The sequence below is a fragment of the Cedecea sp. genome (assembly GCF_036500665.1).
Lineage (GTDB): Bacteria > Pseudomonadota > Gammaproteobacteria > Enterobacterales > Enterobacteriaceae > Cedecea.
On the sequence record NZ_DASYBS010000063.1, the window covers coordinates 1 to 44,817 of the forward strand.

Consider the following 44,817-nt stretch of genomic DNA (forward strand, 5'->3'; position numbering starts at 1 on the left):
CTCCGTTTTATCTCCCAGTCCTGGGTCGGCTGAGATGCGTTCCCGACGCTCTCAGCCTCCGGCCGTTCCCGACGTCCGGACCCTGGCCAGTCGGAGAGAAAACGGAGGCGATTTAAGCCGGAACCGAGCCTCGCTTCAAACTTATAGCCACGCTGAACATAAAAATTGCTGTAAGTCCCAAAGCCACGCCCTTGTTCCCGGCTCTCATCGCCCCCGGTTATGACCCAACTCAGGCGGGGTTGAGCTGCTGGGAGCAGCGAAAGAGAGCGATCGTCGGGAACGAATCGCGAACGACCCCGAATGTTTGGGTGATAGCCGGTGGGTTTACCGCTTCAGCGGCGATGAGCTCGCCGGGCGCCGGGGTTGTCAGGGAGATGGCGTTATCCCCCGGACACGTTCACTGTGTTCTGAACGTGCAGGGAAAATAGATCTATAGGTGAACGGAACATCTATGGGCTGGAATATTTCCTAAGAACAGACTTTAAGAATATTTCTTGGGAGACAGCCAGCCGAAAAGGGCAAACTAAACCACTGAACCCCACAGATCGTACTCATCCGCGTTCTCAACCTTCACGCGGACAACGTCGCCAGGCTTCAGCTTCGTTTCGCCGTTCAGGTAAACCGCGCCGTCGATTTCCGGTGCGTCCGCCATGCTGCGGCCAATAGCCCCTTCTTCGTCCACTTCATCAACCATCACCAGAATCTCGCGGCCCACTTTTTCCTGCAGGCGCTCGGCGGAGATTTTCTGCTGCAGCTGCATAAAGCGGTTCCAGCGCTCTTCTTTCACTTCTTCCGGCACCTGGTCCGGCAGCTCGTTGGCGGTTGCGCCGTCAACCGGGCTGTACTTGAAGCAGCCTACACGATCCAGACGTGCTTCTTTCAGGAAGTCGAGCAGCATCTCGAAGTCTTCTTCGGTTTCACCCGGGAAGCCAACGATAAAGGTCGAACGCAGGGTTAAGTCCGGGCAGATTTCACGCCACTGCTTGATGCGCTGCAGCTGACGGTCCGCAGAGCCAGGGCGCTTCATCAGCCTCAGAATGCGCGGGCTGGCGTGCTGCAGCGGGATGTCGAGGTACGGCAGGATTTTGCCTTCCGCCATCAGCGGGATCACATCGTCAACGTGCGGATACGGGTAAACGTAGTGCAGACGAGTCCAGACGCCAAGCTTAGCCAATTGCTCGCACAGGCTAACCATGCTGGTTTTTACCGGCGCACCGTTCCAGAAGCCGGTGCGGTGCTTAACGTCCACGCCGTAGGCTGAGGTATCCTGGGAGATAACCAGCAGCTCTTTCACGCCGGCTTCTACCAGACGTTTCGCCTCCGCCAGCACGTCACCGATTGGACGGCTGTCCAGATCGCCACGCATGGACGGGATAATGCAGAAGGTGCAGCGATGGTTGCAGCCTTCGGAAATTTTCAGATACGCGTAGTGGCGCGGCGTCAGCTTCACGCCCTGTTCCGGCACCAGGCTCAGGAACGGGTTGTGCTGAGGTTTTGGCACGTAGTGGTGAACATGCTCCAGAACCTGCTCGTAGCTGTGCGGGCCGGTAATTTCCAGCACTTTCGGATGCACTTCACGGATCTGATCCACTTTGGCACCCAGGCAGCCGGTGACAATCACCTTACCGTTTTCGTTCAGCGCTTCGCCGATGGCTTCCAGAGATTCCTGCACGGCGCTGTCGATAAAGCCGCAGGTGTTGACGATAACCATGTCGGCGTCGTCGTAGCTTGGCACCACGTCATAACCTTCGGTGCGCAGTTCAGTCAGGATGCGTTCGGAGTCCACGAGATTTTTCGGGCAGCCGAGGGAGACAAACCCGATACGGGGCTGTTGGGTTACATTGCTCATAGCTTAAAAAGTGTTCAATTATTAGAAAGATTAGGGCAGCGATTCTACAGAGGTTAGTCGGGAATTTGTACTGGAGAATTGCAGCTCGCATTTTGTGCTTTTTTAGCGTCGTCGGCGGACATCCCTTTAACCATCGGCTTTGTGTGAAAGTTATCCAGCCATAAACCCCGTTTTATCACTCCGATTAATCCCATTGCAGATTTTAATTTCTCCTTAAATCAACTACCTGAGTATACCACTAAAATTGGTAGGTTTTGTGATAACGATCGTTTTTATTTGATTGATTGATAAAAACGATCAATTATCAGTAAGTTACAAAAATAAGGGAATATAAATGAACATGCAGCATTGGGCGCTGCCGATCTCCACTCTGGATGGGCAACTTTTAGGCGTTGAGCTCGAAACCCGCGTTGACGTTAACGGCTGTCGGATGTTAATCGCTCACGGAATGAAAGAAACGATTTTCCACCACTCTCTGCGTGAGGCGCAAAGCGACTGGCTCGAGAAAAAAGCCGGCTGGTTTACCGATAACAATCTTTTTTGCGTGGTGAAGGGAGAGCCCGGCTGTCTCGAACACGCGTTGCCGTTTATGAAATTTTTTAGCAACTCTCGTGCAGAGCACCTGTCATCGGGATTTTGGGTTGATGATATGGGCGGCAGAAACAGCAGCGCGCTGCCTCTGTTTACCGAGGGCTGCGAATGCGTTCGCTTCAACAAATCTTTTACCGAGCTGAATATTAGCCGGGCTATTTTCCCCGTGCTGCTCGCCAATCTCCGGCGTCATTGCGATAAGATTATCATACCGGTTTATTCCCGCCGGTATCACGACATGCTTAGCAAAGCTGGCGTCTGGGCGGTGCAGGGCCAGCAACGATCGGTTCACTTCAGCCACTGCGAGCTTTTACTTTCCCGGTTCTGATTTTTAACACTGTTCCCGGTAACAATTTTCTGCACCGGGTCACAGATTCAGCCATTGAGGATTGTGGCCCCGAATTTTGTTTTATATAACGAACTCACATTAAGGACGTCATCGGGCCAGACCTGAGCGAAACCTGACCAGCAGCATGTTGCATTACGCCGACATGCTGCTGGTCAGGTTTTTTTTTTGGCCCGGATATAACAAGACTCGCTGAGTGAAAGGTAAAAAATATGAATATCAAAGCATTAGCTGAGGATGTTTTACGGCTGGTCGGCGGCGAGAGCAACGTCGTCACGGTGGTGCACTGCGCGACCCGGCTACGTTTTTCTCTGCGCGATATCGGGCATGTGGATATCGCGGCGCTTGAACGTCTGGACGGGGTTATCACTACGATGCAGGCTTCCGGGCAATTCCAGGTGGTTATCGGTAACCGGGTCGCGGAGGTTTATCGCCAGATAGGCGAGATTTCGTCTTTGCTGGACGACAGCCGTTCCGAGCGGCAAAGCGGTCAATTCAGCCGCACCAATATCTTCAGCAAAATGATCGACATTATTTCGTCGATTTTCACCCCGCTGCTGGGGGCGATGGCCGCCTCGGGCGTACTGAAAGGGTTGCTCAGCATCGCGTTAAGCGAAGGCTGGATGAGCAAAACGGAAAGCACCTACATCATTTTAGCGGCGGCGGCAGACAGCCTATTTTACTTCCTGCCCATCATGCTGGCCATTACCACCGCGCGAAAATTTCAGGGCAATATCTACGTCGCCGTATCCATTGCCGGGGCGTTAATTTATCCGTCGATTATCGAACTGTTCAACACCAAAGCGGATGTGAGCTTCGCGGGGATCCCCGTGGTGTTGATGAAGTACAGCTCGACGGTTATCCCGATTATTCTGGCCGTCTGGGTGATGTGCCAGCTGGAGCGGCTGTTCAATAAGTCCATCCATGAAACGGTACGCAGCATCGTGACGCCGTTCCTGCTGCTGGTGATTATGGTGCCGTTGACGCTTATCACCATCGGGCCGATTGGTATTTACACCAGCGAATATGCGGCCAGCTTCTTCGTCATCATCTTTGGTTTCAATGCTATCCTGGCCGGGGCGCTGATTGCGGCAGTATGGCAGATTCTGGTTATCTTCGGCATGCACTGGGCCTTTACGCCGGTGATCATCAACGACATTACGACGATTGGGCGCAGCACGCTGAAGGCGGCTACGGTGCCTGCCGTTTTCGCTCAGGCGGGGGCGGTGCTGGCCGTGATGCTGAAAACAAAAAACAAGAAAATGAAGGCGCTAGCGGGCAGTACGTTTATTACCGCGCTGTTCGGTATTACTGAACCTGCGGTCTACGGCGTAACGCTCAAGCTTAAAAAGCCTTTTGTCTGCGCCGTGATAGCGGCTGCCGTAGGCGGCGGTATCGTGGGTTACTTTAACAGCGCGGCTATCTCAACCGGGATCCCAAGCCTGCTGACGCTGCCTATCTTCTACGGCGAAGGCTTTGGCGGTCTGATTCTGGGCATCTGTGTTTCCTTCGTCCTTGCCGCCGTACTGACCTGGATAGTCGGTTTTGAGGATATTCCTGAAGAGAAGCCACAGGTTAGCGACGCGGCATCAACAGCAACCCTTACACCAGCCTCCGCCGTGAGCGCAGAACAGATTGCTGCGCCGATGAGCGGAGAAATTGTTCCGCTCGAACAGGTTAACGATAAGGTTTTTTCGAGCGGCGTAGTGGGAGACGGACTGGCGATACGCCCGAACGGCAACCAGGTTTTCTCGCCGGTTGATGGCACCATCTCCGCCACCTTTGACTCCGGCCACGCACTGCAAATTCTCTCCAGCAACGGCGCTGAAGTGTTGATCCACGTTGGGCTTGATACCGTTCAACTGAACGGCGAACACTACCGCATTCACGTTAGCGAAAACCAGCAGGTTAAACGCGGTGATTTGCTGCTCGAATTCGATCGCGAAGCCATAGAAAAAGCGGGCTACGACACCATTACGCCGGTCATCGTCGCCAACGCCGACAGCTACCATCAGCTGCAAAAACAGACGCAATCGCAGGCCCGTGTCGGCGAAATGCTTCTCACTTTATCCTGAGCCATTAAGGAGCTACCTATGAGATACCGTGAACTGAAACCCTTCCCACAAGACTTTCTGTGGGGTGCATCAACGTCTGCCTATCAGGTTGAGGGTGCCTGGAATGAGGACGGAAAGGGGCTGTCGGTCATTGACGCGCGTGAAAGCTATCCGGAAGGCACCACGGATTTTAAGGTCGCCAGCGATCACTACCATCGCTACCGTGAGGATATCGCGCTTTTTGCCAGGCTGGGGTTCAAAACCTATCGCTTCTCTATCGCCTGGACGCGCATTATTCCCGACGGAACCGGTGAAGTTAACGCGGCCGGTATCGCCTTTTATCACAAGGTTATCGATGAGCTTCGGCTGCATAATATTGAACCGATAGTCACGATGTACCACTTTGATTTGCCCCAGGCGTTACAGGAAAAAGGCGGCTGGTATAACCGCGCCAGCGTCGACGCTTTTGCACGCTATGCCAACGTCCTGTTTGATGAGTTTGGCGATAAGGTGAAGTACTGGCTGACCATCAATGAACAGAACTTAATGATTTTGCAGGGCGAGGCGCTGGGCACGCTGGATCCAAAGCTTTCGACGCAGGCGGACAAAAAGAAGAACCTATATCAGCAAAACCATCACATGATGGTGGCCCAGGCGATGGCGATGCGCGACCTGCATACCAAATACCCCCATTCGAAGATTGGCCCCGCGCCGAATATCGCGGTGATTTACCCGGCCAGCAGTAAGCCGGAAGATGTTCAGGCCGCCTTTAACTACAATGCCATTCGCAACTGGCTGTACCTGGATATGGCGGCGAGAGGGGAATACAACACGTTGGCCTGGCGTTACATGGAAGAGAAAGGGTATACCCCGGAGATGCTGCCCGGCGATGCCGAGGTGCTGAAACGCGGTCGTCCCGATTTTATCGCCTTTAATTACTACACTACCCAGGCCGTAGAGGCGAGCCGCGGCGACGGCAATGACGAAGTGGTGCGCGGGGGGAACAAGCTCCTCAAGTCGGGTGAAGACGGCGTCCACCGTGGCGCTGCGAACCCTCATCTTCTCCGTACCCAGTTTGGCACAGAGATTGACCCGGTCGGGTTCCGCAATACGCTGCGGGAGATCTGGGATCGCTATCATTTACCGTTGCTGATTACGGAAAACGGGCTGGGGGCATTTGATAAGCTTGATGAAAACGAGGAAGTTCAGGATGACTATCGCATCGATTTTCTGCGGCTGCATATTGAACAGATGCAGCTGGCGATAACCGACGGCGTTAAGGTTTTTGGCTATACGCCGTGGTCGGCGCTGGATCTTATCTCTACCCATCAGGGGTGTTCAAAGCGTTACGGTCTAATCTATGTGAATCGCGATGAGTTTGACCTGAAAGATTTACGGCGTATCCCGAAGAAAAGCGCAGGCTGGTACTCTGACGTAATGAAAAATAACGGTTTGTCGGACTGACCGGACGTGGGCGGTAGCGCTGTAAAGCGGCCGCCCTGAATTGATAACCAGCGAGGTTACGGTGATTACCGTTCTAAAAGTTTTGAGCAATAACGCCGTTATTGCCTTAGATGCTAAACACGGTGAAATTGTGGCGCTGGGGCGGGGCATTGGCTTCGGCAAACGGGAAGGCGACCCGCTTCCAACCGAAGGCATTGAGAGCCAGTTCGTCAAGCAAAGCGGCGGCGTCGACGCGCTGTTAAGCGAACTGGTGAGCGCTATTCCACTGGAATGCCTGTTGATCACGCAAACGGTTCTCCGGCTGGCGCAGCAGCGCCTCGCCATTGATGTGCAGGAGTCGCTAATTTTTGCGCTCAGCGACCACATTAACTTTGCCGTACAGCGCCACAGAAAGGGGCATGCAATCAAGAATATGCTGCTTTGGGACATCAAAAAATTCTATGCGCCCGAGTTTGCTCTTGCGCAGGAGGCGGTCGAGTTAATCAACCTCAGGCTGGAGGTTGAGCTACCGGAAGATGAAGCCGGATTTATTGCTTTGCACCTGGCCAATGCCAAAGTGAACGATATGCAAAGTACCCTGCAAAGCGCCACGATAATCAAAGATATTCTGTCGATCGTTAAATACGAGCTGAAAATAAAATATGACGAAAACTCGGTTAATTACCAGAGAATGATTACCCATCTTAAGTTTTTCACCCTGCGGATGATGAACAAAAGCCCCGTCAATCATAAAGATAAAAGCCTCTATGACGGGATCAAAGAAGCGATGACCCAGTCCTGGCACTGCGCGCTGAAGATCAATGACTACCTCAGTAAGAACTACGCCTGCCCGCTGACGCTGGATGAAACCATGTTTTTGACGATTCATATCAACCGACTGCGCGAGTAGGCTGCGGGGCAAATGTAAAGCGGGTTGAGTAAGATCAAAAGGTGGGTAAAAGACACCACTGTCGCTCAAAAAACGACCATACTTTAACCGTGGATGATGGGTTAATCAGACACGGAGGAAAGTAATATGTCCGGACGTACACTTAAACACGATCTGCTGCAAAAGCTGCAGGCCGCGAAGGGAGAAATAGCCACCTATCTGGCATTGAGAAAGGCTAAAGGGTACATGTCAGTCGGCGAAAGTGAGCAGCTGCGCATGTGTCTGCTTGATTTATGCCATCGGTGCCGTGATGCGGCGTTTGTGCTGCAGGCGAGCCTGATGGAGGATGAAAAGGATGATTTTCGCCATGCCGTTGAGGCGTGTTCATCCGTTGCGATTTGCCTGATGAGCGGGCGTAAAGATTGCCCGCAGTACATCTCGGTAGATGCGGCGAAGCTTGAAACCGGCCTGAAGCAACTGACTCAGAGCCTGAACGCGCTGGCAGCACGCGGTAAGGCCGTGGAAGCCTGACCAAACCGATCGCGGGGAGCCTGTCACGCTCCCCGTTTTTAATGTTATGTAAAAGCGAGCGTCCAATTTCCCCCGGCGGCTACCCTTAACGGATAGCCAAAATCAGGAGATTGCCATGACGCCGTTCCCGTCCCGCACGCTTATCGCCGCCACGCTGCTTTTCTCTTCCTCTTATGCTCTGGCCGCAGAAACCAAAGTCGACGTGCTGCAAACCAACCTGCCTCATCCCTGGGCGCTGGACTTTCTGCCCGATAACCAGGGCATGCTGATTACCCTGCGTGATGGGCAACTTCACCGCTGGCAGCCAGACGTGGGGATATCTCAGCCGATCGGCGGCGTACCTCCGGTTTGGGCGCATGGACAAGGCGGCTTACTGGACGTTGTTCTTGCCCCTGATTTCGCCAGCAGCCGCCGCGTGTGGCTGAGCTTTGCCGAAGGCGGTAGCGACAATAAAGCCGGTACCGCCGTGGGATTCGGCACTCTGAGTCAGGACATGAAGCGGCTGGAGAACTTTAAGGTTGTGTTCCGCCAGACGCCAAAACTCTCCACCGGTAACCATTTCGGCGGGCGTATGGCGTTTGACGGCAAAGGTCATCTGTTTATCGCCCTTGGAGAAAACAACGAGCGCGCGACCGCGCAAGACCTCGAGAAACTCCAGGGTAAGGTCGTGCGCCTCAACGCCGACGGTTCTGTGCCGCAGGACAATCCGTTTGTGGGCAAGCAGGGCGTCCGGCCGGAAATCTGGTCATACGGTCACCGCAACCCGCAGGGATTAGCCATTAATCCGGCCAACGGCGAGCTGTGGCTGAATGAGCACGGCCCACGAGGCGGGGATGAAATCAACATTCCGGAAGCCGGAAAAAACTACGGCTGGCCGCTTGCCACCTGGGGAATTAACTACAGCGGGCTAAAAATTCCGGAAGCCAAAGGTGGGGAAGTCGAGGGCACCGAGCAGCCGGCGCATTACTGGAAGGTTTCCCCGGCGATAAGCGGGATGGCGTTTTATCAGGCCGATACCTTCCCGCAGTGGAAAGGCAAACTGTTTATCGGCGCGCTAAAGGAAAAGAACCTGATTGAGCTGACGCTTAACGGCGACAAGGTGACGGGTGAGCAGCGTCTGCTGGGCGATCGTAACAAGCGTATCCGCGATGTGCGCGTCGGCCCGGACGGCTATTTGTACGTCCTGACCGACGAGTCCGACGGCGAGTTGCTAAAACTCAGCCCGTCAGCTTAGTGGGATCATAATGACTTTCTGGAACGCCGGGCGCTGTGTCAGCTGCTGATACCAGCGCTGCAGGTTTGGCACCGCATCCCACGGAATATCGAGGTTGAGCAGGCTGTAAATTTGCGGACCAAAGGCGATATCGCCGGTGCCGAATGCGTCTCCGCCAAGCCACGGCTGTTTTGCCAGTTCGGCATCCGCAATGGCAAACAGCTTGTTGCAGGCGACGATACCGCGGTCAATTTGCTCCTGGCTCCGCTGTTCAGGCGGCAGGCGTACCATATTGAAGAAGACGTCGCGGTAAGGGCCGGACACCGCCGTGGCAGACCAGTCCATCCATTTTTCCCCTTTGGCGCGTTCGGCGGGGACGTTCACCCATAGCGAGTCTCGGCCATACTCTGCGGCCAGGTAACGCACAATGGTATTGGACTCCCAAAGCGTCAGCCCGTGTACATCATCATGAATACACGGCACCAGCCCGTTCGGGTTCATCGCCAGATACTCAGCGTCGTGCGTCAGGCCAAATTGGCCCCCCGCGGGAACGGAACGGTATGGCAGCTTCAGCTCTTCCAGACACCACAGCACTTTTTTGACATTGGTGGAATTATCTCTACCCCAAACGGTAATCATGATGGTTCCTTTTTTACAGGTGGAGGTTGAGTATCGCGCAACTTGATGGCGGAAACACCACAACGTCTCAACCAAAGCTAAAAAAATAAGCGTGACGGCGGCAAGTCAGCCGGATATCGAATAAACTTAACAAACTTTACCAACTCTATGTTTCTTTAAGTGGATTCGTGCGTTATTACTCACATCCTGACATATGGGTGGCGGCGCGCGCCGTGATTTTTTAAGAATGGATACTCAGGTGGTTTTATGAATAGCTTGCAAATGCCTGCAACGTTACGTGCTTTCGTCGCGGGGACAACCCTGCTGCTGGTGGCCGCTCCTGCGCTGAGCGCTGAACAGACCGCAGCTGCGCCCCAGGTCGATGCCAAAGCCTGGATTTTGATGGATTATGCCAGCGGAAAAGTGCTGGCTGAAGGAAACGCCGACGACAAGCTCGATCCGGCAAGTCTGACCAAAATAATGACCAGCTACGTAGTCGGGCAGGCATTAAAAGCGGGCAAAATTCACCTTACCGATATGGTTACCATCGGAAAAGACGCCTGGGCAACCGGCAACCCGGTGCTGCGCGGCTCTTCGCTGATGTTCCTGAAACCTGGCGATAAAGTCTCGGTGGAAGACCTGAACAAGGGCGTTATCATTCAGTCCGGGAACGACGCCAGCATCGCCATTGCCGACTATGTGGCGGGCAGCCAGGATTCGTTCGTCAGCCTGATGAACAACTACGCGCAGAAGCTCAACCTCACCAACACCACCTTTAAAACCGTGCATGGCCTCGACGCGCCGGGCCAGTTCAGTACCGCGCGTGACATGGCGCTGCTGGGACGTGCGCTGGTTCACGACGTGCCGGACGAGTATGCGGTTCACAAAGAAAAAGAGTTCACCTTCAACAATATCAAGCAGCCAAACCGCAACCGCCTGCTGTGGAGCTCTAATCTGAACGTTGACGGTATGAAAACCGGCACGACGGAAGGTGCTGGCTACAACCTGGTTGCCTCGGCGACCTCCGGCGATATGCGTCTGGTTTCCGTTGTGCTGGGCACCAAAACCGACCGTATCCGTTTTAACGAAAGTGAAAAGCTGCTGACCTGGGGCTTCCGCTTCTTCGAAACCGTGACGCCGATTAAGCCGGATGCCACTTTCGTGACCCAGCGCGTTTGGTTTGGTGATAAGCGCGAAGTTAATCTTGGCGCGGGCGAAGGTGGATCGGTGACTATCCCTCGCGGACAGCTGAAAAACCTGAAAGCCAGCTTTACGCTGAACGAGCCGCAGCTCACCGCACCGCTGAAGAAAGGGCAGGCGGTCGGCACCATCGACTTCCAGCTTAACGGTAAATCTATTGAACAGCGTCCGCTGTTGGTGATGGAGCCGGTAGAAGAGGGCGGCTTCTTTAGCCGTATGTGGGACTTCGTGCTGATGAAATTCCACAGCTGGTTTGGCAGCTGGTTCTCTTAAGCGCTACCACTCCAGCCTGATGCTTTCCGCCGTGGCGTACGCCACAAACTCTGCGGCGGGAGGCTGATTACTGATGATGGCGTCAAACGCCGTCAGCGGTCCCATACAGGCGGCGCGTACTTTGCCAAATTTGGTGCTATCGACCACCAACACAGACCGTTGAGCCATACTCAACGCCCAGTGTTTGACAGGTAATTCATCAAGATTAAAACAGGTTGCGCCGTGGCGTTGGTGGACTCCTGCTGCAGAAAGAAAGGCAACATCCGGGCAGATATTACCAAGGCACTCCTGGAAATTGATCGGCTTAAAAATCGCATTGCTGGCGTGAAACTCGCCGCCGCTTAAAATCACCCGGCAGTTGGGTTTATCCTGCAGCGCCAAAAAAGTGTTCAGCGAATAACAAACCCCGGTAAACACCAGTTCATCATCCAGTGCATCAATAATATAAGGCGTGGTCGTGCCACAGTCGAAAAACACCGTTTGATGCGGTTGCACATGCCGTGCGGCAAGCTGCGCGGCATGGCGCTTTTCATCCACCTGACGTGTTTTTTGGTCGCTTAGCAGGTAGTGGCTGGCACTCGCACTGCGGGGCTCTAGTACGACATAGCCACCCAGCAGAACGACCTGGCCCGGCGCGTTGTTAAGGTCGCGGCGGATGGTCATTTCGGACACGCCGAGCAGCTGTGCGGCTTCTTTTAGATGAATTTTATCGCTGCGCTTTAGCGCCTGAACCAGGCGGTTAATACGCTCGTCACGGCGGGTTTCCATAGTGGCCTCTGAACATTAAAAAGCCCCGCTAAGGCAGGGCTTTAGTTAACGCATTTTACCTTCCGCAAGAGACTTAGTCACGCACCCAGCCTTTACGGATAGGCAGCGCAAAGCAAAAACGGTAGATCAGGTGCAGGCGCTGGTGAATCTGCGGCCCGCGCAGGTTCCAGACCAGCTGCGACAGCAGGCAGGCACTCATGCCGACCAGCAGACCACCGAGCATATCCAGCGGCCAGTGCACGCCGAGATAAACGCGGGACCAGGCAATCGCACAGCCGATAACAAACAGCAAAATACCGGACCAGACGCGGTGCCAGCACAGGAAGGCCAGCGCAAAGGTGAAGATCACCGTGCCGTGGTCGCTTGGAAATGAATCATCCGGCGCATGATGCAGGAAGTTATAGCCAATACCGGCAACGAACGGGCGAGCGTGCGGGAACAGCTGGCCAATAATCCACGAGAGCGCCACGCTAATCCCCAGCGCCATTCCGGTTTTGATAACCATCTGCCGCTGGGCGGTCATCTGCTTACGTTGACCCCATAGCCAGAGAATTGCGATCAGCAGCGGGACGATACTGATCAGATCCCGCGCGAAGAATATTGCCAACTTGATAATCCACTCAGGAGACGCCGGAGTGGCATTAATGAGCAAAAACAGATTCTGGTTGAGACTTTCCATCATAACTTGTCCTGTTCCTTAACTAACCAGGTGGAAATCACGCCGTAAAGCGCCACCTGGGTTAACCATACCCACCAACCTGCCCACAGGTTGTGGCTGAAAAAATGCGCGCCGCGCATCACCTGACCGTATCCCATGCTCAAGCCAAGAAAGACGCCAAAGCCGAGGAAAAACCACGCCAGGCGCGGGCGTTCACGGTAAAACAAGAAAAACAGCGCCATCACGCCAAAGCCGCTGGAGGCATGGCCCCCGGGGAAGCATCTTCCCGGCCCGCTGTCCGCCGGGACTGCGCCAAATAGCGGGTACGAAACCGCATTGCCGCCGTACTCCAGCAGGCTCCACGGGCAAGAGTGCGCGCTGAACCCCTTTAGGATGCCGACGGTTAACGCGCCCAGGCCAACCAGCAGAGCGACCACAACCAGCCGCGGCTGGCGGCGCCCGAGCCCCCATAGCAAGGCGATGGCACCCCCCGCAATCACCAGGTCTTTTAACAAGCGGTGATTGACTAAATCCAACAGCCGATCGTTTTGCAGCGGGAAGCTGTGCGTTGCCGCATCGAACCAGTATCCTGTCAGCCAGCGATCCAGTCCCTCATCTCTTGAAAGCCAGCTAAAAACGGCAGCCAGTATTATCAAGATGAAAAGCTGGAAAAGATAGAAGCGCGGCGGCAGTCGGTAAAGAAGTTTTGTCTTATTTACCATTGGTTTAGGAAAACTTGTCATCATGTAAATGGCGGGTACCGTACGGGCTTCAGTTGAATGGCAGCAGAATATTCATCACAGATTAAGAAATCCTTAATACAATTGGGTTATGATAAGGGCGCATTTACAACCTGTGCTTTTCATTTGTCGTTTACTACCATCCGTGCGGGCAATTTAATACACTCTGCGCGTTTTTTTATCTTCTGAGTTCCTAATGCAAAATAATACGATAGCTAACAAATCGTTAGGCCGTCAGGCATTGCTGTTTCCGCTTTGCCTGGTGCTCTACGAATTCTCAACCTATATCGCCAACGACATGATCCAGCCGGGCATGCTGGCGGTTGTGGACCAATACCAGGCGGGCGTTGAATGGGTTCCTACGTCGATGACTGCCTATCTGGCGGGGGGGATGTTCCTGCAGTGGCTGCTCGGGCCGCTGTCTGACCGTATTGGCCGCCGTCCGGTGATGCTGACCGGTGTGGTGTGGTTCATCATGACCTGCCTGGCAACGCTGCTGGCGCAAAATATCGAACAATTTACGTTTCTGCGTTTCCTGCAGGGAATAAGCCTGTGCTTTATCGGCGCAGTGGGTTATGCCGCTATTCAGGAATCCTTTGAAGAGTCGGTGTGCATTAAAATTACCGCTCTGATGGCGAACGTGGCGCTGATTGCGCCTTTGCTGGGGCCGCTGGTGGGCGCCGCGTGGATCCACGTTGCGCCATGGGAAACAATGTTTGTACTGTTTGCCGTGCTGGCAGCGGTATCTTTCTTCGGTTTGCATAAGGCGATGCCGGAAACCGCGACGCGTCTCGGCGAGAAGCTCTCGCTTCCCGAATTGGGCCGTGACTATAAACTGGTGCTGAAGAATATTCGCTTTGTTGCTGGCGCGCTGGCGACCGGATTTGTCAGCCTGCCGCTGCTGGCGTGGATTGCCCAATCTCCGGTGATTATCATCAACGGTGAGGGCCTTAGCAGCTATGAATATGGCCTGCTGCAGGTACCGATTTTCGGTGCGCTGATCCTCGGTAACCTGGTATTGGCAAAACTCACCGCGCGCCGCAGCGTGCGCAGCCTGATTATTATGGGCGGCTGGTGGATTGTGCCCGGCCTGATTGTGGCCGCGGTGGCAACGGTGGTTTCTTCCCACGCTTATCTGTGGATGACCGCAGGCCTGAGTCTTTATGCCTTCGGTATCGGCCTGGCGAACGCAGGCCTGGTGCGCCTGACGCTGTTTGCCAGCGACATGAGTAAAGGTACGGTGTCGGCGGCGATGGGGATGCTGCAGATGCTTATCTTTACGGTCGGTATTGAGCTGAGCAAGCATATCTATCAGTTCGGCGGCAATGGGCTGTTCAGCCTGTTTAACCTGCTGGGCGGCGTGCTCTGGCTTGGCTTAATGGTGGTGTTCCTGAAGGATAAAACCGTCGGCCAGGCGCGAGACGCCTGATAAATAAAAACCCCGGAAATCCGGGGTTTTTATTGGCTTACTTAACCGCCATGCCCGGTTGGGCACCGCTGTCCGGGCTCAGCAGGAAAATATCTTTTCCGCCAGGACCTGCGGCCATCACCATCCCTTCAGAGACACCAAAGCGCATCTTACGTGGGGCGAGGTTGGCCACCATCACGGTCAGGCGACCTTCCAGCTTCGACGGGTCAGGATAAGCGGTACGAATACCGGAGAAGACGTTGCGTTTCTCGCCCCCGAGGTCAAGCGTCAGGCGCAGCAGCTTGTCGGAGCCTTCTACGCATTCCGCTTTCTCAATCAGCGCGATGCGCATATCCACCTTCGCGAAGTCATCAAAGGTGATGGTCTCCTGAATCGGATCGTCCGCCAGCGGGCCGGTCACCGGCGTGGAATTCAGCGCCTTAACTTCTTCTTTAGACGCTTCTACCAGCGCTTCCACCTGTTTGGTTTCAATGCGGTTATACAGCGCCTTGAAGCTGTTTACTTTGTGGTTCAGCAGCGGCGTGGCGATGCTGTCCCAGCTCAGTTCGGCGTTCAGGAACGCTTCTGCACGTTCGGTCAGCGACGGCAGAACCGGCTTCAGCCAGGTCATCAGTACGCGGAACATATTCAGGCCCATGGTGCAGATGGTCTGCAAATCGGCATCACGGCCTTCCTGCTTAGCCACCACCCACGGAGCCTGCTCGTCCACGTAGCGGTTGGCGATATCCGCCAGCGCCATGATTTCGCGGATCGCGCGACCAAATTCGCGGCTGTCCCACGCTTCACCGATGCTTTCTGCCGCATCGGTGAAGGTTTTGTACAGTTCAGCATCGGCAATCTCTGCCGCCAGCATGCCGTCAAAACGCTTGGCGATGAAGCCGGCGTTACGGGAGGCAAGGTTCACCACTTTGTTGACGATGTCGCTGTTCACGCGCTGCACGAAGTCTTCCAGGTTAAGGTCGATATCGTCGATGCGGGAAGACAGTTTCGCGGTGTAGTAGTAGCGCAGGCTGTCGGCATCGAAGTGCTTCAGCCAGGTGCTGGCTTTGATGAAGGTACCGCGAGACTTGGACATCTTCGCGCCGTTTACCGTCACGTAGCCGTGCACAAACAGGTTGGTCGGCTTGCGGAAGTTGCTGCCTTCCAGCATGGCTGGCCAGAACAGGCTGTGGAAGTAAACGATGTCTTTGCCGATGAAGTGGTACAGCTCGGTGCTGGAATCTTTCTTCCAGTATTCGTCGAAGCTGGTGGCGTCGCCGCGCTTATCGCACAGGTTCTTAAAGGAACCCATGTAGCCGATCGGCGCATCCAGCCAGACGTAGAAATATTTGCCCGGTGCGTTCGGGATTTCGAAGCCGAAGTAAGGCGCATCGCGGGAGATATCCCACTGCTGCAGGCCGGACTCGAACCACTCCTGCATCTTGTTAGCCACCTGCTCCTGCAGCGCGCCGCTGCGGGTCCACGCCTGCAGCATTTCGCTGAAGGAGGGCAGGTCGAAGAAGAAGTGCTCGGAATCACGCATTTCAGGCGTCGCGCCGGACACCACGGATTTCGGATCGATAAGTTCGGTTGGGCTGTAGGTTGAGCCGCACACTTCGCAGTTATCGCCGTACTGATCCGGGGCTTTACATTTCGGGCAGGTGCCTTTGACAAAACGGTCCGGCAGGAACATGCCTTTTTCCGGATCGTAGAGCTGAGAAATAGTGCGGTTCTTGATAAAACCGTTCTCTTTCAGGCGGCCATAAATCAGCTCCGACAGCTCGCGGTTCTCGTCGCTGTGCGTGGAGTGGTAGTTGTCATAGCTGATGTTAAAACCTGCAAAATCAGTCTGATGTTCCTGACTCATTTCGGTAATCATCTGCTCCGGGGTAATTCCCAGCTGCTGAGCTTTCAGCATGATAGGCGTGCCGTGGGCGTCGTCTGCGCAGATGAAGTTAACCTCGTTGCCGCGCATTCGTTGGTAACGGACCCAGACATCAGCCTGAATATGCTCCAGCATGTGACCGAGGTGGATTGAGCCGTTTGCGTACGGCAGGGCGCACGTTACCAATATTTTTTTCGCGGGTTGAGTCATAGTGGGAATTGCATCTTCTGATTTAAAAAAGGGGATTCGATATTACCGGATTGGCAATTGTTTAGTAACCCCAAAGCCCGCAATAACCGCACATGAATAGGCGGCGCGGTTTCTGGTATGCTTAGCGGATTGCAATGTCCGATAAAAACATAAGGAGTCGGGATGAATTCGCAATCCCCGTCCAGCAAGTCCCCGGAACAGCTACGCGCGATGGTCGCCGGGACCCTGGCCAATTTTCAGCACCCTACCTTGAAGCACAATCTCACCGCGTTGAAAGCGCTGCACCATGTGGCGATGCTTGACGACACGCTGCACGTCGAGCTGCAGATGCCGTTTGTCTGGCAAAGCGGATTTGACGTCCTGAAAGAGACCTGCAGTTCAGACCTGCTGCGGATCACCGGCGCGAAAGCGGTGGACTGGAAGCTGCATCACCACATTGCCACGCTCAAGCGGGTTAAAAACCAGCCCGGCGTTAACGGCGTAAAAAATATCATTGCCGTTAGCTCCGGCAAAGGCGGCGTGGGGAAATCGACCACTGCGGTAAACGTGGCGCTGGCTTTGGCGGCAGAAGGGGCCAAAGTCGGTATTCTCGATGCCGATATTTATGGCCCGTCGATCCCAACCATGCTGGGCGCTGAGCACGAACGCCCAACGTCACCGGACGGCAAACACATGGCGCCAATCGTGGCGCATGGCCTGGCGACCAACTCGATTGGTTACCTCGTCACCGACGAAAACGCCATGGTGTGGCGCGGCCCGATGGCCAGCAAGGCTTTGATGCAGATGCTGCAGGAAACCCTGTGGCCTGACCTGGATTACCTGGTCATCGATATGCCGCCGGGCACCGGTGATATCCAGCTGACGCTGGCGCAGAACATCCCGGTAACCGGGGCGATGGTCGTCACCACGCCGCAGGACATTGCGCTGATTGACGCCCGCAAAGGGATCGTGATGTTCGAGAAGGTTGAGGTGCCGGTGGTGGGCATCGTTGAGAATATGAGCATTCATATTTGCAGCAACTGCGGCCACCAGGAGCCTATCTTTGGGACGGGCGGCGCTGAGAAACTGGCGCAGCAGTATCACACTACGCTGCTGGGCCAGCTGCCGCTGCACATTACGCTGCGCGAAGACCTGGATGCCGGTAAGCCGACGGTCATCAACCGCCCGGAAAGCGACATCACCACGCTGTACCGTGAACTGGCCGGCCGCGTGGCGGCTCAGCTTTACTGGAACGGGGAAGTGATCCCAAGCGAGATCGCCTTCAGAGCGGTGTAAAAATTTAATCTCTCTCCCTTAGCCGCAACATTGCTTCTTATTTCTCCCTCGCCCCTTTGGGGAGAGGGTTGGGTTGAGGGGAGGAGAGATTATTTTCAGGAGGTGAGGGGGCTACTTCAGCACATAATGCAGTAAATAATACTCACCGTCCGGCCCGTCTCCCGGTGCCTCAATATGCCAGCCGTTACGCCGATAAAACTCAATCGCGTATTCATTTTTCGCCAGGCACTTTAGCGACCCCGTGCCGGTAAATTCACTCTGCACTTTCTCCAGCAACGCCTTGCCCGCACCCGTACCCTGAGATGCCGGGCTGACGAACAGGTTATGCAAAAAGTTGTCCTGAACCCAGACGGAAGCGAAGCCAATGCGGTGCCCGTTTTCTTCGGCTACCCAGATGCGTTCATCCTGAGTGGCGCTGTCAAAGTCTTCGAGCTGCCAGGTGCTGCTATCCAGCCAGGGCCAGGCTTTTCGGCGGGCGTGGAGATAAAGGGTACGTAAGAAAGGGCGGTCAGATTCTTGCCAAAGTCGTAGTATCAAATGGTTGCCTTTTAGGATAAAAATTAGCCCATCGAGTCTACCCTTAAGCCTGAGCGTTGCCAATAAACAGCCGCCAATGACGTGACAAGCGGATAAATCCGCCTGGATTATGTTACAACGCGGTCGCTTCTCTATATACTGCCCGCTTTTGGACCCTGAGATTGCCCCATGTTGAATAATGACGTACTGCTAAGCGTTCGCTATATGCTGAACCTGAATAACGACGGAATCGTTAAGATCCTTGCCCTGACCGGCACCGACGTCCCCGCTGAACAAATCGTTCCGTGGCTGAAGAAAGAGGACGAAGAGGGCTTCAAAGCCTGCCCGGATCTGATCATGGCAAACTTTCTCAACGGTCTGATCTACTTCAAACGTGGCAAAGATGAAAGCAAGCCGGAGCCGAAGCTTGAGCGTCGGATGACCAACAACATTATCCTGAAAAAGCTGCGTATTGCTTTTGAGCTGAAGTCTGACGACGTGCTGGAGATCCTGACCGCCCAGCAGTTCCGCATCTCTATGCCGGAAATTACCGCCATGATGCGTAACCCGGATCATAAAAACTACCGCGAGTGCGGCGATCAGTTCCTGCGCTACTTCCTGCGCGGCCTGACCCAGCGTCTGAAGCCTGCGAAACCGGAATAAGACGATGCGCGGGTGAGGCTCTCTCACCCGCCAGATAAAAGCCTTGATGCGTTACTTTTCTGTCGGAATAATTTCCCCGTGAGCCCGGTGTTTACCGGTCCAGCTGACGGAAGGGCTGCCGTCAGGCATCAGCGCAATAGATAACACCACGCCCTGACCACGCGCCTCATAGAAGTTATCGTTGACCTTCTTCAGCGCCATCTGCTTGCCGTTGAGGTACACCGGCCCCCCGTTATCGATATGCACATCCCCCGGCGCACCGTGTCCGTTGAACAGCGGCAGGGCGGCGTTTGCCAGGCCGCTGATCAGGCCCAGCGACAGCATCAACATTTTCAGCTTGCTCATCAGTCATTCACTCATCTGTCTTATCAGTAATTAATTTCATCGCGGAATAATACAACTTCTATTATTCGCGGGCGGCTATCTTGCGCTTTCGGCTGAGCGCTACCTTGACGTGAATCAACCAGGCCAATGCCGGCGGATGAATTTTTTGCACGATCGATGACGGCAGCTGAAGTCCAAAGGGGATAACTGCCGTTATCCCCAATTCTACCGCGTTGGACTTAGTTCAGGTGGGCACGAAGCTCGCCTGCGGCCTGGGCAAGGGCGGTGCGCACGGTGGGTTCTTCGCTAATTGCGTTCAGCAGGCCGTAATCGTGGATCATCCCGTTATAGCGGGTGACGGTCACCGGCACGCCCGCTGCGTCAAGCTTGCGACCAAAAGCTTCACCTTCATCGCGCAGTACGTCGAGTTCCGCCGTCTGAATCAAGGTTGGCGGCAGGCCTTTCAACTGCTCGCGGCTGGCTTCCAGCGGAGAGGCGAGAATATTGCGGCGATCGCTCTCTTTCGTGGTGTAGCTATCCCAGAACCATTTCATCATGTTTTTACTCAGGAAATAGCCGTTTGAGAACTGGTTATAGGATCTGGTATCAAAGCGAGCATCGGTCACCGGCCACAGCATGACCTGGTAGCGAATCGCCGGGGTATGCTGGGCTTTGGCCTGCAGCGCTACGGCGGCAACCATATTCCCGCCCACGCTGTTTCCGGCCAGCGCCAGGCGGCTGCCGTCTACGCCAATTTCGCTGCCGTGTTCGGCAACCCAGCGGGTGGCTTCATAGGCCTGATTGATGGCAACAGGGAAGTGCGCTTCCGGCGACGGGGTGTAGTTCACGAACACCGCCGCAGCGCCCGATTCTGCCACTAAATCACGCACCAGGCGCTCATGGGTCTGGAAGTCGCCCAGCACCCAGCCGCCGCCGAGGAAGAACATAAATACCGGCAGCGTGCCGCTGGCGTTTTCCGGCTTGACGATGGTCAGCGTCAGGGGTTTGCCGCCAACGGTAATTGTCTTTTCAGAGACCTCGGCGGCGGGCAGTCTGGCCCCTTTCTGGGCGCCGATCAGTACCTGACGCGCGGCCTGCGGGGTGAGCTGCTCGATGGGTTTACCGCCACCGCTGTTTAAAACGGAGAGGAATTTACTCACGCCAACCGTCGGGGCAGGCGCATCGGCGGCGAAAGCAGAGGTAAGGCTTGAGGCGGTTAAACCCATGGCTATCAGTAATGAGCGTGACATATTATCTCCTTTGCGATTGTATTGTGTGCTATTTAATTGGGGCTGAAACGCCGTAATGTGGCGCTGACTGCGAATGAATTTAAATAGTGCGCTATGTTATTGCAAGCTATTTAATTTGGGTGGCACGAGGGAGAAGGTTTATTAATTGATTATTAACATGAAATATTTGTGTCAGTACAGCGTGGCCTCGCGCATCATCTCGATAAGCCTTCTCAGGCCAGGATGAGGCTGCCTGCGGCTCGGGTAATACATCACCATCGGCTCGTCTTCACAGACCCATTCCGGGATAACCTGCACCAACTGGCCGCTTTCCAGCAGAGGGCGAACTCGTACGTCCAGGCAATACGCCAGGCCAAAGCCGTTTAAGGCGGTGTCGATGATCATTTCACTTTCGTTAAGAATCAGCGAACCGGGCACATCCAGCGCCAGCGCCTCTTTGCCCCGGTTAAGCTCCCACTTGTAAAGCGTGCCGTTGCCGAGCCGCATGCGGATGCACTGATGCCCAAACAGATCGTCCGGGTGAGACAGAGGCAGGTGAGCGCTATTTTTCAAATACTCGGGTGAGGCGACAACAATCCACCGGAGCTTGCGCGTCACCGGCATGGCAATCATATCTTTGGGGACGCTCTCGCCGTAGCGAATCCCGGCGTCATAGCCGCTGCCGATAATATCGACCAGAGTGTTGTCGACGGTTATTTCCATCTGAAGCCGTGGATACAGGGACATAAATTTCGCCAGCACCGGGGCAAACAGCAGCTGTGCGGCGTCTCGCGGAATATTAATCCGCAGCCGCCCGACCGGGGATTCACGGTAATGATCGAGCTCATCGAGCGCCATGCGGATATGGGAAAAACCGGTTTCCAGGTGGCCAAGCAGGGCTTCGCCTGCGTCGGTTGGCACCACGGAACGGCTGGTGCGGTTGAGCAGGCGAACCCCGAGTCGTTCTTCCAGCCCGCGCATGGTATGGCTCAGCGCCGAGGTGGAAACGCCCAGCTCGGAGGCCGCCAGGCGGAAGCTTTTGCGGCGGCAAATAGTTAAAAAAACGTTGAGATCGGCAAGCTCGCCGCGGACCGGAGCAGGCATAAAAGTGGCCTTCGTCATCAAAGGTTCGTTGAAATTAATTCAACTTAACATGAGTTATTATAAGTTCACAGAACAGACAGGGGTAATTATGGCAATCGAAACGATTCACATTGCGGGCATCACCGAGCCGGTCAGCCGTATCGGCCTGGGAACGTGGGCCATTGGCGGCAGCATGTGGGGCGGCAGCAACGACGAGCAGTCGATTGCCACGCTGCATGAGGCGCTGGAGCGCGGCATCAACCTTATCGACACCGCGCCCGTTTATGGCTTCGGGCATTCGGAAGAGGTGGTGGGCAAAGCGCTGGCAGGCCGCCGTGACAGGGCTATTATTGCCACCAAGGTGGCGTTGGACTGGGACGATGCAGGCCGCGTCACGCGCAACTCCACGCCGCAGCGCATTCGTCAGGAAATAGAAGACTCGCTCCGCCGCCTGCAAACGGATTACATTGACCTGTACCAGGTTCACTGGCCGGACGATTTGGTGGCGATTGACGAAACCGCACGCGTGCTCGAAACGCTACACCAGCAGGGGAAGTTCCGCGCGCTGGGCGTCAGCAACTATTCGCCAGCGCAGATGGACAGATTCCGCAGTGTGGCTCCGCTGGCGACGATGCAGCCGCCGCTGAACCTGTTTGAACGTGGCGAAACCGAAACGGAGCTGCTGCCGTACGCAAAATATCACCAGATGGTCGTGCTGGCCTATGGCGCGATTTGCCGTGGCCTGCTGTCAGGCCGCATGACGCCAGAAACCGTATTTGGTGAAGGCGACTTGCGCAGCTTCGATCCTAAATTCCAGCCGCCGCGCTTTGCGCAGTATCTGGCGGCGGTCGAAGCGTTGAAAGCGTTTGCCGCAGAGCGTTACGGCAAGAGCGTGATGGCGCTGGCGCTGCGTTGGGTTCTCGATGCGGGTCCAACCATCGCGCTGTGGGGCGCTCGCCGTCCGGAACAGCTAAACGGGGTGGAAGATGTTTCCGGTTGGACGTTGACCGCCGAAGACAAACGCGACATCGACGCCATTTTAGCTGAGCACATTAGCGCGCCGCTGGGGGCTGAATTTATGGCGCCTCCGCACCGTAAAACATCGCTTTAGTACTCTCTCGCGCCCCGAGCGAATCCGCGCCGGGGCGTATTTTGTTGTTCACCTGCACAAGTTAAAAACTATGTCATCACTTAATGAACAGGCTCAGGAACAGGGGGCCGATGTGGTTTCCCTGTCGCGTTCGGGGCTGCTGAAAGCGCTGTTCGCGCTCGGCATGGGCGGCTTCGCCATCGGTACCGGCGAATTCGTCATCATGGGATTGCTGCCCGATGCCGCTAACGGGCTGCATGTTTCCATTCCTTCTGCGGGCCACCTGATCAGCATTTATGCGCTGGGCGTGGTGATCGGTGCTCCGCTGCTGGCGGTGCTTGGCGCCCGCATGGCGCGGCGTGATTTTCTGATTGCCCTGATGGGCATGTTCGCCGTGGGCAACCTGCTGAGCGCTTTTGCGCCCGGCTACTACTCAATGATGCTGGCGCGCTTCCTGGCCGGTTTCCCGCACGGCACGTTCTTTGGCGTCGCGGCACTGCTGGCGGCAAGCCTCGTTGAACGCTCGAAGCGCGCACAGGCGGTGTCGATGGTATTGCTGGGCCTGACGATAGCCAACTTACTCGGCGTGCCTGCGGTGGCGGCCATCGGCCAGCTGTTCGGCTGGCGCAGCGCGTTTGCCATCGTGGGCGGGCTTGCCGTACTGACGCTGATTCTGGTGTGGGCTTGGGTTCCCTGGCGTGCCGGGGATAAAGACGCCAGCCCGCTGCGCGAACTGACCGCGCTGACCCGCAAGCAGGTGCTGCTGACGCTGGCTATTGGCGCCATTGGCAGCGGCGGGATGTTCTCCGTCTTCAGCTACGTTAAACCAACGATGCTGGAGCTGGCGCATCAGTCTGTTGGCATGATCCCGGTTATCTTGTCGATGTTTGGCCTGGGCATGATTGTCGGCAATATCGTCGGCGGCCGTCTGGCAGATCGCGGGCTGGAGAAAACCGTTCGCCTGCTGCTGATTTGGGCGATCCTGGTGCTCAGCGCTTATGTTTACACCTCGCATTACCCGTGGCTTGGCGCGGTAACCGTGATGCTGGTGGGCACCATGGTGTCGCTCTCCTCGGTGCTGCAAATTCGCCTGATGGACGTCGCCGGTGATGCGCAAACCATGGCCGCGGCGATGAACCACTCGGCGTTTAACATCGCCAACGCGCTGGGCGCCTGGCTTGGCGGGGTGACTATTTCAGCCGGGTTTGGCTGGGAGTCCACCGGCTGGGTCGGCGCTATTCTGGCGGTCTTCGGCCTGCTTATTCATACCTGGGCGGTTGTTGACGCCAAAAAACATCCCCCGTTAGCACATTGAGGTTTCGATCGTGACAGTCAGTTTAGCTCTTGCAGAAGCGCTGCTCGCCAGCGTGAAAACGGCGGTGGAAACCCACCGCTTTCCACCCGTTTCAGCCGTAGTGCTGGACGGCGGCGGCCATTTAACGGCCTTTGCCCGCATGGACGGGACTTTCCTGGCAACCATTGATATCGCCATGCGCAAAGCGCGCACGGCTGTGTTGTTCCAGGCTAACAGCGAAGATGTCGGCGTTAATTTGCATCCGAACGGTCCGGCGTATTCTCTGGAGAACAGCAACGGCGGTCTGGTAGGCATTGACGGCGGCATCCCGCTGCGAAACGCCGAGGGCGCGGTTATCGGCGCTATTGGCGTGTCGGGAGCGACCAAAGAACAGGACGGGAAAATCGCCGCTTTTGCGGTGGAAGCTGTGTTCGGGAGCCGTGCTTAAATGACCAAAAGGAGCGCATGTCGCTCCTTTTTCTTTCCCTCATTTTTGCTGAAAATAAGGCCCTTTTGCCACGGAATCCCGCACGATCATATCAGCGCTGTACAGCGTCTCTTTCGAAAGATAGCCGCCGTCCAGCATCGCCGTCAGGCGGTTAATCACCTCGTGGATCATCTCGCTCACCGGCTCTTTTACGCTCGACAGCGGCGGGGAGAGAAAAGCCCCGGTCGGGATATTATCAAAGCCGATAACGGAAACATCGCCGGGCACCGACAGGCCAGCCTGGCCGAGCTTGCTGATGGCGCCGATGGCCATCTCATCGTTACTGGCGACCAGTGCGCTGAAGGGCTGCTTCGTTGAGAGCAGGCTTTCAACGCCGGCCGCGCCGCTGGCGGGCGTCCATTTTCCGGTCACAATCAGCGCTTCTCGTACCGGCAGCCCTGCTTGCTCAAGCGCTTCCCGATAGCCCGAAAGACGCTCCCTCGCGGTAGGGGAGTCAAGTACGCCGGTAATAAAAGCAATATCCTGATGCCCCTGGTCAATCAGGTAACGCGTGGCGTTGAAGCTGGAGCCTTTATGGTCGCAGCAAATACAGTGGCTTTGGTGTTTGCGCAGCTTACGGTTCATCACCATGATCGGCTGCTTGTGCCGTTCAATCAGCGCATCCATCTCCTCCACGCTGAGAAAGCGGGGATAAACGATCACCGCATCGCAGTGTAAATCGAGCAGGAACTGCACCGCTTCCTGCTCTTCGCGGGCGCTGTGTTTTCCGTCGACCAGGATCAGCTGCCGCCCGCTGGCCTCCAGCTTTAGCGCGGCCTGGGAAAGCAGTTCGCTAAAATAATTCCCGCTGTACAGGGTGTTGGTCACCACCAGGCCGATGTAGCCTGATTTGCGGGTCGCCAGGTTGCGCGCCAGCAGGTTAGGCCGGTACCCCGTCTCCTGAATCGCCTGATACACCTGGTTTTTAGTGGCTTCGCTCACGTAGCCCTTTCCTGACAGCACGCGCGAAACGGTCGCCTTTGACACGCCTGCTTTTTTCGCCACTTCCTGCATTGTCGACATGAAGGGTTCTCGTAAGTTCGTCATTTCTGACCATTTTACACATTTCCCCGCCTCGGCGCAGTGTGGACTGAATCTCGACATGAATCACATAATTTGATCGCCAAAAAAATAATCATTGTGATCTTATTTTTAACTACACATGATTATGTGGAACCGGTTACCTACGAAATCATAACAAGAGAGTTTCACCTCATGGCGAACAAGTACGAGACAGTATCCCGGCAGATTGTCGAGGCGTTAGGCGGCGCGGAAAACGTGGTGGCGGTAACCCATTGCATGACGCGGCTGCGCTTTGTATTACAGGATGATGCAAGGGTGGACAGCGCCCGGCTAAAGGCTATCTCCGGCGTGCTGGGCGTGGTGAAAACTGACCAGCAGTGCCAGGTGATTATTGGTAATACGGTGTCTCAGGCTTATGCCGAAGTGTTGAAGCATTTGCCGGAAGGGGCCGGAGACAGGCCGCAGTCTGGGGCAAAAGGCAAGCTGACCCTGAAACGTATTGGTGCCGGGATCCTGGACGCGCTGATTGGCACCATGTCTCCGCTTATCCCGGCCATTATCGGCGGCTCGATGGTCAAGCTGCTGGCGATGATCCTCGCGATGACCGGGCTGTTTGAAAAGACCTCCTCCACGTTGATTATTCTGAACCTCATCGGCGACGGTGCTTTCTTCTTCCTGCCGGTGATGGTGGCGGCCTCCGCTGCCGTGAAGTTTAAAACCAATATGTCGCTGGCGATTGCTATCGCCGGGGTGCTGGTGCATCCGGCATTTATTGACCTGATGGCAAAGGCGGCGCAGGGGCAGTCGGTTGATTTTATGGGTATTCCTGTGACCGCCGTGAAGTACACCTATACCGTTATTCCCGCGTTGGTGATGACCTGGCTGCTGTCGTACATCGAACGATGGATTGACCGTATTACGCCTGCGGTGACCAAAAACTTCCTTAAGCCGATGCTGATCGTGCTGGTTTCCGCCCCGATAGCGATTTTGCTGATTGGGCCATTGGGGATCTGGATCGGCAGCGGGATTTCTTCGCTGGTGTATACCGTACACGGCTACCTGGGCTGGCTTTCCGTGGCCATTATGGGGGCGATATGGCCGCTGCTGGTGATGACGGGCATGCACCGCGTGTTTACGCCGACGATTATCCAGACCATCGCTGAAACCGGCAAAGAAGGCATGGTTATGCCTTCAGAGATTGGTGCCAACCTGTCCCTCGGCGGCTCGTCTTTGGCCGTTGCCTGGCGGACTAAAAACCCGGAACTGCGCCAGACCGCGCTTGCTGCCGCCGCGTCGGCAATTGTGGCCGGTATTTCTGAACCCGCACTTTACGGGGTGGCGGTGCGGCTGAAACGCCCGCTGATTGCCTGCCTTATTAGCGGCTTTATTTGCGGTGCCGTAGCCGGTATCGGCGGCCTTGCCAGCCATTCCATGGCCTCTCCGGGGCTTTTCACCAGCGTGCAGTTCTTCGACCCGGCCAACCCGATGAGCATCGTTTGGGTGGCGGCGGTAATGATTCTGGCCGTGGTGCTCTCGTTTATTACTACGCTTATTCTCGGGTTTGAAGATATTCCCGTTGAGGATGCAAACGCGAAAGAGCAGGGCAGCAGCGCGGCATTTGTTCGACCAGATAATGCAGTAAAAACACTTTAAACAGAGGTAAAAATGGCTGAGACAGCTTTTCCAAAAGGATTTTTGTGGGGCGGTGCTATTGCGGCGAATCAGGCTGAAGGCGCGTATCAGGAAGGCGGGAAGGGGCTGAGTACCGTCGATATGATCCCTCACGGCGAAAACCGCCTTGGGGTAAAACTCGGGGTGGATAAGCGTTTTGAGCTGCACGCCGATGAGTTCTACCCCAGCCACCAGGCGATAGATTTTTACCATCGCTTCAAAGACGACATCGCGCTGATGGCCGAAATGGGCTTCACCGTTTTCCGCACCTCTATTGCGTGGAGCCGTATTTTCCCGAAGGGTGATGAAACCACGCCAAACGAGCAGGGCATCGCGTTTTACCGCGACCTGTTTGCCGAGTGCAAAAAGCACAATATCGAACCGCTGGTCACGCTGTGCCACTTCGACGTGCCGATGCACCTGGTGCAGGAATACGGTTCATGGCGGAACCGTAAAATGGTGGCGTTTTTCAGCCGCTACGCCCGTACCTGCTTTGAAGCCTTCGACGGCCTGGTAAAATACTGGCTCACCTTCAACGAAATCAACATCATGCTGCATAGCCCGTTCTCCGGCGCCGGGCTGGTGTTCGAAGAGGGGGATAACAAAGAGCAGGTGATGTACCAGGCCGCGCACCATGAGCTGGTCGCCAGCGCGCTGGTCACCAAAATTGCCCACGAAGTTAACCCGCAAAACCAGGTTGGCTGCATGCTGGCGGGCGGCAATTTCTATCCGTACAGCTGCAAACCCGAAGACGTTTGGGCGGCGCTGGAGAAAGATCGCGAAAACCTGTTCTTTATTGATGTGCAGGCGCGCGGTGCTTACCCGGCCTATGCCGCGCGCATGTTCCGTGAGAAAGGCATTGCGATTGTCACCGAGCCTGGTGACGACGAGATCCTGAAGAACACCGTCGATTTTGTCTCCTTCAGCTATTACGCCTCACGCTGCGCTTCGGCAGACATGAACGAGGGCAACACCAATCCGGCGAACATCATTAAATCGCTCAAAAACCCGCACATTACCTTCAGCCAGTGGGGCTGGGGTATCGATCCGCTCGGCCTGCGCATCACCATGAACATGATGTATGACCGTTACCAGAAGCCGCTGTTCCTGGTGGAGAACGGGCTGGGCGCGAAGGACGAAGTGAATGCGAAAGGGGAGATCAACGACGACTACCGCATCAGCTATCTGCGCGAGCACATTAAAGCGATGGGCGAGGCGATTGAGGACGGTATTCCGGTCATGGGCTACACGTCGTGGGGCTGCATTGATTTGGTGTCGGCCTCAACCGGCGAAATGAGCAAGCGCTACGGCTTTGTGTATGTGGACCGTGATGATGAAGGGAAGGGGACGCTGGCGCGTACGCCGAAGAAGTCGTTCCACTGGTATAAGAAGGTGATTGCCAGCAACGGCGGGGATCTGGAGTAGTTTTCCCCTCACCCCGGAGGCTGTCTGTTATACCTATTTTCCTTTCAAAATTTTCCAGGGGAGCTCTTAAGTCTGGTCGTTGTTCCGTTCACCTTTATATCTGTTTTCCCTGCACTTTCAGCACACGGTGAACGTGTCAGGTGGCATTACGTCATGCCCCCTGACAACCCCCGGCGCCCGGCGAGCTCATCGCCACTGAAGCGGTAAACCGACCGGCTATCACCCAAACATTCGGGGTCGTTCGCGATTCGTTCCCGACGATCGCTCTCTTTCGCTGCTCCCGGCAGCTCAACCCCGTCTGAGTTGGGTCATAACCGGGGGCGATGAGAGCCGGGGAGCAATTCCACCCTCACCCCGGCCCTCTCCCTTCCAGGGAGAGGGTTAGGGTGAGGGTCTTTATCAGAACGCCAGAGAACCCTGCACGAAGAAGGTGCGTGGTTCGCCTACGTATTTACCGGAGTTATTGTCGTTTGAACGCGTGTAATAACGCTGATCGAACAGGTTTTTAATCCCGGCACCCAGTTTCAGATGGGACAGCGACGGCCCGAAGTCGTACTCGCCGCGCATATTCCACACCATATAACCTGCGATGTTACCAAACTGCCCGTCCGCGCTTTCGTCGGTGATGTAGTTCGGCCCGGTACCCGGAGAGCTCTGCTTAGACTGCGCGAAGCTGTCCAGATTCCACACCCAGTTGCCGGTCGCGTAGCGCGTACCCACGGTGTACACCTGGCGAGAGTAGAACGGCAGGTCTTTACCGGCGAAGTCGCCTTTGTCGCTGGTGGCTTTGGTATAGGTGTAAGTGGTGTACACGCTCACGCCGTCCAGCGCACGGTTTACTTCACTCAGATCGTAATTCAGCGCCAGTTCCAGGCCCTGATGCTTGGTCGCGCCGAGGTTCGTCCAGCCTACGATGTTGTTGATGTACTGCAGCTGATCGTTGAAATCGATGTAGAACAGCGTCGCTTCGGCTTTCAGCGAAGTATCGTCGTAGCGCGTACCAAACTCATAGGTGTGCGCTTTTTCCGGGGTCAGGCCGGCTGCTGGCTGGTTGCCGCTGCCGCCACGGGTCAGCTGGAAGTACTGCATGCTGCCGAAGGAAGTGCTGGCGTTGGCGAACAGTTTCCAGGCATCAGACATATGGTACATCACGCTAAGAGAAGGCAGCGGCTCGCTGTAGGTCTTCTCGCGGTCGATGTTCTGGAAGGCGTCGCTGGTGTGCGTTTTGATGCTTTCATAGCGCAGGCCCGGCGTAATCGTCCAGTTGCTGACGTTAATTGCATCATCAATATAGAAGGCGTTAGCCGCGGTACCGCCGGAGCTGTGCTGATAGTATTCGCTCATTTCCGGTTTGTTAAAGGTGGTGGCAGGGTCATACGCTTTTGGCGTGCGGTAGCCCTTCTCGTCCGACGTTTCGTTCAGGTAGCGGTAGCCCAGGGTGACCTCGTGAGACATATCCCAGAAGCGGAACAGCTGAGAATAGGTTGGCTCAATGGCCCAGGTCGAGTAGTTACGCGGTGCGGAGTTCAGCGTGCGTTTGTTACCCTTGAAGTACTCCAGATCGCTGCTGCGGTAGCTGTCGGTGAAGTAGGTCAGGACTTCCAGCTTTTTGTCATCTTCGGTGTGCTTGTATTTGAAGGACATGTCCTTGCGGCGGCCTTCAAAACGGTCCCAGCGACGGTCAGACTGGAAAGGATCCTGCGCATATTGCGCGGTAGTCAGGCCGCCCGGCATGCCGGACTGTGCTTCATAGTAGTGGAAGTTAGCCTGTAGCTCATCGCGATCGGTGAAGTTATATTTCGTCTTCAGCATGAAGTCGTCGATGTCGGTATTGTCGTTGCTCTCGCGGTAGCCCTGGCCGTGCAGGCCGGAATAGAGCAGCTCTGCGCCAAAGCCGTTGTCCGCCGTGCCGCCGACGGAAGCGCTGGTCAACGTCTTCAGACCGCCGTGGCTGGCGCCCTGAGTCTGCGCGCTAACGGTGCCGCCGAACTCTTTTGGAATGTCGCGGGTGACGAAGTTAATCACGCCGCCCACGTTTTGCGGTCCATAACGCACCGCGCCGCCGCCGCGAACCACGTCAATGGATTGGATATTGCCCGTGCCCAGTGGCGCCATGGAAAGCTGCGGCTGGCCGTATGGCGCAACCGCCAGCGGAACGCCGTCCATCAGGATGGTGGAGCGTGGAGACAGGCGAGAAGTCAGGCCACGTACGCCTACGTTAAGGGAGATATCACTGCCGCCGGTGCCGTTGCTGTCACGCACCTGCACGCCAGGAATGCCCTTCAGCGCATCGGCAAGCGTCTCTGAGCCCTGCTCATGAAGCTGCTGCTCGGTGACGATTGAGCGGGCGCCAGGGTGGTTAAGCAGCACGGTGCTGGTGTCTGGATTATCCAGCCAGTTGCCGACAACGGTAATGTCATCAGCGGGTTTTTCTGCGGAAGTTTTATCAGTTTGAGTGTTATTTGCAGCGAGAGCTGGCAGCGCAAAGGCTATCGCGCTTGCCACGAGAGAGACACGAAAAAGGGGACGCATCATCATTCCTTTACAACATGGGTTTGCTGTTATGAGTTTTTTTGGAAATGACAATCTTAATGATAATTATTTTCAAGTAAATAGTTTTGTTGCGGAATAATTCGGGATAAGACGAAAAGTAAGCAAAAAAAGCCGAGCCATTGAGGTGGCCCGGCATGTTTTTGATTTATGGGGTAACCCAGAAGACGCCGCTGTAGTCCAGGGCGGTGAACTGCTTGTGAACCTGCTCAATATCGGCCTGTGGATCGATGTCTTTGAACAGATCGGGATGCAGGAACTTAGCGATGGTTTCTACCGCAATATAGTTCAGCGGAGAATCGTAGAATTGATGGTAAATCGCCATCACGCGTTTCTCTTTGACCGCCGTCAGCACGTTAATCCCGGTGCGGTTCATTAGCCCTTTCAGCTTTTGTTCGGCAACGGCTTTGTCGGCCATATAACCCAGCGGCACAGCCTTGGGCGCACGGTTTCCGCGGTTCCAGTCGGCGCCGGTCATCAGGTAAAAATCCGGGTTGCTGGTGATAACCTGCTCGGTATTCACCTGGCCGCTCATTTCCGGGAACAGTTTGCTGCCCACGTTGTTGCCGCCGGCGGTATCAATAAACTGGCCGTAGCTGCCTTTGCCGAAGGTCTGGCAGCATTCATCGCCGCGGATACCGGCAGCGCGTTCAATAAACACGCTTGGGCGCTGCTCTGGCTTCAGCGTGGCAACGCGCTCGCGCACCAGGTTCATTCGCTGCTGGTAGTGTTGAATAAAAGCGTCCGCGTTTTTCTGCTCATCAAACACTTTGCCCAGCAGTTCAATGCTCGGCAGAGTATTGGTCAGCGGCTGCTGGCGGAAGTCGATAATCAGCACCGGAATGCCGACTTTTTCCAGCTGGCTCAGGACGCCGCTGTTTTTCAGCTTGGCCAGCACGCCGATATCAAAAATGATCAAATCAGGCTGCAGCGTAACCGCTTTTTCGACGCTGAAATCCGTGTAGTACGGGTTTTCAAACATCGTGATTTTGCTCACCTGTGGGAATTTTCTCGCGTAGGCATCCGCCAGGTCAGGCGCTTTGGTTTTCAGCGAGTTATCCCAGGCAATGATGTTTTCCAGCGGATCCTTCGGATGAATAATGTTGAGCGCCAGCAGGGCTCGTGCATCGGCCAGCATTACACGTTTGGCCGGATGCGGCAGCGTCACTTCCCGGCCCGCTACGTCGGTAACAACAATCGGTGCGGCATGGGCAGCACAGCTCAACAACGCAACGGCAGCGAGCAGCCAGCGAGCTTTGGCGGTAAACACTGTGAACATGGGTGACCTTAAAAACGGAAAAATTTTGGAAGGGAATGATAATCGATCTCATGCCGTTTGGAACGGGGCGGCAGGAATTTTTCTGGTAACGAAAGATGCCCGATGGGATGTGCAGCGGAACCAGAATCCCGTTATCTCTACTTAAGGGTTTTGCTATAGCGGCGATTTAAAGTTCCACAGGAGAACCCACATGTTTACCGTTTCAAACAATGCAGCCCAGGGGCGGCATTTGCACGCGTCGAATGCCCAGACTCCGGCCACGGTGTTTCAGCACGTGCCATCATTGGGACAGAAAATTGGCGCCGGAAGCCAAAAAGATGTCTTTCACTCGCGCCAGGACCCGAGAAAGTGTCTGTGCCTGTTCAGGCCCGGCACGACCGGCACGATTTCTGCGGAACAGTATGCTTTAAAGGAGCTTGAAACCACCAGGCAGCTTAAGCAGCTCGGGTTCCCCGTCGTGGACGCGCATGCCCTGGTTAAGCATGGCGATAGCGTGGGCGTTGAGAAAGACTATATTCACCATGCTTTTGACTCTGAAGACATCGTGAATAATAAGAAAAGCCTGCCTGATGATAAGAAATTCAATCAAAACGTGCTGGCGGACTGTAATGCCATCATTAACAAGCTGAAAAACCATGAGGTACATATCGACGACCTGCAGTTTTTAGTCGATAGTCATGGTCGCGTACTGATTAACGATCCGCGCGATGTCATTCGCTCGTCGCCGGATAAAAGCATCAGTAAAGTTAACGAACTGCGTGCTCACGCTTTAAATAATCTGCTGGATATTGATAGCGATTAATCTCCGGCTTTATAGGGGCTTATCATGCCCGCGATGCAAATAATACCGGTGATGCCCGACAATGACGGATTTGCTTCGCTAAAAGCGCAAAGCATCGCGGAGAACTTCAATATGCTGCGGCGTCTTGAAGCCAACTGGCTTAGCGGGGATAACCGTTTTAACGCCCCCGGAGAAAAATTGCTGGGTATCTTTGCCGGTGAAGAACTGGTCGGCATTGGCGGCCTTAATCGCGACCCGTTTTCAGAAGATGAGCGTGCGGGACGTATTCGACACCTGTACCTTAGCCCGGCCTGGCGGGGGAAAGGGGTAGGGCAGCAACTGCTGCAGGCCTTACTTTCTGGCGGGCATGGCTGGTTCGATTTTTACAACACTCATGCCCCCGAACACGCCTTTCATTTTTATGAGGCAGCCGGGTTTCAGGCCATTTCCGGTGAGGAGAGGGTGACTCACCGGTTGTTTATTCGTCGCTAGTTTTAGGTAAACCGGCGGCCAGTTTAGCCGGACACAGGTTTTTGAGTCTCTCAATCAGCCAGCGCCCGGCGGGGCCGGGTGGAGAGGCTATGGGGTAGACGCCGAACATCGGCAGCGCGAGGCCGCCCGGCGGCACATCCTCAATGTTCAGCCGCACCAGTCGCCCTTCGCGAATATCCCGCTCCACAACGTGCGACGGCATGCTGCCCCAGCCGAGGCCGTCGAGCAAAAAGGCATGTTTGGCGAGCAGATCCCCCAGCCGCCAGGTGGAGGGCGACATCACGCCAAACTCTTTACCTTTGGAAAGCTCGGAGCGGTCGGTCAGCACCAGCTGAACGTGTTTGGTGAGTTCGGCCTTTGGTACCATGCCTTCGAACTGCGCCAGCGGATGGTCGGGAGCGGCGACCATCACCAGCGAGACCCCGGTCAGGCGCTCTCCGGTTAACGACGCAGGCATATCCGGCAGTGAACCGAGAATGCCAATGCCCGCGCTGCCGTTAAGCACGGGCTTATAGCCGCCGCCAAGCGCCTCAACAAACAGGCGCAGCGGCGTGCCGGGAAACTGTTCGCGGAAGGCCTTTGCCGCCGAGGTCATTGCCTCCAGCGGGAAGAAAACATCCACCACTACCGACAGTTCGGACTCCAGCCCCGACGACATTCCCCGCGCCCGAGCCTTCATAAAATCAACGCGAGAAACAATGCCACGGGCGTCGGCCAGCAGCACCTCACCCTCTGGCGTGAGCCTGGGATACCGGCCAGAGCGGTCGAACAGCTGCACGCCAATTTGCGCTTCCAGTCCCCTGATCAAATCGCTGATCACCGACTGGGCTCTATACATTTTGCGGGCGGCCGCAGAGAAGCTGCCTTCGTCGACGGCGGCGATAAAGGTGCGAAGTTGATCGAGCGAAATACCATCCAGCATCGGAGTTCCTGCTTAGCGGTGACCGGGTGAAGCGCAATATAGCCCGTCGTTCGGCCTTTGTCATCGGGGATGATGTATCGGCTGTGGCGATGGGTTGCATCGAAATATAACGGCTATTCGGGTAGGGAAGGCGATGGCATAGTGGCTGCCATGTTCAGCGAATTCTGAAGATTGAGCACCGCTATGTTAACGGCTTTTAAAAAACTCTTTACGCGCTTAACCCCTAAACAACGCTCTATTTCCGAGGCTAAAACGATGTCGACTATTCTGCATATTGATACCAGTGTTCTTGGCGGCTACTCCGTCAGCCGCCAGCTGTCGGCGGAGATTGTTGCTCGCCAGAAAACGCTGCACCCCGGTGCGAACGTGATTTACCGCGACCTGGTTCAGTCACCGGCTCAGCACCTGTCGGACAAGCACATTGCCGCTTTCCAGGGTGCAGAAGTGACCGACGCGGCGCTGGGCGAAGACCTGGCCGCTGGCGGGGCGTTCATCGACGATCTGTTCGCTGCCGACGTGATTGTCATCGGCGTGCCGATGTACAACTTCTCCATTCCTTCCCAGCTCAAGGCGTGGATTGACCGCGTCTGCGTGGCCGGGCGGACTTTCCGGTACGGCGCAAACGGCCCTGAGGGCCTGTTGCCAAAAGGCAAAAAAGTGTTTATCGCCTCTTCACGCGGCGGCCAGTACACCGGCGACAGCCCGGCGGCTTTCCTGGAGCATCAGGAGTCTTATCTGAAAGTGGTGCTGGGCTTTATTGGCCTGACCGACGTGACGATTATCCGCGCTGAAAACTTAAACCGTGGCGACGAAGCGAAAAATGCCGCGCTCGCCGATGCAAAAGGCCAGATTGCCGCGCTGTCCTGATAACGACACCGCGCATCAATCAATTTAACGGGAAATCCTGATGGACAGATACGCTACTAACTTCGCGACCGTGGGTCGCATCGTGATTGCCGCGATTTTTATCGTCAGCGGACTGGGGAAAATCGCTACGCCTGAGGCGACACAGGGCTATATTGCCTCGGTAGGGCTGCCGTTCCCGTTACTCGGGTACCTTATTGCCCTGGCGGCTGAGGTTGGAGGCGGCATCCTGCTGCTGGTGGGCTACCGTACACGACTCATTTCGGCGCTGCTGGCCGTGTTCACCGTGGCGACGGCGGTGTTTTTCCACCACAACTTTGCCGACCAGAACACCCTGCTGCACTTCCTGAAAAACCTGATGATTGCTTCGGGGCTGCTGCAAATCTCAGCGCTGGGAGCGACGTCTCTGAGCTTTGATACGCGCCGCCTGCAGCGTCAACTACGGTAATAGGCTTTGCCAGAGGCCTCTTATCCGGAGGCCTCAGATTGATGACAAACAGCCGAAAAACGTGGTTTTCGACTGTTTGGGGCAAACCAGAGAACATTATTCATTGTTTTTATTAGACCTGGGTTCGGACTTTTTTAGAGCAATGAACTTTGTCAGCAGTCTCAGGCCTCTTTTTGGAGGCCTCATTTTTTAGTTAAAACGCCCGCCAGATGAGCACCGCAATTCCGCCAAACAGCAGCCATTTAACGATGTAGTACACCGTCTTATTCCAGCTTTTGAGCTTCTTGCCGACGATACGAATCTGATAGATGTAACGGAACGCGCGGTTAATGCCGCCGATGCGGTCATTTTCATCGTTAGGCGCCGACGCGGCGCTCATCAAATTGCGTCCCAGCCAGTGATTGACCGCCTGGGCCCAGCGGTAACGCATCGGTCTTTCCACATCGCAAAACAGGATCAGGCGATTCTCACCGCTGGTATTTTCCGCGTAGTGAATATAGGTCTCGTCAAACAGCACGCCTTCGCCATCTCGCCAGCTATAACGCTTGCCGTCCACTTCAATAAAGCAGCGATCGTCATTGGGGGTTGCCAGCCCCAGGTGGAAACGCAGCGAACCGGCGTACGGGTCGCGGTGACGCGGCAGGCGGCTGCCGTCGGGCAGGGTGGCGAACATTGCGGCCTTGATGGACGGAATCGCATGCAGTAGCTCTGTTGTTTTTGGACACAGCAGGCTGGCCGACGGGTGGGCGTTTTCATACCACTTCAGGTAAAAGCGTTTCCAGCCGGTTTTAAAGAAGGAGTTAAAGCCGGCATCGTTAAATTTGTCGGCGGCTTTTATCTGCTCCAGCTTTTGCAGGTGAATACCTTCTTCGCGAATAACCTCCCAGTTATCACGTAAAGTGACGAGCTCGGGAAACGTTTCCGGCGTTAAGTAAGGCGTATTCGGTACTCGGGAAAAGAGGTACATAAAGCCGTTGAGCGGGGCGGTAAACGTAGAGTGGTCCGACAGCTGCCGCCAGAAGCGAAAGCGAACCCGGCCGCGATAATGCACATAGGCCACTGAAATAATAATGATGAGCAAAATGATATATTTCATATTGTTTTATCTAACCACTATGATTTTGAACATCCCTGCCGGGCGAAAGGCCCAGACTGCCATAAACGCACCTTTGCAAAGGCGCTGAAATAGAGCTTAGCAGCGGTTTTAGCGAAGTAAATGTTGCCTCGGAACAAGTTTCGGGCTTGTTTAAGATAAGGGGGGCTGGCATCATTCTTGGCGTGATTAACCTGTAGAGTTGATCACAACACATTGATTTAAATGACTCGGGGTGCCCTTCTTTGTGAAGGCTGAGAAATACCCGTACCACCTGATCTGGATAATGCCAGCGTAGGGAAGTCAGATGCCTGTCCGGTATCCCTTCTTTCACGCCGGACAGGAGCCTTACCTTGATGCAACCTGACCTGCTACCCGGCGCGACTGCCGCCTCTGTTTTACACCAACTCCGTCAGCATTCTCCGCTGGTTCACTGCATGACCAATGACGTAGTGCAAACTTTTACCGCTAACGTACTGCTGGCGCTGGGCGCTGCCCCGGCCATGGTCATTGAGGCCGAAGAAGCGGCGCAGTTCAGCGAATTTGCGAGCGCACTGCTGATCAACATCGGCACGCTGACTTCAGAGCGTGCGGCCGCGATGCTGGCTGCCATTCATGCCGCCAATAATGCCGGAACGCCATGGGCGCTCGACCCTGTCGCCGTAGGTGGCCTTGCTTTCCGTACGCGCTTTGCCCGCAAGATAATTCAACTGAAACCAGCGGCTATTCGTGGCAACGCCTCTGAGATCCTGGCGCTGGCGGGGGAGCAGGCCGGAGGGCGTGGCGTGGACAGCACCGACGATGCGCTTTCTGCTATTCCGGCGGCGCAAAAGCTGGCGCTTGAAACCGGGGCGGCGATCGCCGTGACCGGCGAAATTGATTACGTCACAGACGGAGAGAGAACGCTGGCCGTTACCGGCGGCGGAGAGCTGATGACGCGCGTAGTCGGCACCGGTTGCGCGCTTTCCGCCGTGGTTGCTGCATGTTGTGCTTTACCGGGCGACAGGCTGGACAACGTTGCCAGCGCCTGCCGCTTTATGTCGCTGGCCGGTGAACAGGCCATCGCCGCCAGCCGCGGGCCGGGAAGTTTTACGCCCGCTTTCCTCGACGCGCTTTATCATCTGAACGCGGAGGTGCTGGCATGAAGCGAATCAACGCCCTGACCATCGCCGGAACCGATCCAAGCGGCGGCGCGGGGATCCAGGCCGATTTGAAAACCTTCTCCGCGCTCGGCGCTTACGGCACGAGCGTGATCACCGCGCTGGTGGCGCAAAATACCCGTGGCGTGCAGTCCGTTTACCGCATCGAGCCTGAGTTTGTGGCGGCGCAGCTCGATTCGGTGCTCAGCGACGTGCGCATCGACACCACAAAAATCGGCATGCTGGCAGAGGCTGATATCGTTGAGGTCGTCGCGGAACGGCTGGCGTTTTACAAGGCGCAAAACGTGGTACTGGATACGGTGATGCTGGCGAAAAGCGGTGACCCGCTGCTGGCACCGTCCGCGATAGAAAGCTTACGCCGCAGGCTGTTACCGCACGTTGCGCTGATTACACCTAATCTCCCGGAGGCCGCGGCGCTGCTGGATGCGCCCCATGCCCGCAGCGAAAAAGAGATGCGCGAACAGGGTGAAGCCCTGCTGGCGATGGGCTGCGAGGCGGTACTGATGAAAGGGGGGCACCTGGACGATGAAGAAAGCCCGGACTGGCTGTTTACCCGCCATGATGTGCAGCGTTTTACCGCGCCGCGTGTACAGACGAAAAACACCCACGGCACCGGCTGTACCTTATCTGCCGCGCTGGCTGCGCTGCGCCCTCGTCATGACGACTGGGCGCAAACCGTAGCCGCCGCAAAAGTCTGGCTGTCTAAAGCGCTGGCGCAGGCCGATTCTCTCGAGGTTGGGCACGGCATTGGCCCGGTGCATCATTTCCACGAATGGTGGTAACTGTCGGTTAAGCGAGAAGTTTTTAGCCAGCATAATACCAATGGTACTATACTGGCTTCATCTTCCCTGCTGGACAATTGCGTACCATGGAACAGGCCCATCATCAGTTAGTTGAGCAGCTAAAACAGCGCTTTGCCGCCCCGGATAACGTCCCTCTGTACCTTAAATTTGTCGAAACGGTGAAAAACGCCGTGCGCTCTGGGCAACTGCCCCAGGGCAATATCTTGCCGGGCGAGCGCGATCTTAGCCAGTTGACCGGCGTTTCGCGTATTACCGTGCGCAAGGCGATGCAGGCGCTGGAAGATGAAGGCGTGGTGACGCGTTCGCGCGGTTACGGCACGCAGATTAATGCGACGCTTGAGTATTCGCTGAAAGAGGCCAGAGGGTTTTCGCAGCAGGTGGTACTGCGGGGCAAAAAGCCGGACACGCTGTGGGTTAACAAGCGCGTGGTGAAGTGCCCGGCAGACGTGGCGGAGCAGCTGGCTGTCCCCGCGGAAAGCGACGTTTTTTTGCTCAAGCGTATCCGTTATGTGGATGAAGACGCGGTATCTATCGAGGAGTCTTACGTGCCGGCAGGCTTAATTGCCGATCCGGATGAGATTGGCGTCTCGCTGTACGACTATTTCCGCAGCCAGAACATTATTCCGCAGCGCACGCGCAGCCGGGTTAGCGCCAGAATGCCGGACAGTGAATTCCAGACGCACATCAGGCTGGAAACGCCGGTGCCGGTTTTAGTCATCAAACAGGTGGCGTTCGATCCGCAAAACCGGCCCATTGAGTACAGCATCAGCCACTGTCGCAGCGATTTATACGTTTTCGTCTGCGAGGAGTAGGGATTGTTCTAGCTGCGCGAGTTTTGGCGCGCAGTCGCCGCCGCGGTGGCCAACCACATAGCTGGCAACCGCATTACCCAGGCTAACCGCTTCTTCCAGACTCCAGCCAGCCGCCAGGCCTGCCAGCGTGCCGCCCGCGTGGCTGTCGCCAGCACCGATGGTATCGACGACGGCGGTCGGGAACGGCGCGGCGATGCCCATTTGTTTGCCGTCGGCAAACCAGGCGCCTTCTTTATCTAACCGAACGATCAGCGGACTGGCGTAGTGGGTCAGCCACGCGCTGCAGATCGCTTCGATATTGTCAGGATCAACGTCAAGCCACTCCGCAACGATGGCGGCTTCCTGGCGATTCAGCGAAACAATCGGCCTGCAGGCCATAATCCTTGCCAGCAGCGGCTGGGGGATATCGGCAATGCGCGGGCCGAAGTCGATAAACGGCGTAATATCACGAAGTGATTCCAGCCAGCGGACGAGCAGTTCAGCGCAAGGCCCGGCGAGCTGGTAGCCGGAAAGCGACAGCAGCGTGCCGGGCGCGATAACTAAGGCATCAAGCCAGGCCTGATTCCACTGATGCTCCACGCCGCGGAAAGACATAAAGGTACGTTCCCCGTCGGGTTCAACCAGCGCCAGGCACCAGCCGTTATCCCCTGCATCGGTATGGATTTCGCTGCGGATTTGCTGTTTTTCGAGGCTGTTACGAATAATGTCGGCCCAAGTGCCCTCGCCAATCGGCAGCGCGTTCTGCGAGGCTATGCCCAGGCGCGAAAGCGTGATGGCGATGTTCAGCGCGCAGCCGCCGATGTTAACGCCCTGCTGATGCAGTTCGATATCACAGCCTCGCCACGGCAGGGCGTAGGCGTCGGCGATGACGTCAATCACTGCCGAACCGAGCACGCAGACCGGGCGCTGAGCGCTGAGCCGCGGCAGCTTGCTTAGCAGCTCATTTGGCTTCATGGCTGGCCTCTCTCTGCTGGCGGTAAGCCATAAAGATTCGGCTGTAGCGCGTGAAGTCGAGCTGGTTCTCTTCATCCAGCTCCTGTTTTAACGCCGGATCGATGCTTTCCACGCCATTAAGGGCGCCGCAGATGGCGGTTGCCATGGCGCCAATGGTGTCGGTGTCTCCCCCAAGGTTTGCGCACAGGATGGCGCAGCGGTTAGGGTCGGTTTTTGCCAGTTCGACCATTGCGATGGCGGCCGGAACGGACTCAACGGTGCTGGTGCCGGTGCCGACTAGCTGATAAATCTCCTCCATGGCCGATTCGGTACCGCGGGCTTTGCGGGCCACGCCGAGCGCAAGCTCCAGACGTGCAGCGAGGGAGGCGCTGAAGGTGGTGATCCGTTTTTCCTGCGCGTGGCGGGCAACGGAAGGCAGTTCATCGCAAATGGTTTCCCAGCTTGCACCGTCAATCGCGCGGGAAATTGCCCAGGAAATCACCACCGCACCGGCGATGGCCAGGTCAGACTTGTGCGTAGGGCTTGAGGCCAGCGCCACTTCGTCCACAAACTCATCAAGATTTGCCGTAGGCAGCATGCAGCCCAGCGGGGAGGCCCGCATAGCCGCGCCGTTGGTGACGCCGTTGTTTTCCAGCTCGCTGACCGGCGTGCCTTGTTTAATCGCATTCAGGGCTATTTTTGACGTCGGGCCGAGCACGTTTTTATTAAACGCATCGAACCCTTCTGCCCACGCCAGGATATGGCGACCAATGGCGTCCGGGTTGATCGCGCCGTGGTGCTCGATGATGGCATCCGCCAGCGCCAGCGCCATTGAGGTGTCGTCGGTAAACTTAGCGCGGGCAAAGTAACAGGCGGCGTTGTTTTCTGCCGGGCCCGGCAGGAACCGGTCTATCCAGCCAAAATGAGCCTTCACGCGCGAGCGCGGCCACAGTTCGGACGGCATACCCATCGCATCACCTAACATCTGGCCGTAAAAGGCTCCCAGAATACGATTTTCCATTGTTACGCTTCCTTCAATACTTTTTCAGATTCATCACCGGCAACGGCGATGGTAGCAATCTCTTTGTCCGACTCGCGGAAGAAGACCATGAACAGCACGGCGATGACGGCGATCATTATTGCGCCAAAGCCCCACATCCCCGCCCAGTTAAAGGTCTGGCCGTTCACCGGCGAGGCGTAAGCAAACATTTTTTCCATCATTTTGCCGCCGAGGCTGTAGCCCAACAGGCTGCCGAAGCCCTGGCAGCAAAGGGTGATCAGCCCCTGCGCCGCGGTGCGCATATATACCGGGGATTTCTTGTCTACGTAAATGTAGGCGGTGACGTAGTAGAAGTCGTAGCTCACGCCGTGCAGCAGGATGCCGAGGAACAGCAGGCCGTAGGTGAACAGGTGTGACGCGTCGCCGTAAACAAAGAAGCCGTAGCGAATGGCCGCCGTGACCAGACCAAGCAGTAAGACCTTTTTAATACCAAAACGCTTAGTGAAGAACGGCAGCGCCAGCATAAAGAAGATTTCGGAGAACTGGCCGAGGGTCATCCAGCCGGTGGCGTTGTGCATGCCGACTTCGGTCAGGTAGCCGTTGGCAAAGATGTAGTAAAACGCCAGCGGCATAGCAAACAGGAACGAACAGAAGAAGAAGACCAGGAAGTTTTTGTCTTTGAGCAGCACCAGCGCGTCGAGGCCCAGCATCACCTTCAGGCTTAATTTGCCGGTACTTTTTGGCGGCGTATTGGGCAAGAAGAACGCGAACACGCCCAGAACAACGGAACTGATAGCGGTAATCAGCAGCGGCACGTTGGTCGGCGAGATATCGCTGAAGCCCATCATCTGCGGCAGAAAGCCGCACACAATTCCGGAGGCAATCCAGCCGATGGTGCCCATCACGCGAATGCGCGGGAAGTCACGTTCCACGTCGTCAACGTTGGAAAACGCGATGCTGTTGGTGAGCGCAATGGTCGGCATATAGGTCAGCGAGTAGGCCAGCAGCAGCGGGAAGAAGTAGACAAACTCCGTTTGCTGCGCGGCCAGATACATCAGCCCGGCGCCGACGAACATCAGCAGCGCCAGCACTTTCTGGGCGGCAAAGAAACGGTCGGTTAACGAACCAACCAGGATGGGCGACAAAATAGCAGCGATGGCGGTGCAGGCGTAGGACCAGCCGATTTCACCGGCGGTAAAACCACTTTTGTTGAGGAACAGCCACAGGGGCACAAACCAGGCGCCCCAGATAAACCATTCGATAAACATCATGAACGAAAGGCTAATCGTTGTACGTTTCATGCTCAGGACCTTCATGACAGGTGTAGGGTGTGCCTTAACCATACCAATCAATAATACCTTTTAAATACCTTTGCGTCGATTCTATGATCGCCATTGCAAAAATAGCCGGAGTGGCCGCCTGGCGTTACGCCCGGAAAGGGTGCAAAAGTGCGCCTGAACTGGCGGATCTGCGCCGTGGATACCAGGCTTAGTGCTGCCCACGTTTTTACGGCGTGGCGCTGGATTTTTCTTGCGCAGCGGGCAGGGGGCTCGCTGCCGTTACGGGAGCGTATTATGACTGATATTGCGCAGTTGCTTGGCAAAGATGCCGACGGCTTGTTACAGCATCGTTGTATGACTATTCCGGCAGACCAGCTTTATCTGCCCGGCTCGGACTACGTTGACAGGGTGATGGTCGACAATAATCGCCCACCGGCGGTGCTGCGAAACATGCAGACGCTGTATAACACCGGGCGTCTCGCTGGCACCGGTTACCTTTCTATTCTTCCTGTGGATCAGGGCGTTGAGCACTCGGCGGGCGCGTCCTTTGCCGCGAACCCGCTGTATTTCGATCCGAAAAACATCGTTGAGCTGGCTATTGAGGCGGGCTGTAACTGCGTGGCTTCCACCTATGGCGTGCTGGCTTCGGTTTCGCGCCGCTATGCCCACCGTATTCCGTTTTTGGTTAAGCTGAATCACAACGAAACGCTGAGCTACCCAACCACCTACGACCAGACGCTGTATGCCAGCGTTGAGCAGGCCTTCAATATGGGCGCGGTCGCGGTCGGGGCCACCATTTACTTTGGCTCGCCTGAATCCCGCCGCCAGATTGAAGAGATTTCTGCCGCTTTTGAGCGTGCGCACGAGCTTGGCCTTGTCACCGTACTGTGGGCCTATCTGCGTAACTCAGCCTTTAAAAAGGACGGGGTGGATTACCACGTCAGCGCCGACTTAACCGGCCAGGCTAACCACCTTGCGGCAACCATCGGGGCCGATATCGTGAAGCAGAAAATGGCGGAGAATAACGGCGGTTATAAAGCGGTAAACTTTGGCTATACCGACGAAAAAGTTTACAGCAAGCTGACCACCGACAACCCTATCGATCTGGTGCGCTACCAGCTGGCGAACTGCTACATGGGCCGTGCCGGCCTTATCAACTCCGGCGGTGCCGCGGGCGGTGAAACTGACCTGGCGGATGCGGTGCGTACGGCGGTGATTAACAAACGTGCGGGCGGCATGGGGCTTATTCTGGGGCGTAAGGCGTTCAAGAAATCGATGGTTGACGGCGTGAAGCTGATTAACGCCGTGCAGGATGTTTATCTGAATGAGAAAGTGACCATCGCGTAAATTATCGCATAATCTAAAAAAGTCCTCCGATATGGGCTGCCCCTATTGGTGGACTTTTTTATAGGAGTTTTTTTGCGGTTGGGTTATTTCCATCATCCCGGCATTCTTCTTGCCTGCGCCGTCTCTTAGCCATAAATATGCTCCATGAAGGATCGGCTAAAGTTCCGTTCACCTCCAGTCCTGCTTCACATGTCACCACCGAATCGGTGAACGTCTCGGGAGAATCACCGTCATTCCCCCGAGACCCCAGACTCCCGGCGAAATAAATCGATCGCTGAAGCGGCAGACCTCCGTTTT

42 protein-coding genes and 1 riboswitch are annotated in these 44,817 nt (G+C 55.9%); of the genes, 23 read left to right on the plus strand and 19 right to left on the minus strand.

Going from position 1 to position 44,817, the window contains the following annotated elements; translation table 11 throughout:
- Window positions 1-523 precede the first annotated feature (523 nt).
- The gene (gene rimO / locus VGM55_RS10315; protein ID WP_331635404.1) at window positions 524-1,849 is read right to left on the minus strand and encodes a 30S ribosomal protein S12 methylthiotransferase RimO; all 1,326 of its coding nucleotides are present in this window, start codon (window positions 1,847-1,849) and stop codon (window positions 524-526) included.
- Between the two features lie 334 nt (window positions 1,850-2,183).
- Here rimO and VGM55_RS10320 point away from each other — a divergent pair, with 334 nt between their 5' ends.
- The 6 genes from VGM55_RS10320 to VGM55_RS10345 all read left to right on the plus strand — a co-directional run bounded on the left by VGM55_RS10320 (window position 2,184) and on the right by VGM55_RS10345 (window position 8,937).
- Window positions 2,184-2,768, plus strand: coding sequence for a hypothetical protein (locus VGM55_RS10320; RefSeq protein WP_154188036.1), 585 nt, complete (start codon window positions 2,184-2,186; stop codon window positions 2,766-2,768).
- Window positions 2,769-2,998: 230 nt separating this feature from the next.
- A complete protein-coding gene (locus VGM55_RS10325) occupies window positions 2,999-4,861 on the plus strand; it encodes a beta-glucoside-specific PTS transporter subunit IIABC (RefSeq protein WP_154188035.1) in 1,863 nt (620 codons plus the stop codon).
- A gap of 18 nt (window positions 4,862-4,879) precedes the next feature.
- Window positions 4,880-6,304 (plus strand): glycoside hydrolase family 1 protein, encoded by a 1,425-nt coding sequence (locus VGM55_RS10330; protein WP_331635405.1) that lies wholly within the window; start codon window positions 4,880-4,882, stop codon window positions 6,302-6,304.
- A 64-nt stretch (window positions 6,305-6,368) separates the two neighbouring features.
- The gene (gene licT / locus VGM55_RS10335; RefSeq protein ID WP_331635421.1) at window positions 6,369-7,193 is read left to right on the plus strand and encodes a BglG family transcription antiterminator LicT; all 825 of its coding nucleotides are present in this window, start codon (window positions 6,369-6,371) and stop codon (window positions 7,191-7,193) included.
- 126 nt (window positions 7,194-7,319) lie between these two features.
- Window positions 7,320-7,703: a biofilm formation regulator BssR gene (locus tag VGM55_RS10340; RefSeq protein WP_154188032.1), complete on the plus strand. Its 384-nt coding sequence runs from the start codon at window positions 7,320-7,322 to the stop codon at window positions 7,701-7,703.
- Between the two features lie 115 nt (window positions 7,704-7,818).
- On the plus strand, window positions 7,819-8,937 hold the full coding sequence (locus tag VGM55_RS10345) for a PQQ-dependent sugar dehydrogenase (RefSeq protein ID WP_331635406.1): 1,119 nt from the start codon (window positions 7,819-7,821) through the stop codon (window positions 8,935-8,937).
- Here the strand turns inward: VGM55_RS10345 and VGM55_RS10350 are convergent.
- Complete coding sequence (locus VGM55_RS10350) at window positions 8,929-9,555, minus strand: glutathione S-transferase family protein (RefSeq protein WP_154188030.1); 627 nt, start codon at window positions 9,553-9,555, stop codon at window positions 8,929-8,931. The genes VGM55_RS10345 and VGM55_RS10350 overlap by 9 nt on opposite strands.
- Window positions 9,556-9,816: 261 nt before the next feature.
- Between VGM55_RS10350 and dacC the strand changes: the two genes are divergently transcribed.
- Complete coding sequence (gene dacC / locus VGM55_RS10355; RefSeq protein WP_154188145.1) at window positions 9,817-11,007, plus strand: serine-type D-Ala-D-Ala carboxypeptidase; 1,191 nt, start codon at window positions 9,817-9,819, stop codon at window positions 11,005-11,007.
- Between the two features lie 3 nt (window positions 11,008-11,010).
- Here the strand turns inward: dacC and deoR are convergent, their stop codons facing one another.
- The 3 genes from deoR to VGM55_RS10370 all read right to left on the minus strand — a co-directional run bounded on the left by deoR (window position 11,011) and on the right by VGM55_RS10370 (window position 13,176).
- Entirely contained in the window at window positions 11,011-11,775 is a 765-nt protein-coding gene (deoR, locus tag VGM55_RS10360) for a DNA-binding transcriptional repressor DeoR (protein ID WP_154188029.1), read from the minus strand.
- 73 nt (window positions 11,776-11,848) lie between these two features.
- Complete coding sequence (gene ybjG, locus VGM55_RS10365; protein ID WP_154188028.1) at window positions 11,849-12,457, minus strand: undecaprenyl-diphosphate phosphatase; 609 nt, start codon at window positions 12,455-12,457, stop codon at window positions 11,849-11,851.
- Entirely contained in the window at window positions 12,454-13,176 is a 723-nt protein-coding gene (locus VGM55_RS10370) for a phosphatase PAP2 family protein (protein ID WP_331635422.1), read from the minus strand. The genes ybjG and VGM55_RS10370 overlap by 4 nt, the downstream gene beginning before the upstream one ends.
- 193 nt (window positions 13,177-13,369) lie before the next feature.
- On the opposite strand from VGM55_RS10370, the gene VGM55_RS10375 reads away from it, so the two are divergent.
- On the plus strand, window positions 13,370-14,602 hold the full coding sequence (locus VGM55_RS10375) for an MFS transporter (RefSeq protein WP_331635407.1): 1,233 nt from the start codon (window positions 13,370-13,372) through the stop codon (window positions 14,600-14,602).
- 37 nt (window positions 14,603-14,639) lie between these two features.
- On the opposite strand, the gene metG is transcribed toward VGM55_RS10375, so the two are convergent.
- Window positions 14,640-16,676, minus strand: coding sequence for a methionine--tRNA ligase (metG, locus tag VGM55_RS10380; protein ID WP_154188026.1), 2,037 nt, complete (start codon window positions 16,674-16,676; stop codon window positions 14,640-14,642).
- A gap of 162 nt (window positions 16,677-16,838) precedes the next feature.
- Here metG and apbC point away from each other — a divergent pair, with 162 nt between their 5' ends.
- Window positions 16,839-17,951, plus strand: coding sequence for an iron-sulfur cluster carrier protein ApbC (gene apbC / locus VGM55_RS10385; RefSeq protein WP_154188025.1), 1,113 nt, complete (start codon window positions 16,839-16,841; stop codon window positions 17,949-17,951).
- Between the two features lie 111 nt (window positions 17,952-18,062).
- On the opposite strand, the gene VGM55_RS10390 is transcribed toward apbC, so the two are convergent.
- On the minus strand, window positions 18,063-18,488 hold the full coding sequence (locus VGM55_RS10390; RefSeq protein ID WP_154188024.1) for a GNAT family N-acetyltransferase: 426 nt from the start codon (window positions 18,486-18,488) through the stop codon (window positions 18,063-18,065).
- A gap of 168 nt (window positions 18,489-18,656) precedes the next feature.
- Here VGM55_RS10390 and VGM55_RS10395 point away from each other — a divergent pair, with 168 nt between their 5' ends.
- Complete coding sequence (locus VGM55_RS10395) at window positions 18,657-19,130, plus strand: DUF1456 family protein (protein ID WP_154188023.1); 474 nt, start codon at window positions 18,657-18,659, stop codon at window positions 19,128-19,130.
- 51 nt (window positions 19,131-19,181) lie between these two features.
- Here the strand turns inward: VGM55_RS10395 and VGM55_RS10400 are convergent, their stop codons facing one another.
- The 3 genes from VGM55_RS10400 to VGM55_RS10410 all read right to left on the minus strand — a co-directional run bounded on the left by VGM55_RS10400 (window position 19,182) and on the right by VGM55_RS10410 (window position 21,805).
- Entirely contained in the window at window positions 19,182-19,475 is a 294-nt protein-coding gene (locus VGM55_RS10400) for a hypothetical protein (protein ID WP_331635408.1), read from the minus strand.
- A 218-nt stretch (window positions 19,476-19,693) separates the two neighbouring features.
- Window positions 19,694-20,704 carry an alpha/beta hydrolase gene (locus VGM55_RS10405; protein WP_331635409.1) on the minus strand — a complete coding sequence of 337 codons (1,011 nt, stop codon included), beginning with the start codon at window positions 20,702-20,704 and terminating at the stop codon, window positions 19,694-19,696.
- 171 nt (window positions 20,705-20,875) lie between these two features.
- Complete coding sequence (locus tag VGM55_RS10410; protein WP_331635410.1) at window positions 20,876-21,805, minus strand: LysR family transcriptional regulator; 930 nt, start codon at window positions 21,803-21,805, stop codon at window positions 20,876-20,878.
- 70 nt (window positions 21,806-21,875) lie between these two features.
- On the opposite strand from VGM55_RS10410, the gene VGM55_RS10415 reads away from it, so the two are divergent.
- The 3 genes from VGM55_RS10415 (at window position 21,876) to VGM55_RS10425 (ending at window position 24,598) form a co-directional block, all read left to right on the plus strand.
- A complete protein-coding gene (locus VGM55_RS10415) occupies window positions 21,876-22,877 on the plus strand; it encodes an aldo/keto reductase (RefSeq protein WP_154188021.1) in 1,002 nt (333 codons plus the stop codon).
- Window positions 22,878-22,947: 70 nt separating this feature from the next.
- Window positions 22,948-24,171, plus strand: a complete 1,224-nt coding sequence (locus VGM55_RS10420) for an MFS transporter (RefSeq protein ID WP_154188020.1) — start codon at window positions 22,948-22,950, stop codon at window positions 24,169-24,171.
- Between the two features lie 10 nt (window positions 24,172-24,181).
- Window positions 24,182-24,598, plus strand: a complete 417-nt coding sequence (locus tag VGM55_RS10425; protein ID WP_331635411.1) for a heme-binding protein — start codon at window positions 24,182-24,184, stop codon at window positions 24,596-24,598.
- A gap of 39 nt (window positions 24,599-24,637) precedes the next feature.
- On the opposite strand, the gene VGM55_RS10430 is transcribed toward VGM55_RS10425, so the two are convergent.
- On the minus strand, window positions 24,638-25,684 hold the full coding sequence (locus tag VGM55_RS10430) for a LacI family DNA-binding transcriptional regulator (protein ID WP_331635412.1): 1,047 nt from the start codon (window positions 25,682-25,684) through the stop codon (window positions 24,638-24,640).
- A gap of 168 nt (window positions 25,685-25,852) precedes the next feature.
- Here VGM55_RS10430 and ascF point away from each other — a divergent pair, with 168 nt between their 5' ends.
- Together ascF and VGM55_RS10440 are read left to right on the plus strand one after the other, a co-directional pair.
- Window positions 25,853-27,313 (plus strand): PTS cellobiose/arbutin/salicin transporter subunit IIBC, encoded by a 1,461-nt coding sequence (gene ascF / locus VGM55_RS10435; RefSeq protein ID WP_331635413.1) that lies wholly within the window; start codon window positions 25,853-25,855, stop codon window positions 27,311-27,313.
- Between the two features lie 12 nt (window positions 27,314-27,325).
- A complete protein-coding gene (locus VGM55_RS10440) occupies window positions 27,326-28,756 on the plus strand; it encodes a 6-phospho-beta-glucosidase (RefSeq protein ID WP_154188017.1) in 1,431 nt (476 codons plus the stop codon).
- A gap of 399 nt (window positions 28,757-29,155) precedes the next feature.
- Here VGM55_RS10440 and VGM55_RS10445 read toward each other — a convergent pair whose 3' ends face one another.
- Complete coding sequence (locus VGM55_RS10445) at window positions 29,156-31,288, minus strand: TonB-dependent siderophore receptor (protein ID WP_331635414.1); 2,133 nt, start codon at window positions 31,286-31,288, stop codon at window positions 29,156-29,158.
- A gap of 166 nt (window positions 31,289-31,454) precedes the next feature.
- Window positions 31,455-32,585 carry an ABC transporter substrate-binding protein gene (locus VGM55_RS10450; protein WP_154188016.1) on the minus strand — a complete coding sequence of 377 codons (1,131 nt, stop codon included), beginning with the start codon at window positions 32,583-32,585 and terminating at the stop codon, window positions 31,455-31,457.
- A 190-nt stretch (window positions 32,586-32,775) separates the two neighbouring features.
- Here VGM55_RS10450 and hopBF1 point away from each other — a divergent pair, with 190 nt between their 5' ends.
- Window positions 32,776-33,387, plus strand: coding sequence for a T3SS effector protein kinase HopBF1 (gene hopBF1 / locus VGM55_RS10455; RefSeq protein ID WP_154188015.1), 612 nt, complete (start codon window positions 32,776-32,778; stop codon window positions 33,385-33,387).
- Between the two features lie 24 nt (window positions 33,388-33,411).
- Window positions 33,412-33,858, plus strand: a complete 447-nt coding sequence (locus VGM55_RS10460) for a GNAT family N-acetyltransferase (protein ID WP_154188014.1) — start codon at window positions 33,412-33,414, stop codon at window positions 33,856-33,858.
- Here the strand turns inward: VGM55_RS10460 and VGM55_RS10465 are convergent.
- Window positions 33,845-34,780, minus strand: a complete 936-nt coding sequence (locus tag VGM55_RS10465; RefSeq protein ID WP_154188013.1) for a LysR family transcriptional regulator — start codon at window positions 34,778-34,780, stop codon at window positions 33,845-33,847. The genes VGM55_RS10460 and VGM55_RS10465 overlap by 14 nt on opposite strands.
- Window positions 34,781-35,035: 255 nt before the next feature.
- On the opposite strand from VGM55_RS10465, the gene VGM55_RS10470 reads away from it, so the two are divergent.
- Together VGM55_RS10470 and VGM55_RS10475 are read left to right on the plus strand one after the other, a co-directional pair.
- The gene (locus VGM55_RS10470) at window positions 35,036-35,647 is read left to right on the plus strand and encodes an FMN-dependent NADH-azoreductase (protein WP_331635415.1); all 612 of its coding nucleotides are present in this window, start codon (window positions 35,036-35,038) and stop codon (window positions 35,645-35,647) included.
- A gap of 40 nt (window positions 35,648-35,687) precedes the next feature.
- Entirely contained in the window at window positions 35,688-36,092 is a 405-nt protein-coding gene (locus VGM55_RS10475) for a DoxX family protein (RefSeq protein ID WP_331635416.1), read from the plus strand.
- 193 nt (window positions 36,093-36,285) lie between these two features.
- On the opposite strand, the gene lpxO is transcribed toward VGM55_RS10475, so the two are convergent.
- A complete protein-coding gene (lpxO, locus tag VGM55_RS10480; RefSeq protein WP_038481175.1) occupies window positions 36,286-37,188 on the minus strand; it encodes a lipid A hydroxylase LpxO in 903 nt (300 codons plus the stop codon).
- Window positions 37,189-37,406: 218 nt separating this feature from the next.
- Window positions 37,407-37,503: riboswitch (TPP riboswitch) on the plus strand.
- Window positions 37,504-37,541: 38 nt separating this feature from the next.
- Between lpxO and thiM the strand changes: the two genes are divergently transcribed.
- The 3 genes from thiM to VGM55_RS10495 all read left to right on the plus strand — a co-directional run bounded on the left by thiM (window position 37,542) and on the right by VGM55_RS10495 (window position 39,960).
- Window positions 37,542-38,330: a hydroxyethylthiazole kinase gene (thiM, locus tag VGM55_RS10485; protein ID WP_331635417.1), complete on the plus strand. Its 789-nt coding sequence runs from the start codon at window positions 37,542-37,544 to the stop codon at window positions 38,328-38,330.
- The gene (gene thiD / locus VGM55_RS10490) at window positions 38,327-39,127 is read left to right on the plus strand and encodes a bifunctional hydroxymethylpyrimidine kinase/phosphomethylpyrimidine kinase (RefSeq protein ID WP_331635418.1); all 801 of its coding nucleotides are present in this window, start codon (window positions 38,327-38,329) and stop codon (window positions 39,125-39,127) included. The genes thiM and thiD overlap by 4 nt, the downstream gene beginning before the upstream one ends.
- Window positions 39,128-39,213: 86 nt before the next feature.
- Complete coding sequence (locus tag VGM55_RS10495; RefSeq protein ID WP_154188007.1) at window positions 39,214-39,960, plus strand: GntR family transcriptional regulator; 747 nt, start codon at window positions 39,214-39,216, stop codon at window positions 39,958-39,960.
- Here the strand turns inward: VGM55_RS10495 and VGM55_RS10500 are convergent.
- The 3 genes from VGM55_RS10500 to VGM55_RS10510 are packed head-to-tail and all read right to left on the minus strand — an operon-like array spanning window position 39,934 to window position 43,209.
- Entirely contained in the window at window positions 39,934-40,914 is a 981-nt protein-coding gene (locus VGM55_RS10500) for a PfkB family carbohydrate kinase (protein ID WP_331635419.1), read from the minus strand. The genes VGM55_RS10495 and VGM55_RS10500 overlap by 27 nt on opposite strands.
- A complete protein-coding gene (locus tag VGM55_RS10505) occupies window positions 40,901-41,914 on the minus strand; it encodes an ADP-ribosylglycohydrolase family protein (RefSeq protein WP_154188005.1) in 1,014 nt (337 codons plus the stop codon). Before VGM55_RS10505 ends, VGM55_RS10500 begins: the two co-directional genes overlap by 14 nt.
- Window positions 41,915-41,916: 2 nt before the next feature.
- Window positions 41,917-43,209, minus strand: coding sequence for a nucleoside permease (locus VGM55_RS10510; protein ID WP_331635423.1), 1,293 nt, complete (start codon window positions 43,207-43,209; stop codon window positions 41,917-41,919).
- A 258-nt stretch (window positions 43,210-43,467) separates the two neighbouring features.
- Here VGM55_RS10510 and fbaB point away from each other — a divergent pair, with 258 nt between their 5' ends.
- Complete coding sequence (gene fbaB, locus VGM55_RS10515; protein ID WP_061277987.1) at window positions 43,468-44,520, plus strand: class I fructose-bisphosphate aldolase; 1,053 nt, start codon at window positions 43,468-43,470, stop codon at window positions 44,518-44,520.
- A 58-nt stretch (window positions 44,521-44,578) separates the two neighbouring features.
- Here the strand turns inward: fbaB and VGM55_RS10520 are convergent.
- On the minus strand, window positions 44,579-44,817 hold a 239-nt coding region (locus VGM55_RS10520), incomplete at its 5' end, for a hypothetical protein (protein ID WP_331635420.1).

Bases quoted from the DNA above. Each gene is read 5' to 3' on its own strand.
- apbC (WP_154188025.1), top strand. From the start codon at position 16,839: ATGAATTCGCAATCCCCGTCCAGCAAGTCCCCGGAACAGCTACGCGCG.
- VGM55_RS10445 (WP_331635414.1), bottom strand. From the start codon at position 31,288: ATGCGTCCCCTTTTTCGTGTCTCTCTCGTGGCAAGCGCGATAGCCTTT.
- VGM55_RS10460 (WP_154188014.1), top strand. From the start codon at position 33,412: ATGCCCGCGATGCAAATAATACCGGTGATGCCCGACAATGACGGATTT.
- VGM55_RS10465 (WP_154188013.1), bottom strand. From the start codon at position 34,780: ATGCTGGATGGTATTTCGCTCGATCAACTTCGCACCTTTATCGCCGCC.
- thiM (WP_331635417.1), top strand. From the start codon at position 37,542: ATGCAACCTGACCTGCTACCCGGCGCGACTGCCGCCTCTGTTTTACAC.
- VGM55_RS10325 (WP_154188035.1), top strand. From the start codon at position 2,999: ATGAATATCAAAGCATTAGCTGAGGATGTTTTACGGCTGGTCGGCGGC.
- deoR (WP_154188029.1), bottom strand. From the start codon at position 11,775: ATGGAAACCCGCCGTGACGAGCGTATTAACCGCCTGGTTCAGGCGCTA.
- VGM55_RS10475 (WP_331635416.1), top strand. From the start codon at position 35,688: ATGGACAGATACGCTACTAACTTCGCGACCGTGGGTCGCATCGTGATT.
- VGM55_RS10395 (WP_154188023.1), top strand. From the start codon at position 18,657: ATGTTGAATAATGACGTACTGCTAAGCGTTCGCTATATGCTGAACCTG.
- VGM55_RS10320 (WP_154188036.1), top strand. From the start codon at position 2,184: ATGAACATGCAGCATTGGGCGCTGCCGATCTCCACTCTGGATGGGCAA.
- VGM55_RS10500 (WP_331635419.1), bottom strand. From the start codon at position 40,914: ATGAAGCCAAATGAGCTGCTAAGCAAGCTGCCGCGGCTCAGCGCTCAG.
- VGM55_RS10330 (WP_331635405.1), top strand. From the start codon at position 4,880: ATGAGATACCGTGAACTGAAACCCTTCCCACAAGACTTTCTGTGGGGT.
- VGM55_RS10375 (WP_331635407.1), top strand. From the start codon at position 13,370: ATGCAAAATAATACGATAGCTAACAAATCGTTAGGCCGTCAGGCATTG.
- VGM55_RS10440 (WP_154188017.1), top strand. From the start codon at position 27,326: ATGGCTGAGACAGCTTTTCCAAAAGGATTTTTGTGGGGCGGTGCTATT.
- VGM55_RS10505 (WP_154188005.1), bottom strand. From the start codon at position 41,914: ATGGAAAATCGTATTCTGGGAGCCTTTTACGGCCAGATGTTAGGTGAT.
- rimO (WP_331635404.1), bottom strand. From the start codon at position 1,849: ATGAGCAATGTAACCCAACAGCCCCGTATCGGGTTTGTCTCCCTCGGC.
- metG (WP_154188026.1), bottom strand. From the start codon at position 16,676: ATGACTCAACCCGCGAAAAAAATATTGGTAACGTGCGCCCTGCCGTAC.
- VGM55_RS10470 (WP_331635415.1), top strand. From the start codon at position 35,036: ATGTCGACTATTCTGCATATTGATACCAGTGTTCTTGGCGGCTACTCC.
- ybjG (WP_154188028.1), bottom strand. From the start codon at position 12,457: ATGATGGAAAGTCTCAACCAGAATCTGTTTTTGCTCATTAATGCCACT.
- VGM55_RS10510 (WP_331635423.1), bottom strand. From the start codon at position 43,209: ATGAAGGTCCTGAGCATGAAACGTACAACGATTAGCCTTTCGTTCATG.
- VGM55_RS10405 (WP_331635409.1), bottom strand. From the start codon at position 20,704: ATGTCACGCTCATTACTGATAGCCATGGGTTTAACCGCCTCAAGCCTT.
- VGM55_RS10345 (WP_331635406.1), top strand. From the start codon at position 7,819: ATGACGCCGTTCCCGTCCCGCACGCTTATCGCCGCCACGCTGCTTTTC.
- hopBF1 (WP_154188015.1), top strand. From the start codon at position 32,776: ATGTTTACCGTTTCAAACAATGCAGCCCAGGGGCGGCATTTGCACGCG.
- VGM55_RS10430 (WP_331635412.1), bottom strand. From the start codon at position 25,684: ATGACGAACTTACGAGAACCCTTCATGTCGACAATGCAGGAAGTGGCG.
- VGM55_RS10340 (WP_154188032.1), top strand. From the start codon at position 7,320: ATGTCCGGACGTACACTTAAACACGATCTGCTGCAAAAGCTGCAGGCC.
- thiD (WP_331635418.1), top strand. From the start codon at position 38,327: ATGAAGCGAATCAACGCCCTGACCATCGCCGGAACCGATCCAAGCGGC.
- lpxO (WP_038481175.1), bottom strand. From the start codon at position 37,188: ATGAAATATATCATTTTGCTCATCATTATTATTTCAGTGGCCTATGTG.
- VGM55_RS10495 (WP_154188007.1), top strand. From the start codon at position 39,214: ATGGAACAGGCCCATCATCAGTTAGTTGAGCAGCTAAAACAGCGCTTT.
- VGM55_RS10370 (WP_331635422.1), bottom strand. From the start codon at position 13,176: ATGACAAGTTTTCCTAAACCAATGGTAAATAAGACAAAACTTCTTTAC.
- fbaB (WP_061277987.1), top strand. From the start codon at position 43,468: ATGACTGATATTGCGCAGTTGCTTGGCAAAGATGCCGACGGCTTGTTA.
- VGM55_RS10410 (WP_331635410.1), bottom strand. From the start codon at position 21,805: ATGACGAAGGCCACTTTTATGCCTGCTCCGGTCCGCGGCGAGCTTGCC.
- dacC (WP_154188145.1), top strand. From the start codon at position 9,817: ATGCCTGCAACGTTACGTGCTTTCGTCGCGGGGACAACCCTGCTGCTG.
- VGM55_RS10450 (WP_154188016.1), bottom strand. From the start codon at position 32,585: ATGTTCACAGTGTTTACCGCCAAAGCTCGCTGGCTGCTCGCTGCCGTT.
- ascF (WP_331635413.1), top strand. From the start codon at position 25,853: ATGGCGAACAAGTACGAGACAGTATCCCGGCAGATTGTCGAGGCGTTA.
- VGM55_RS10415 (WP_154188021.1), top strand. From the start codon at position 21,876: ATGGCAATCGAAACGATTCACATTGCGGGCATCACCGAGCCGGTCAGC.
- VGM55_RS10400 (WP_331635408.1), bottom strand. From the start codon at position 19,475: ATGAGCAAGCTGAAAATGTTGATGCTGTCGCTGGGCCTGATCAGCGGC.
- VGM55_RS10420 (WP_154188020.1), top strand. From the start codon at position 22,948: ATGTCATCACTTAATGAACAGGCTCAGGAACAGGGGGCCGATGTGGTT.
- VGM55_RS10350 (WP_154188030.1), bottom strand. From the start codon at position 9,555: ATGATTACCGTTTGGGGTAGAGATAATTCCACCAATGTCAAAAAAGTG.